At 60.9% G+C, this 57,671-nt stretch carries 42 protein-coding genes, 1 tRNA gene and 1 pseudogene (2 of these 44 cut by a window edge); 26 read left to right on the plus strand and 18 right to left on the minus strand.

Annotated elements, in window-relative coordinates; translation table 11 throughout:
- The 12 genes from CHU71_RS01645 to CHU71_RS01700 form a co-directional block, all read left to right on the plus strand.
- Nucleotides 1-433, plus strand: partial view of an alpha/beta hydrolase family protein gene (locus tag CHU71_RS01645; RefSeq protein WP_187271989.1) — the final stretch only. The gene continues 590 nt to the left of window position 1, outside the view; only the last 433 of its 1,023 coding nucleotides appear in the window; the start codon falls outside the window, past its left edge; the stop codon is at nucleotides 431-433.
- A 242-nt stretch (nucleotides 434-675) separates the two neighbouring features.
- Nucleotides 676-2,643, plus strand: a complete 1,968-nt coding sequence (locus CHU71_RS01650; protein ID WP_147759964.1) for an alpha/beta hydrolase-fold protein — start codon at nucleotides 676-678, stop codon at nucleotides 2,641-2,643.
- A 2-nt stretch (nucleotides 2,644-2,645) separates the two neighbouring features.
- On the plus strand, nucleotides 2,646-3,155 hold the full coding sequence (locus CHU71_RS01655; protein WP_147759965.1) for a DUF732 domain-containing protein: 510 nt from the start codon (nucleotides 2,646-2,648) through the stop codon (nucleotides 3,153-3,155).
- A 15-nt stretch (nucleotides 3,156-3,170) separates the two neighbouring features.
- On the plus strand, nucleotides 3,171-4,100 hold the full coding sequence (locus tag CHU71_RS01660; protein ID WP_147759966.1) for a cutinase family protein: 930 nt from the start codon (nucleotides 3,171-3,173) through the stop codon (nucleotides 4,098-4,100).
- A gap of 86 nt (nucleotides 4,101-4,186) precedes the next feature.
- Entirely contained in the window at nucleotides 4,187-6,037 is a 1,851-nt protein-coding gene (locus tag CHU71_RS01665) for a FadD32-like long-chain-fatty-acid--AMP ligase (RefSeq protein WP_100619092.1), read from the plus strand.
- 212 nt (nucleotides 6,038-6,249) lie between these two features.
- Nucleotides 6,250-11,001: a type I polyketide synthase gene (locus CHU71_RS01670; RefSeq protein ID WP_147759967.1), complete on the plus strand. Its 4,752-nt coding sequence runs from the start codon at nucleotides 6,250-6,252 to the stop codon at nucleotides 10,999-11,001.
- Nucleotides 11,001-12,548, plus strand: coding sequence for an acyl-CoA carboxylase subunit beta (locus CHU71_RS01675; RefSeq protein ID WP_147759968.1), 1,548 nt, complete (start codon nucleotides 11,001-11,003; stop codon nucleotides 12,546-12,548). The genes CHU71_RS01670 and CHU71_RS01675 overlap by 1 nt, the downstream gene beginning before the upstream one ends.
- A gap of 583 nt (nucleotides 12,549-13,131) precedes the next feature.
- Entirely contained in the window at nucleotides 13,132-13,389 is a 258-nt protein-coding gene (locus CHU71_RS13155; protein ID WP_147760110.1) for a 4Fe-4S dicluster domain-containing protein, read from the plus strand.
- 91 nt (nucleotides 13,390-13,480) lie between these two features.
- A complete protein-coding gene (locus CHU71_RS01685; RefSeq protein WP_147759969.1) occupies nucleotides 13,481-14,935 on the plus strand; it encodes a hypothetical protein in 1,455 nt (484 codons plus the stop codon).
- On the plus strand, nucleotides 14,925-16,115 hold the full coding sequence (locus CHU71_RS01690) for an MFS transporter (protein ID WP_046645885.1): 1,191 nt from the start codon (nucleotides 14,925-14,927) through the stop codon (nucleotides 16,113-16,115). Before CHU71_RS01685 ends, CHU71_RS01690 begins: the two co-directional genes overlap by 11 nt.
- A gap of 64 nt (nucleotides 16,116-16,179) precedes the next feature.
- Nucleotides 16,180-18,534, plus strand: coding sequence for an ATP-grasp domain-containing protein (locus CHU71_RS01695; RefSeq protein WP_166684103.1), 2,355 nt, complete (start codon nucleotides 16,180-16,182; stop codon nucleotides 18,532-18,534).
- A gap of 61 nt (nucleotides 18,535-18,595) precedes the next feature.
- Nucleotides 18,596-19,654, plus strand: a complete 1,059-nt coding sequence (locus tag CHU71_RS01700; RefSeq protein ID WP_166684104.1) for an ATP-grasp domain-containing protein — start codon at nucleotides 18,596-18,598, stop codon at nucleotides 19,652-19,654.
- Here the strand turns inward: CHU71_RS01700 and CHU71_RS01705 are convergent.
- Genes CHU71_RS01705 through trmB form a run of 5 tightly spaced genes read right to left on the minus strand, consistent with a single transcriptional unit; the run spans nucleotide 19,651 to nucleotide 24,638 of the window.
- Complete coding sequence (locus CHU71_RS01705; RefSeq protein WP_110332815.1) at nucleotides 19,651-19,998, minus strand: DUF3054 domain-containing protein; 348 nt, start codon at nucleotides 19,996-19,998, stop codon at nucleotides 19,651-19,653. The genes CHU71_RS01700 and CHU71_RS01705 overlap by 4 nt on opposite strands.
- The gene (locus tag CHU71_RS01710; RefSeq protein ID WP_147759971.1) at nucleotides 19,999-21,009 is read right to left on the minus strand and encodes a YbhN family protein; all 1,011 of its coding nucleotides are present in this window, start codon (nucleotides 21,007-21,009) and stop codon (nucleotides 19,999-20,001) included. It abuts the gene before it with no gap.
- The gene (locus CHU71_RS01715) at nucleotides 21,006-23,258 is read right to left on the minus strand and encodes an MMPL family transporter (RefSeq protein ID WP_147759972.1); all 2,253 of its coding nucleotides are present in this window, start codon (nucleotides 23,256-23,258) and stop codon (nucleotides 21,006-21,008) included. Before CHU71_RS01715 ends, CHU71_RS01710 begins: the two co-directional genes overlap by 4 nt.
- Nucleotides 23,259-23,265: 7 nt before the next feature.
- The gene (locus CHU71_RS01720) at nucleotides 23,266-23,862 is read right to left on the minus strand and encodes an NYN domain-containing protein (RefSeq protein WP_005529510.1); all 597 of its coding nucleotides are present in this window, start codon (nucleotides 23,860-23,862) and stop codon (nucleotides 23,266-23,268) included.
- Entirely contained in the window at nucleotides 23,862-24,638 is a 777-nt protein-coding gene (gene trmB, locus CHU71_RS01725; RefSeq protein WP_005529512.1) for a tRNA (guanosine(46)-N7)-methyltransferase TrmB, read from the minus strand. Before trmB ends, CHU71_RS01720 begins: the two co-directional genes overlap by 1 nt.
- Nucleotides 24,639-25,046: 408 nt before the next feature.
- Between trmB and CHU71_RS01730 the strand changes: the two genes are divergently transcribed.
- Complete coding sequence (locus tag CHU71_RS01730; RefSeq protein ID WP_147759973.1) at nucleotides 25,047-26,864, plus strand: phosphoenolpyruvate carboxykinase (GTP); 1,818 nt, start codon at nucleotides 25,047-25,049, stop codon at nucleotides 26,862-26,864.
- Nucleotides 26,865-26,934: 70 nt separating this feature from the next.
- Here the strand turns inward: CHU71_RS01730 and CHU71_RS01735 are convergent, their stop codons facing one another.
- Nucleotides 26,935-27,675, minus strand: a complete 741-nt coding sequence (locus tag CHU71_RS01735) for a bifunctional 2-polyprenyl-6-hydroxyphenol methylase/3-demethylubiquinol 3-O-methyltransferase UbiG (protein WP_147759974.1) — start codon at nucleotides 27,673-27,675, stop codon at nucleotides 26,935-26,937.
- 24 nt (nucleotides 27,676-27,699) lie between these two features.
- On the opposite strand from CHU71_RS01735, the gene CHU71_RS01740 reads away from it, so the two are divergent.
- Complete coding sequence (locus CHU71_RS01740) at nucleotides 27,700-28,797, plus strand: glycosyltransferase family 4 protein (protein WP_005529519.1); 1,098 nt, start codon at nucleotides 27,700-27,702, stop codon at nucleotides 28,795-28,797.
- On the opposite strand, the gene CHU71_RS01745 is transcribed toward CHU71_RS01740, so the two are convergent.
- Both CHU71_RS01745 and CHU71_RS01750 read right to left on the minus strand, forming a co-directional pair.
- Complete coding sequence (locus CHU71_RS01745) at nucleotides 28,724-30,193, minus strand: hypothetical protein (RefSeq protein ID WP_147759975.1); 1,470 nt, start codon at nucleotides 30,191-30,193, stop codon at nucleotides 28,724-28,726. The two genes, CHU71_RS01740 and CHU71_RS01745, sit on opposite strands and share 74 nt — an antisense overlap.
- Complete coding sequence (locus CHU71_RS01750) at nucleotides 30,180-31,274, minus strand: DUF3068 domain-containing protein (protein WP_236593648.1); 1,095 nt, start codon at nucleotides 31,272-31,274, stop codon at nucleotides 30,180-30,182. Before CHU71_RS01750 ends, CHU71_RS01745 begins: the two co-directional genes overlap by 14 nt.
- A gap of 106 nt (nucleotides 31,275-31,380) precedes the next feature.
- On the opposite strand from CHU71_RS01750, the gene CHU71_RS01755 reads away from it, so the two are divergent.
- On the plus strand, nucleotides 31,381-32,511 hold the full coding sequence (locus CHU71_RS01755) for an acyltransferase (protein ID WP_147759977.1): 1,131 nt from the start codon (nucleotides 31,381-31,383) through the stop codon (nucleotides 32,509-32,511).
- Here the strand turns inward: CHU71_RS01755 and CHU71_RS01760 are convergent.
- The 3 genes from CHU71_RS01760 to CHU71_RS01770 are packed head-to-tail and all read right to left on the minus strand — an operon-like array spanning nucleotide 32,406 to nucleotide 36,372.
- Nucleotides 32,406-35,603, minus strand: a complete 3,198-nt coding sequence (locus CHU71_RS01760; protein ID WP_187271990.1) for an alpha-(1->3)-arabinofuranosyltransferase family protein — start codon at nucleotides 35,601-35,603, stop codon at nucleotides 32,406-32,408. The genes CHU71_RS01755 and CHU71_RS01760 overlap by 106 nt on opposite strands.
- Before the next feature lies 1 nt (nucleotide 35,604).
- Nucleotides 35,605-35,802, minus strand: coding sequence for a DUF2613 domain-containing protein (locus CHU71_RS01765; protein ID WP_005529528.1), 198 nt, complete (start codon nucleotides 35,800-35,802; stop codon nucleotides 35,605-35,607).
- A gap of 60 nt (nucleotides 35,803-35,862) precedes the next feature.
- Entirely contained in the window at nucleotides 35,863-36,372 is a 510-nt protein-coding gene (locus CHU71_RS01770; protein WP_034657125.1) for a universal stress protein, read from the minus strand.
- Between the two features lie 59 nt (nucleotides 36,373-36,431).
- Between CHU71_RS01770 and CHU71_RS01775 the strand changes: the two genes are divergently transcribed.
- The 8 genes and pseudogenes from CHU71_RS01775 to CHU71_RS01810 form a co-directional block, all read left to right on the plus strand.
- Nucleotides 36,432-37,592, plus strand: a complete 1,161-nt coding sequence (locus tag CHU71_RS01775; RefSeq protein ID WP_370450471.1) for a glycoside hydrolase family 3 N-terminal domain-containing protein — start codon at nucleotides 36,432-36,434, stop codon at nucleotides 37,590-37,592.
- A gap of 48 nt (nucleotides 37,593-37,640) precedes the next feature.
- Nucleotides 37,641-39,326 (plus strand): VanW family protein, encoded by a 1,686-nt coding sequence (locus CHU71_RS01780; RefSeq protein ID WP_187271991.1) that lies wholly within the window; start codon nucleotides 37,641-37,643, stop codon nucleotides 39,324-39,326.
- A 203-nt stretch (nucleotides 39,327-39,529) separates the two neighbouring features.
- Entirely contained in the window at nucleotides 39,530-40,414 is an 885-nt protein-coding gene (locus CHU71_RS01785; RefSeq protein WP_255456371.1) for an ABC transporter ATP-binding protein, read from the plus strand.
- A gap of 425 nt (nucleotides 40,415-40,839) precedes the next feature.
- Nucleotides 40,840-42,372 (plus strand): SpaH/EbpB family LPXTG-anchored major pilin, encoded by a 1,533-nt coding sequence (locus CHU71_RS01790; protein ID WP_147759978.1) that lies wholly within the window; start codon nucleotides 40,840-40,842, stop codon nucleotides 42,370-42,372.
- Between the two features lie 131 nt (nucleotides 42,373-42,503).
- Nucleotides 42,504-43,415 (plus strand): class C sortase, encoded by a 912-nt coding sequence (locus CHU71_RS01795; RefSeq protein WP_147759979.1) that lies wholly within the window; start codon nucleotides 42,504-42,506, stop codon nucleotides 43,413-43,415.
- A 7-nt stretch (nucleotides 43,416-43,422) separates the two neighbouring features.
- On the plus strand, nucleotides 43,423-44,256 hold the full coding sequence (locus tag CHU71_RS01800; protein WP_147759980.1) for an LPXTG cell wall anchor domain-containing protein: 834 nt from the start codon (nucleotides 43,423-43,425) through the stop codon (nucleotides 44,254-44,256).
- A complete protein-coding gene (locus tag CHU71_RS01805; protein WP_147759981.1) occupies nucleotides 44,253-47,099 on the plus strand; it encodes a SpaA isopeptide-forming pilin-related protein in 2,847 nt (948 codons plus the stop codon). Before CHU71_RS01800 ends, CHU71_RS01805 begins: the two co-directional genes overlap by 4 nt.
- Before the next feature lie 198 nt (nucleotides 47,100-47,297).
- Nucleotides 47,298-47,564, plus strand: a pseudogene (locus CHU71_RS01810) (ATP-binding cassette domain-containing protein); the annotation flags it as partial.
- A gap of 233 nt (nucleotides 47,565-47,797) precedes the next feature.
- Here CHU71_RS01810 and CHU71_RS01820 read toward each other — a convergent pair.
- On the minus strand, nucleotides 47,798-48,229 hold the full coding sequence (locus CHU71_RS01820; protein ID WP_187271992.1) for a MarR family winged helix-turn-helix transcriptional regulator: 432 nt from the start codon (nucleotides 48,227-48,229) through the stop codon (nucleotides 47,798-47,800).
- 77 nt (nucleotides 48,230-48,306) lie between these two features.
- Between CHU71_RS01820 and CHU71_RS01825 the strand changes: the two genes are divergently transcribed.
- Nucleotides 48,307-50,094, plus strand: a complete 1,788-nt coding sequence (locus tag CHU71_RS01825; RefSeq protein ID WP_147759985.1) for an ABC transporter ATP-binding protein — start codon at nucleotides 48,307-48,309, stop codon at nucleotides 50,092-50,094.
- Nucleotides 50,095-50,133: 39 nt separating this feature from the next.
- On the opposite strand, the gene CHU71_RS01830 is transcribed toward CHU71_RS01825, so the two are convergent.
- Nucleotides 50,134-50,207: transfer RNA gene (locus CHU71_RS01830), tRNA-Gly, on the minus strand.
- A gap of 108 nt (nucleotides 50,208-50,315) precedes the next feature.
- Here CHU71_RS01830 and dcd point away from each other — a divergent pair.
- Nucleotides 50,316-50,879: a dCTP deaminase gene (gene dcd / locus CHU71_RS01835; protein WP_147759986.1), complete on the plus strand. Its 564-nt coding sequence runs from the start codon at nucleotides 50,316-50,318 to the stop codon at nucleotides 50,877-50,879.
- A 42-nt stretch (nucleotides 50,880-50,921) separates the two neighbouring features.
- Nucleotides 50,922-52,250 (plus strand): UDP-glucose/GDP-mannose dehydrogenase family protein, encoded by a 1,329-nt coding sequence (locus CHU71_RS01840; protein WP_147759987.1) that lies wholly within the window; start codon nucleotides 50,922-50,924, stop codon nucleotides 52,248-52,250.
- Here CHU71_RS01840 and CHU71_RS01845 read toward each other — a convergent pair.
- From CHU71_RS01845 to CHU71_RS01865, 5 genes are all read right to left on the minus strand, one after another.
- Nucleotides 52,247-53,443: a YibE/F family protein gene (locus CHU71_RS01845; protein ID WP_147760114.1), complete on the minus strand. Its 1,197-nt coding sequence runs from the start codon at nucleotides 53,441-53,443 to the stop codon at nucleotides 52,247-52,249. The two genes, CHU71_RS01840 and CHU71_RS01845, sit on opposite strands and share 4 nt — an antisense overlap.
- 201 nt (nucleotides 53,444-53,644) lie before the next feature.
- Nucleotides 53,645-54,874 (minus strand): pyridoxal phosphate-dependent aminotransferase, encoded by a 1,230-nt coding sequence (locus CHU71_RS01850; RefSeq protein ID WP_147759988.1) that lies wholly within the window; start codon nucleotides 54,872-54,874, stop codon nucleotides 53,645-53,647.
- Nucleotides 54,875-54,918: 44 nt separating this feature from the next.
- A complete protein-coding gene (locus CHU71_RS01855) occupies nucleotides 54,919-55,563 on the minus strand; it encodes a DUF1707 domain-containing protein (RefSeq protein WP_223197351.1) in 645 nt (214 codons plus the stop codon).
- A gap of 48 nt (nucleotides 55,564-55,611) precedes the next feature.
- On the minus strand, nucleotides 55,612-56,922 hold the full coding sequence (locus CHU71_RS01860; RefSeq protein ID WP_147759989.1) for a cation:proton antiporter: 1,311 nt from the start codon (nucleotides 56,920-56,922) through the stop codon (nucleotides 55,612-55,614).
- A 447-nt stretch (nucleotides 56,923-57,369) separates the two neighbouring features.
- On the minus strand, nucleotides 57,370-57,671 hold the 3' end of the coding sequence (locus tag CHU71_RS01865) for a (Fe-S)-binding protein (RefSeq protein WP_147759990.1). Its footprint extends 2,353 nt past the window's final position; 302 of the gene's 2,655 nt are visible here — the last part of the coding sequence; the start codon falls outside the window, past its right edge; the stop codon is at nucleotides 57,370-57,372.

Genomic DNA, 57,671 nt, shown 5'->3' on the forward strand with positions numbered 1-57,671 from the left:
CCAGGTTCTGTCCTTCTCCGGCTACCTGGCTACCACCTTGCCAGGTGCGCAGACGTTCATGCGCCTCGCGCTTCTCGATGCCGGCGGATTCAACATCAACGCAATGTACGGTTCTTTGATTAGCCCGCGCCGTTTCGAAAACGATCCTTTCTACCAGACCGATCGTCTGCGCAATACTGACGTGTACATCTCTGCTGCAACGGGCATTCCGGGTGCCGGTGACGCTGGTTATCTCCCGCAGCACCAGCTTTCTGGCGCGGTCCTGGAGATGTTCTCACGTGCAACCACCCGCATCTGGGAGGCTAAGGCTCGTGCAACTGGTCTGCGCGTGACCACCAACTACCCGATGCAGGGTCTGCACAACTGGGCACAGTTTGGCTACCAGCTGGAGCAGTCCAAGCCACAGGTTCTCAACGTAATGAACGCTTGGTAGACGCCGCTTGGTAGACGCCAAGGAGAGTGTCTAGAGAAGCTCTAAACAAACCGGCCGTAGGAATTCCTACGGCCGGTTTTGTGGTTTTGGGCGTGTTCCTCTTTCAAAAGTCTCAAGTTCAACTTAAACTTGAGTGCACAATAGACAGCACTTCGTGGCCTAGTAGCGTCGTCCGGAGGAGGGGAACCTTCGGAAACCGTATTACTAGGGCGCTCCCTCGACATACCTACAAGGACTCATCCATGCGTAAAAATGCGTCTGCCCCTAACCTGCGCTCTCCAGGTTCCCCGACCAAGGCTCGCAAGGGTCTGGCCATCGCAGCTCTGCCGACCGCTGTAGCAGTTGGCCTCGCTCTCCTGCCGAACGCAACCGCTCAGTCTTCTCTCGGAGACTTGACCCAGAACTTGGGAAGCTCCGGTCTTTCCGACTCCTTCGCACCGAGCAACCCGCCGCAGCGTACCCCGCTCAACACCGAGTACCCGACCATCGAGGGTCTGCCGGAGGGCGTTGCTGTCTCCCGCGTGGAGTACCTCTCCAATCGCCACCTCAAGGTCTACATCAAATCCGCAGCTATGCCGGATAAGGAGCAGATTGTTCAGATCCAGCTCGCCCGCGACTGGTACTCCAACCCGGAGAAGAAGTTCCCGGAGGTCTGGGCACTCGACGGCCTGCGTGCGCGCGACGATGAGTCCGGCTGGACCATCGAGACCAACATCCTGAGCCAGTACGCTGACCGCAATGTCAACGTCATCATGCCCGTCGGTGGCGAGTCCTCCTTCTACTCCGACTGGCAGCAGCCAGACAATGGCCGTAACTACAAGTGGGAATCTTTCCTGACCAAGGAACTCGTGCCAATCCTGGACAAGGCATACCGCTCCAACCAGAAGCGCGCCATCACGGGTATCTCCATGGGCGGTACGGCAGCCGTCAACTTGGCGGAGCGCAACCCGCACCTGTTCCAGTTCGTCGGTTCCTTCTCCGGCTACCTGGACACCACCACCCGGGGCATGCCAGAAGCAATTGCTGCCGCGCAGATGGATGCAGGCGGATTTAACTCCACCAACATGTGGGGCCCGCACTACTCGCAGGACTGGATCGACCACGACCCGAAGCTGGGTATCGAAGCCCTCAAGGACATGAAGGTCTACGTTTCCTCCGGCTCCGGCAAAGACGACTACGGCAACCTCTCCTCCGTGGCCAAGGGCCCGGCTAGCGCTGCAGGCGTCGGCCTCGAGGTCATTTCCCGTATGTCCACCCAGACCTTCGTGGATTACGCCAAGCGTGCAGGGGTGCCGGTCGTGACACGCTTCCGCCCATCCGGCGTCCACAGCTGGGAATACTGGCAGTTCGAGATGAACGAGGCTTGGCCGACCATCGCTGACGCCCTCGGCATCCCGAAGGAAGACCGCGGTGCAGACTGCACCCCGATCGGCGACATCGCAAAGGTGACCGAGTCCGGAATCCTCGGCAAATGCCTTAACAACGAATACGACGTCGCAGGCGGCAAAGCTGAGGACTTCCAGGTTGGCACTGCCTACTGGCACCCAGAAACCGGCGCTCACGCCATCTTTGGCCGCATCGGCGCCCGCTACTCCGAGATCGGCGGCCCGACCTCTTGGCTGGGCTTCCCAACCACCGGCGAAGAGAAGACCCCAGACGGCAAGGGACGCTTCGTTCACTTCCAGCACGGCTCCATCTACTGGACCGCCGAGACCGGCGCCTGGGCAATTCCTGCCGACATGGTGAAGGCATGGGGCGAAAACGGCTACGAAAACGGCGACCTCAAGTACCCGACCGCTGCAGTGGTCAAGGTCGGCGAAGGCTACGCTCAGGAATTCCAGAATGGCGTCCTGACCCGTAACCCGGACGAGTCCAACTCCGTGGTCCACGGTGCAATCGGCGCCAAGTACAAGGAGCTGGGTGGCCCTGCCTCCAAGCTAGGCTTCCCGAAGGGCGGCGAAAAGCCAGTCAAGGGCGGCTTCTTCCAGGAATTCGAGCACGGCAACATCTACTGGTCCGCAAACAGCGGCGCGCACTACATCCTCTACGGAGACATCATGGACGAGTGGGGTAAGCGCGGCTTCGAACAGGGCGAGTTTGGCTGGCCAACCTCCGATTACACCGAAATCGCAGCGGGCGGCCTTTCCCAGGACTTCCAGCACGGTGTAATCCGGCAAATCATGGGCAACGTTCAAGCGGAAAAGAGGTAACCATGCGCATCAAGGTTCCCGCGGCGTGTGCAGCCTTGATGGCTGCCGCGCTTACGCTGGGCGCCTGCGGTTCCGCCACGGTCGAAAGCACGGACGATCCAACGGACACCAAGGTAGCCCCGCTCGAGCGTTCCGCAACCGCAACTTCCGACGGCGCGTCGAGCTCGGCGTCTTCGAACACGGCGTCGTCAAGCGCATCTGCGTCCCGCGAGCCGGCTTCTGACGCCCCGGAAGATAGTGGCGCGCGTGAAATCTCTGCCATCCCCACCCCGGAACAAAGCCAGGGTCCTGAGCAGGAATTCATAGCCGCTGTCCAGAAAGCAGGAGTAGACACGAATGGTGCCGAAGATCAGATCATCGGCGCCGGCCAAGCGGCATGCCGCGAAGGCGATGCCGTGACCATTCCCGCAGTGGCAGGTCAGCTCATCGAGCAGGGCCGTGCCGCACTGTCGCACGAAGAGCTCACCGCTGTCCTGACGGACCAGGCGCGCGGCACCCTGTGCGCTAACTAAGATAGAGAAGTTTTTATGCGTAAAACACTTACGGTTGTTGCCGTACTCGTCGTACTTGCTGTCATCGGCGCCGGCGCGGTTCATTTCTTTAACGCCAATCAGGCACAGGAGAAGAACAACCTGGGTGAGCCGGCACCAGAGTCCGGGGGAGTCGAGGCCCCCGCACAACCCGACTGGTGCCCGCGCGTAGAAGTTATCTCTGCTCCTGGCACGTGGGAATCCAAGGCCGATGATGATCCCATCAACCCGACCGCAAACCCCAATTCTTTCATGCTCTCCATCAGTAACCCGCTGAAGGAGGCTTATGTGCCGGAGGACGTAAAGGTCTGGACGCTGCCGTACACGGCGCAGTTCAAGAACATCAACGCCCAGCAGGAGATGAGCTACGACGAATCCCGTGATGAGGGAACCTCCCGCATGGAGGGCGAGCTCATCACGATGCATGAAACATGCCCGGCTACCAAGTTCATCATTGCGGGCTTCTCACAGGGAGCGGTGATTGCTGGCGACGTCGCTGACCGTATCGGTGGCGATAACGGTCCGATTCCGGCGGATGCTGTCTCCGGCGTTGCTCTGGTGGCTGATGGTCGCCGGCAGGACGGCGTGGGTCAGAACCCCGGCGTGAACGTGGCGGGCGTGGGCGCAGAAATTGCTCTGGAGCCGCTCAATTTTCTGATTCAGGGCATCGTTCCGGGTGCTACCATGCGCGGTCCGCGTGCAAATGGTTTCGGTTCTTTGGCGGACCGCACGTTCCAGATTTGTGCGCCGGATGACTCTATTTGCGATGCGCCACTCGACGGCCCGAACGGACTCGAGCGCGCCCGCGGCCTCATTGAAGCAAACGGCGTGCACGCGATGTATGCCACGAATCCGAACGTGATTCCGGGCACCACGGCGAACCAATGGGTTACCGATTGGGCGCGGGATATTATCGACCACACCTAAAAAATCCGCGTGATGTAACGTATGAGACCCCGGCTCTGATATTTTTAATGTCAAAAGTAAACAATCTAAACCCAAAAGGAGATTAGATGGACCTCAATGCGTTGATTGGCCAGTTCTTTGACGAGAAGGGGCAAATAGCTCTTCCGCCACACCTGACCTTGGCAGGACTCAGTGAGCATGTCTATGGAATGGAAAAGCAGGCTGGGGTTCCGGACCGCCCGGTCCTACGCCAGTGGGTTTACTCCGAAGATCCAAACGGCGTTCCACGCGACTTCACGCGTTCCCAGGTCAACACTCGCATCAAGGTCGTGGCTGCGCGCTTGCAACAAGTCGGCGCGATGGGGGACCGCGTGGCAATTCTCGCCGGCAATTCCCCGGAGTACATCTTCGGCTTCATGGGGGCGATGTATGCGGGTATGACTCCGCTGCCTTTGTATGACCCGAACGAGCCAGGTCATACTGATCATCTGCGAGCCGTATTCGGTGATTCGAATCCATCCATCGTGTTGACGAACAACGTCTCTGCTGCGGCCGTGCGCAAGTACTTTGCCGACCGTCCCTCTGCGGAGCGCCCGCGCGTTATCTCTATTGATTCGCTGCCGGACTCTTTGGCGGCGTCGTGGGTGAATCCGTTGGAGACGGAGGCTGGCCAGGCCGCTGCTGCGAACCTGCAGGGCGCACCTATCGATCAGCCGGCGTTCCTGCAATACACTTCTGGTTCCACGCGAACTCCGGCGGGCGTGTTGCTGACGAATCGCTCCATCATGACCAATGTTCTGCAGATTTTTGCCGCAGTGCAGCTCAAGCACCCATCGCGAATTGTTTCTTGGCTGCCGATGCACCACGACATGGGCATTATCCTGGCTTCCTTTGTCACTATCATGGGACTCAACTTCGAGATTATGACTCCGCGTGACTTCGTGCAGCAGCCGAAGCGCTGGGTACGCCAGATCAGCCGACAGCCGATGGATGAGAACTTCGCCGCCACTTACTCGGTGGTGCCGAACTTCGCGCTCGAGCTCGCGGCTCGCTACGGTGCGCCGGAGGCGGGCGAGGAACTTGATTTCTCCAATGTCGATGGAATCATCATCGGTTCCGAGCCAGTTACCGAAACCGCGGTGGAGAGCTTCTTGGAGGTATTTAGCACTCTCAATCTTAAGCGCGAGGTGTTGCGTCCGTCCTATGGCTTGGCAGAGGCGTCGCTCATGGTGTCTACCCCGCAGGTGGGCGAGCGCCCGTTGATTTCTCACTTCGATCGCGAGCAATTAGCTGCTGGCAAGGCGGTCATTTCAGAAAAGTCTGCGGACACTGTAGCTTTCGCGTCGAATGGTCAGACGGTTCCGGTCCAGTTCCTGACCATCGTGGACCCGGAGACACGGGCAGAGCTTGGCGACGCCCAGATCGGCGAGATCTGGCTGCATGGCGAAAACATGGCTGCGGGCTACTTGGGTCGCGAGGATGAGACCGCCTCCACTTTCCACAACACTTTGGGTGAGCGCCTCGCCGAGGGCTCCCGCGTGGAAGGGGCCCCGGATGACAACAATTGGATGGCCACGGGAGACCTCGCTACCATCGTGGATGGCCAGCTCTACATCACCGGCCGTCTCAAGGACCTCATTGTGGTGGCAGGTCGCAACCACTATCCACAGGATATCGAGGGCACCGTCCAAGAGGCGTCCGAGCACGTGCGCCCTGACTCTGTGGCTGCCTTCTCCGTGGAGGGCGACAACACCGAGCAGCTGGTGCTGCTCATCGAGCGCGCTGACAACGCCGACCCGTCTGGTGACGAAGCTGCAACTGAAGTTGTCCGTACCGCCGTCTCGAAGCACCATGGTCTGACTCCGGATATCATCCGTTGGTTCGGTGCGAACGAAATCAACCGCACCTCCTCGGGCAAGATTGCTCGCCGAGTGGCGAAAAAGCACTTCGAAGTCTAACTTCTTGAAGTCTAACTTTTTCAAGTCCCCCTTGTTCCCGCGTGCGCAAGCTCGGTGGGAGAAGGGGGACTTTGTGTCTCTTGGGCAGCTGCCTAGCGCAGGTGAGTTGTAAACGTGACGGAAGTTAACAAAATGAGACAATGAACCGATATATATTGCATGCGCCGATTTGTGCTGCGCAAAAACTTCCCAATTAAAGAAAGCTAAATTAGATGACTGTTGAAGAACTAAGGGGCTGGCTGCGCAACTGGGTCGCGCAAACGACCGGCTTGTCCACAGACGAGATCACGGATACCAAGCCTTTAGAAAACTTCGGCCTGTCCTCCCGCGATGCAGTTGTACTTTCCGGTGAACTGGAAAACTTGCTGGGTATGAAGCTCGAGCCTACTGTCGCTTACGAGTACCCCACCATTGCATTGCTGGCGGATCGTCTAGTCAACGGTGGTGGGGCAGCTTCGCTTAGCGACGCCTCCAGCTCCGCCACTCCCCGCAGCACCGGCATCATCGGTGGCGACATCGCAGTCATCGGTGAGGCTGGACGCTTTCCGGGCGCCGAGAATATTAAAGAGTTTTGGAACATGCTGGTGGAGGGCCGTTCGGGAACCGGCCCGCTGCCGATGGGCCGCTGGTCAGAGTATGCCTCGGAGCCGGTGGTGGCGGAGAAGATCGCTAACCAAAACACCGACGGCGGCTACATCGAAGACATCGCGGGCTTTGATGCTGAGTTTTTCGGTTTGTCTCCGCTAGAGGCTGCCAACATGGACCCGCAGCAGCGCATCCTCCTCGAGCTGGCATGGGAAGCACTCGAGGACGCAGGCCTGCCTGCCAACCAGCTGCGCGGCACCTCCACTGGCGTCTACATGGGCTCCACCAACAACGACTACGGCATGCTCATCGTCGCTGACCCAGCAGAGGCGCACCCGTACGCCATGACCGGCACCTCTTCCGCGGTGGTGGCCAACCGTATTTCTTATGCCCTGGACCTGCGCGGCCCGTCCATCAACGTCGATACCGCGTGCTCCTCCTCGCTGGTGGCCGTGAGCCAGGCCGTCAACGACCTGCGCACCGGCGCTTCCGACGTCGCCCTCGCCGGCGGCGTCAACATCTTGGCTGCACCGCACGCCTCGACCGGCTTTAGCGAGCTGGGGGTTATCTCACCGACCAGTGCTATCCACGCTTTCTCGGACGACGCTGACGGCATCGTGCGTTCTGATGCAGCGGGCGTCCTCGTGCTCAAGCGCCTTGCCGACGCCGAACGCGACGGCGACAACATTCTCGCCGTCATCAAAGGCACCGCGGTCAACTCTGACGGCCACTCCAACGGCCTGACCGCCCCGAACCCAGACGCGCAGGTCGACGTCCTCGAGCGCGCCTACGCCGACGCAGGCGTTGACCCGCAGCTCGTCGATTACGTCGAAGCCCACGGCACCGGCACCATCCTCGGCGACCCAATCGAGGCCACTGCCCTTGGCCGCGTGCTGGGTTCTGGCCGCACCATGGCTGCCCCGATGCTGCTGGGCTCCGCAAAGTCCAATATCGGCCACTCCGAGTCCGCAGCGGGCGTCGTGGGCATGATCAAGGTCATCGAGGCTATGCGCCACGGCGTCATCCCGCCGAGCATTAACTTCTCCGCGCCGAACCGCTACATCGACTTCGACAACGAGCACCTTGAGGTCGTCGAGGACCCACGCGAGTGGCCTGAATACTCCGGCCAGAAGGTCGCGGGCATCTCCGGCTTCGGCTTCGGTGGCACCAATGCGCACGTGGTCATGACCGATTACCGCGGCCTGCCAGCAGAGACCGCCCCACAGGTAAGCGTGGGCGACGATGCCCCAGTCTCCCTACCGATTTCCGGCCTGCTGCCTTCCCGCCGCGCCGCCGCGGCTGGCCAGCTCGCCGACTTCATCGAGCAGGAACACCCTGACCTCCTCTCCCTTGCGCGTACACTTGCGCGCCGCAACCACGGACGCTCCCGTGCGGTGGTGACGGGGACGAACGAGGAGGACGTCGTCAAGCGCTTGCGCCAAGTAGCCGAGGGCAAGGTCTCCATGGGCATCGCCTCCGCGGACTCGCCGTCCGTGCCGGGCCCTGTGTTCATGTACTCCGGCTTTGGCTCGCAGCACCGCAAGATGATCAAGGACGTGCTGGAGATTTCTCCTGCGTTCAAGGATCGCCTAAAGGAACTCGATCGCATCGTGCAGTTCGAGTCTGGCTGGTCCATCCTGGACATCGTTGCTGACGACGCTCAGACCTACGACACTGAGACCGCCCAGGTCGCGATTACCGCCATCCAGATTGCGCTGACGGACCTACTGGCTTCCTTCGGCGTGCGCCCGGCGGGAGTTATCGGCATGTCGATGGGCGAAATCGGTGCAGCTTACGCTTCGGGTGGTCTGTCGGCTGAAGACGCCATGCTCATCGCCGCACACCGTTCCCGCCTGATGGGCGAGGGCGAATCCTCCCTGACCGAGGAGCAGCAGGGCGCGATGGCCGTAGTGGAGCTGACCGCCGAGGAGATCGAGGCACTCGACGGCAACATCGAGCCCGCCGTCTATACCGGCCCCGGCATGACCACAGTGGGCGGCCCGCGCCCTGAGGTCCTCGCGCTGGTGGAAAAGCTCGACGCAGAGGGCAAGTTCGCTCGTGCACTCAACGTGAAGGGCGCAGGACATACCTCGGCTGTGGAGCCGATCCTGGGTGAGCTCTATGCAGATATCGCTGGCATCGAGCCGCGCCCGCTGCACACGACGCTCTACAGCTCCGTTGATCGCGGCGAGATCTACCGCCCGGGTGCGGTGGTCCATAATGAGGATTACTGGATCCGCATGACTCGCCAGCCGGTGCTGCTGCAGGACGCCACGGAAGCGGCGTTTGCCTCCGGTCACACGCAGATTGTGGAGATCTCCCCGAACCCGATTGCGCTAATGGGCCTGATGTCCACGGCTTTTGCGGTGGGCAAGTCCGATGCGCAGTTGCTGTTTAGCTTGAAGCGCAAGGTCGACCCCACGGAGTCTTTGCTGGATCTGTTGGCCAAGCTGTACGTGGCAGGTGCGCCGGTTGATTACGCTGCGGTCTTTGGTTCGGGCGCGCTTGTCGACGCCCCTCACACCCAGTTCAAGCGCCAGCGCTTCTGGACCAACGCTCGTCCGTCTTCGGGTATTTCTGGCCTGCCGGGCGCACGCGTGAATCTGCCGGAGGGCAAGGTGGCGTTCTCCACGAATGCTGACCAAGCGCCGTCTGCTCTGGCCATCTTGGAGGCCGCTGCGGAGGCAGTGAGCCCGGGTGCGCAGATTGTGGCTTCGGAGGAGCACGGGGACCTGCCGCCGCAGGGCGAGGTGTCCACGGTGGTTACGAAATCGCTGGGTGGACTGTCCATTGCGGTGTACTTCGTGAATGGTCCGTCGGCGCAGCTTATCGCGGAGGGGTTTGCATCGGCGCTGAGCTTGGGCGATTCCGGTATTCCGGGCGTGGCAGAGATTCCGGTGCCGGTTGAGGCTCCGGCTGCGTTCACTGAGGCCAACGACATCGCGGCCGTGCGCTGGGACCCAGCGACGGAGACCGTGGAGCAGCGCCTCTCGCTCATCGTCTCGGAGTCCATGGGCTACGACGTCTCTGACCTGCCGCGCGAGCTGCCGCTCATCGACTTGGGGTTGGATTCCCTGATGGGTATGCGCATCAAGAACCGCGTGGAGAATGACTTCCAGATTCCGCCGATGCAGGTGCAGGCGCTTCGCGACGCCTCCCTCGCCGACGTCATTACCATGGTCGAGGAGGCCGTCGCTGGCGGCTCTACCGAGCTGCCGGAGCCTTCTGTCGACGCAGCGGCTGACGTGCCAGCTGCCGCAGAGTCTGCGGATTCTGCAGGCGACGAGGCTGAAGGCGTGGGCGTCGCCCCTCGTGATGCCTCGGAGCGCATGGTCTTCGGCACCTGGGCCACCTTCACCGGCAAGGCCGCAGCGGGCGTGACGTCGCCGCTGCCGGAGATCGACGAGGCGACGGCCAAAGGCATTGCTGAGCGTCTCACCGAGCGCGCCGGGATTGAGGTCAGCGCCCAGCAGGTCCTCGAGTTCGATACTCTCGAACCACTTGCCGACCTCGTCCGCGAGGGCCTCGAAACCGAGGTCGAGGGCAACATCCGCGTGCTGCGCGAAGCCGACGGCCCCGCCGTGTTCATGTTCCACCCAGCCGGCGGCACCACCGTGGTCTACCAGCCGCTGACCCGCCGCCTGCCGGAAGACGTGGCGGTATACGGCGTCGAGAGGCTCGAGGGCTCCCTGGAGGAACGTGCGGAGGCTTATATCGAGGACGTCGTCAAGCATGCGCGTGGCCGTAAGATCGTGCTCGGCGGCTGGTCCTTCGGTGGCGCCCTGGCGTATGAGGTGGCTTATCAGCTCGCCCAGCGCAAGGCCCGCGGCGAGGAGAGCGTGGACGTGGCGTTCATTGCGCTTCTGGATACCACCCAGCCTTCCGACCCAGCACCAGACACCCTCGAAGAGACCAAAGCCCGCTGGGGTCGCTACGCAGCGTTTGCGAAGAAGACCTACGGCCTGGACTTCGAGCCGCCTTACGAGATGCTCGAGACCATGGGCGAGGATGCCCTGATGACGATGCTCGCCGAGTTCCTCTCCACCACCGACGCCTCCGAGCACGGACTGGCAGCGGGCGTGCTGGAGCACCAGCGTGCTTCCTTCGTGGACAATCAGATTCTGGGCAAGCTCGACATGCGCCGCTGGGCCGAGGTCGACGTCCCGGTCTTGTTGTTCCGCTCCGAGCGCATGCACGATGGCGCCATCGAGCTCGAGCCGCGTTATGCGGAGATTGATCCCGATGGCGGCTGGGGAGTTATCGTTAAAGATCTGGAAATTGTGCAACTGCAGGGTGATCATCTTGCGGTCCCTGATGAGCCGGCCATCGGTATCGTGGGCAAGCACATGAACGATTGGATCGAGGAGAAGATTCGGTAGTGACTACCACCGCTCATAAACTGGACGACCTGCGCCAGCGCCTTGAGCGCGCGCAGGACCCAGGCAGCGAGCGCTCCCGCAAGCGCCGCGACGACGCTGGCCGCTCAACCCCGCGCCAGCGCATCAACGCGCTGCTGGACGAGGGTTCCTTCGTGGAGACTGGCTTGCTGGCCAAGACCCCGGGTGACCCAGACGCGATTTACTCTGATGGCGTTGTGACCGGTTACGGCCGCGTCAATGGCCGCCCCGTGTGCATTTACGCGCATGACAAGACGGTCTATGGCGGTTCGGTGGGCGTTATCTTCGGCAAGAAGGTCACCGAGATCATGGACATGGCCATCAAGATTGGCTGCCCGGTAATCGGTATCCAGGATTCCGGCGGCGCCCGTATTCAAGACGCCGTGACCTCCCTGGCGATGTATTCAGAGATTGCCCGCCGCCAGCTGCCGCTTAGTGGTCGCAGCCCGCAGATTTCCATCATGATGGGTAAGTCTGCAGGTGGCGCGGTGTATGCGCCGGTGACAACTGACTTCGTCATCGCTGTCGACGGCGAGGCAGAGATGTACGTGACTGGCCCGAACGTCATCAAAGAGGTGACGGGCGAGGAAATCACGTCCCACGACCTTGGTTCGGCGCGCCAGCAGGAGCTCAACGGTAACGTGAGCGCGGTGGTTCCGTCGGAGGAGGACGCGTTCGATCTCGTGCGGGACCTGCTGGATCACCTGCCTTTGACCTGCTTTGACCCGGCACCGGAGTTCGATGCGCCTTCCGACGCCGAGGTGGTCGAGGACACCGAGCTCAACGAGTTCATGCCGGACGACACCAACGCGGGTTACGACATGTTGGAGCTTTTGGCGCAGCTTGGCGATGACGACGAGCTCATCGAGATCCAAGAGAACTACGCCCCCAACATGATTACGGCCTTCGGCCGTATCGACGGCAAGGCCGTGGGCTTTGTGGCGAATAATCCGATGCATTTGGCGGGCTGTATTGACGCCGATGCTGCGGATAAGGGCGCCCGCTTTATCCGTATTTGCGATGCTTACAGCATCCCGCTGGTGTTCGTGGTCGATACGCCGGGCTACCTGCCGGGCGTGGAACAGGAAAAGGCTGGTCTGATTCACCGTGGCGCGAAGTTCGCGTTTGCTGTGGTGGAGGCGACTGTGCCGAAGGTGTCGCTGATTGTGCGCAAGGCTTATGGCGGTGCGTACGCGGTGATGGGTTCGAAGAACCTGACCGGTGACATCAACCTGGCGTGGCCCACGGCGCAGATTGCCGTGATGGGCTCGGCGGCGGCTGTGGTGATGATTGCGGGCAAGCAGCTCGACGCCGCGGAGACGCCCGAGCAGCGTGCGATGACCAAGAAGATGTTCATGGACTTCTACGACGAGACCATGACCGCGCCGTATGTGGCTGCCGAGCGTGGCTACTTGGATGCGATGGTGGAGCCGAATCAGTCGCGCTTGGCGCTGCGCCAGGCGCTGCGTCAGCTAGCTGGTAAGACGCAGCATGACCTGCCGAAGAAGCACACCATCTCCCCGATGTAAGTCCCTAGGTTCAACAGCTATGGGCTGTTGGCGCGCGGGGTGTTAAAGCGGCGTCGTTGAGCAAGTGTGTAACGCCGAGCGGTGGGCTGCACGATATCTTTAAGTGAAAACATCCTCGGAAATAAGGAGTAGGAAAAATGCTGTCCAGCATTCTTGACCTCAGCGGCGACGTTATCAACCTCGTTATCATGCTGCTCAACCGCGTCGGCGTGACCATCTCTGGTTCGTCCCTGAGCTCGAAGTAGCGTTCGCGCGCACCCCTCTGCACGGCCTCTTCTGGCCGTGTAGAGGGGTGCTTCGTTTTACGCTCGGTTGGCGGTTTCTGGTGTACACGACGGCACTAGACGTATGCTAGGCGAACTCGGGGCGGATCGGAGTTTGCCGGGCGTTATTCTGTCCGTCGAAGAAGCTCAATCCATGGTTTCGTTCAAGATAAATAAAACAAATCGCGTGTAATGATGGACACTAGCTACGACGAGATGTAAGGTACATCACTGTCAAAGATGTTGTTAGAGAGATGGGGAGAATGCCTCATGGCGTTAGACTTGACAGCTCGTATTCAGCAGCGAAAACCTGATCCGCGCTGGAAACGCCCTCCGCGTTTTATTGCGGGGGCGAATGTATAAATTGTCAAGAATGTGTTAGACGTTGCCCAGTTGCTTTTGCGGCAATCGTGGTTCTTGATCATGGACCTGTGATAATCCCCGAACTCTGCTCAGGTTGTCCGCAGTGTGTGAAAGCTTGCCCGATGGATTGCATATATGAAGATTTGGAGGGTCAGCGCAACGGTACCCCTGAAGAGCTTTGGAAAAAGGTAGAGCAACGTGAAAACGAATTTTAGCCGGCTTCCAAGCCGAAAAGGCGTGCAAGCCGGCGCATCAGAGCCGAACTGTTTGGACGTTGAGTCGAAGTTTCATTCACTCTGGTCTGCTATGGAACGTCAAGTAGGGGAAGGAATCGAGGTTTCTCGCTGGATAGACAAATTGCTTTCGTTTGATGGACGTTTGACCGGAAGTGAGGCGTTGATCAGTCTTTCCCCGCGTGAGAAAGTCTTACGACGATTGCTTCGCGATTCTGATTGGAACCCTTGTGGTGAAAAAGACGATCAGGTCGCGCTACGAATCTCCCTTCTAGTGCATGGAAAGATCAAGCTAGAGGTTTTCCCAACTGAGGAGAAGGTAGATTGCCTCCGTGAGGATGAAATCGGTTATCGAACTGTATTTTGTCCTGACCTGTCCCAAGCGGTTGAACGTGAATTAGAGAGCTGTCAGAGCAGTTCGATTTCCATTAGTCGTCGCGTATCGCTTGTGATCAAGGAATATCATCAACGAGGAGAGCTCGCCCGAAGGGTTCGAAGTGTGAATCAAGCGCTCCGGGAAATTCCTCCGGTTTGTTGCTATTGGAATGGCGAAGCTGTTCAGGATTTCAGGGAGCCTAGGTCTCTGCCGAGCCAGCAAGACTGCTCAGCTCAAGTTTTAGACTTTACTGAAGAGGAGGTCCTAGGCCCGGTTACTGCACGAGTCCTGTATTTTTTCTGGGCCTGTGAGCTCTTGAAAGCTGGCGGTCCGAATTCGCTCGAAACTCTCAACGGTCAAGATCTTGGGAGTGTAACGAAGCGTCGGCTTCCGCAAGGTTTAGAAAATGAGAAGTGTCGACGGATCGAGGGCGTTACCCGTCGCAAGATTGTATCGGAAGTGGACATTACTAACTCTGCCGAGGGAGACACGAACCCCTCGAAGCTCTGCGAGGACCGAGAGTACACGCTCGCAGGTTTTGTCGAGCTGGCCTCTGAAACTATTGAACAGATAAAGTTTCAGACGCGAAGCGACGTTGTCATGACCAGGGGATTTCGGGAGATCGGGGCGCTAAGGAAGGCTCTTGATGAGGGGACGATTGAAGAGCTTTCCCGCTTTGACATGTACTCACATTACTGTTGGGTACTAGGCGGGGATCGGCATACTGAGGACGAGCTACACGCAATTTCGTCTCGAATGCGATACAACTCGTGGCATCTTCAGCCTTGGGGAAACACTTCGCCGGCGGAAATGTGTCCAATGAGGTATCACCCAGCTACTCTGCCAGATATTTCGTCTAACCTGGACTTTCACCATACTGGACACATTCGATACTCCGTAAGGCATGCGATTCAAGCCCCCTATTCTCTGAGCCATGGAGGAGAACAGCTTCTTGGTTTCGGTGATATTAGAGCAATGCGACAATCCGGAGAGCGCTATACCGATGAGGACCTCATGAATTGTGTCACGGCTTCGCGCCGAATGGGGGAATACCTCAGTGCACTGTTGGAACAATCATCTGTGACTGAGTTTTCGGCTGAAAGTTGTCGTTTTCCTGAATCCTTGGGCGATCGGATAGCAAATGGTTGTTGACGCACGTGTGACGCGGCTGGCTCGATATAGTTTTGTGTTTGACTATTTTCTGTCGCATCTCGGCTACTTCGCTGTGATGCCGATTCTGGCGCTCTGGCTTCCCGATAAGGTTTCTCCGTTCATCGCTGGTTGTGCGATGGCTGCCTTTGGCATTTCGGTAAGAGCATCAACCTTGGTGATGGGGAGACTCCTACGGTTGCTCCCCTTCGCTGCGGCCATGCAGATTGGTCTAGTTGCCGCGTCAGTTTCTTTCTTTGTTATCGGATTGCAGCCTAATGTGGCGATACTCGTCGTTGCCTTGCTCTTGGCTGGAGCAGGAATAAACATGAATGGATCGAGTATTCGGCACTACCTTGTTGAATCTGAAGCATCTGAGACGACTAAGTTAGAGATTTTTGGATCGATCAATATTGCGGTGAACGTCTCGGCAGCGGTCGGGCCAGTCATCGGCAATGTCTTGTTCTCATCGGCGTCGAATGTGATCTTTTTTTATACCGCTGCGTGTTACTTGGCCGCTGCAGTTGTACCGGCGTTGACGTTGTCATACAAGCTAAGACCTCGGAAAGCTGACGTCCGGGGTTCCTTTGCTCGTAGGGTAATTCAGCCCCTAGGCAAGGCACCTGTGCGTTGGGTTGTTCTCGGCGTGGTGGTTGGGTACATGCTTTATAGTCAGCTCTTTTCTTCCATAGCGGTAGCAGTCAGTGCGCATTACACGTCGCCGGTCATCCGAGGAGCGGTATTTGCGGTAAATGCCCTTTCGGTGGTACTGCTTCAGCCTCTGGGTACGCGATTGATTAAGAAAGCACGAGATAGCGGACTATCGAATCAGACGTTGGTGCTGGTTTCTCCTTTAGTTTTTGTAATTGCCCTGGTCGCGGTGAAAATTAATCCATTTCTTGGGATCATCATTTTTTCTTTCGCGGAGACTCTTTTTATTCCGCTAGTGGATGCAGCGCTTCTTTCGTTACCAATGACGGGTTCTTTAGAAGCGGTTCAGGCGCGACAGTTAGTGGTTGCCACTGGGGAAGGAATCGGTCTTGGGCTTGGTGTCATCGTTGCTCCTCAATGGATCGCGTTGTCTGCTGCCGTGCTTATTGTCTGCTGCTTTGTTGTGCGCTTAATGAGTGGAGAACATGACGCTAAACAATGCGACAAGGGTCCATCCTCGGCTAAGCATTGAGAGCGCGGCTATTGACACTGAAACTGACAAACCAACAAACAGATCAATGAAAAAGGCGATGAATATGAAATTGAACGAACGCTTTGCAGATGGTTCCGGCAGTTCTCCTCGAACGCTGACGCTAGTGATGTTTGGCTATAATCACGAGGCACTTTGCGCTCTTGCCGAGGCAGACACAGAATTCTGCGTCATCGTGGTGGAGGAGCGTTCACTGTATGAAAAGAAGGGACTCGAAAAGCGATCTGCTGATCCTCGAATTCGATCTGTTCTTTCGCGGTGGGAGTGGTGCGAGTATCAGAACAACTCTGATGCAGCTGTTGAATGCATCCGTGAGCTTTTAAAGGATACGCATATCGATGGCATCGTGCCGGGCTTGGAGTATGCCGTAGGTGCTGCCAATGCTGCAGCTCGCGCCGTCGGCCTGCCGCATGCAGGGGAAGATGCTCCCTTACGAGATAAAATTGCGTTCCGCCGCTGTGTGGGCGGAGTTCAATGGACTGAGGTTAAGAGCGAAAGCGACATCTTCGAGCCTCCCTGTGTGATTAAGCCAGCGAACCGTCAAGCCTCACTTGGTGTCTCAATCATTCGTTCATCAGAAGAAATTTCGTCGGCGTGGACTCATACGTCGACCGCACGCGAACCTCGCCAGGAAGCGGGCCGACCATGGGATACTCGCTACATTTGCGAGAGCTTGATAGAGGGAGATGAGACGTCGGCCGAATGCCTCGTAGTCGATGGTGATGTGGTGTTTCTGAACATTACGAGCAAAGAGACTAGCGGTGCCGTGGAATTAGGACACGAAGTAGGACAGCACAATCCTGGGGTGGAGGAGGCCATGCGGGACTTGGTGTCGAAATTGGGGGTGCAGACCGCTCTACTGCATGCCGAATTCAAGGGCACCACACCCATCGAATGCGCAGGCCGCCCACCAGGCGACCGAATCATGCTTCTCATTGGTCGGGCGTGGGGAGTAAATCTCTATGAGCAGTGGGCACGTGCTATGTGCCAATATGCGGTTTCAGTGCCACAACAACCTAGTTCTTCAGCAGCTATTCGCTTCATTCATGCGCCGCGGGGTTTGGTACGGGGCATTGAAGATCCAACGGGACATGGCGTTATCACAGTTGAACCGAATACCTGGGTCTCCGAACTAGCATGTTCGTGGGACAGAGTAGGTTTCGTGGAAGCTGATACGCATGCGGACGCAGTTCGCCGCGCATCGCAGGTTCGTTTCAAGATGGCCAACGATGTAGTTCTCTATCTCAACCACCGGAGGACTGCAGCGGAATGGACACCAGCGTTCGAAGCATCTGATGGTGCGGTGCTTCTCACTGACAAGGAAGTTCGACCTGCCGGCATCGTAGAGACAGTGCAGCTCGATACCAATGACCAAGATGCTGTCACTGCAACAGTGGATGAATTGTCATCCCGCTACGACATCCGTGGAGTTGTCACTTTCAGCGACCGTGATGTAGAGACGGTGTCCTTGCTTGCCGATAAACTCGGCCTTCCTGCACCATCGCAGGCCGCTGCTCTGAAGGCACGGAACAAATTTGAGATGCGAAAGGCCGTGCAAAGTATCGCACCGCATATGGTTCCTTCCTTTTCGTTTATTGAGCCGGGGGATAATGCACAATCGGTAATGGAGGGTGCAGGAATCACGGTCCCGTGTGTGGTTAAGCCAGTGGATGCTTCTGGATCTCGAGGGTTTTCCCTGTGCCATACGGCGGACGAAGTCTCGGCTGCGGTGTCCCGATGGGGCGGACCGATGGTAGTGGAGGAGTTACTGACCGGAAGTGAACACAGCGCTGAGGGATATGTGTACGAGGGGGACGTTCATCTCATAGGCGTGACAGATAAAACGACTACAGCTAAGTTTCGATTGGAAATTGGGCAGGTTTTTCCATCGGCCGTAGAGGGCATTCAGGATGCGGTGAAGCCGCTTCTACAAGCGACAATCAAAGCCCTCGGAATCAATAATTGTGCGTTCCATATGGAATTCTTCTTTGATGCTAGAACATCAACAGTTAAGTTGGTCGAGATTGCTGCTCGACCAGGTGGAGACTACATTGCCTCCCACTTGGTACCGCAGGTAACCGGTGTATCCTTCGCTCGTGATTTGGTACGCATTGCAACGGGGCAAAGACCTTCATTTGCAGTGCCCCGTGATGGCTATGTGGCGGCAACATTCAAGCTACATACTGATAAAGAGGGAGTACTTAAATCTATGGGTCAGCTTCCTACTGCTCCTATCGTCGTAGAATCCCAACAACACGTGCATGTCGGCGATGTGATTACGCAACCCCCTGCCGACACATTGAGTTCAATCCTTGCGGAAGTTGTAGTAGTCGCGGCGTCCCGGAGAGAGATTGAAGCTTTTGAATCGAGACTTCGGGAAGTGGAGGTCGTCGTTGAATAAGCAACGAATAGGCTTGGTCGGCGCATTCCCTCGGATGCCGCACGGTCATCATCAGCTAGGCATGCTTCGAGATGCCGCTGCTCGCCAAGGCGTAGAGCTCATCGAATTAGACGGGAAGAACCTCGACGAGGCGCTCGCTCGGAAGGAATCAACTGGATACAGTGACTGTGAAGGCTACGTATGCTTCCGCGAAGACTACACATATCAGACCGCTCTTCTCGACGATTCTGGTAACGCTCCAGAGTACGTAGCTAGATTGAAGCGGAAGGATGAGGCTCGTCAATGCTTGCGCGATGCTGGTTTCGAACAACCGGCGACGGCAGAGGAACCGCGAGATATACCAGGTCCTTGGGTCGTGAAGCCCCGCAGCGGATCAGGTAGTGCTGGAGTGAGTGTTCACACTGATCTCGAGAGTGCGAGGGAGGCGCTCCGAACACTGTCGGACGGCTTCGTCGAAACATTCGTCCAAGGCACTGAGTTTTCAGCGGAGGGATACTTCTACGCCTCCGAACCTGTCGTAGTCGGTATCACTGATAAGAGGCTTGAGGGCGTGGTTGAAATCGGCCACCGTTACCCTAGCGTCCTTCTCTCCGATCATGAAGAAGAGATAGCCGCATCTGTCATTTCTGCCCTAAACACATGGGGACTGAACGCGGGGCTCTTTCATGTCGAGGGCTGGTGGGTGGACGGCCAGGGGGTGGTTCTAGGTGAAGGGCATGTGCGCCCAGGCGGCGACTTCATTCACCTACTTGTCAGTTCTGTACATGGTGCAAACATTTTTGATCCTCTCATTGCAGATGCTTTGCGCCAGCACGGTAGAAAAAACGCTCTTAACGATGGATTTGTCTTTCCTCAACGGCGCGATGGTCACAGTAGCGCTGTTCGCTATATCCAAGTCCCTCCCGGAACTATCACAGCCGTAAGTGGGGTCGAAGAAGCGCTATCGGAGCCAGGAATTCTTGCTGGCTATTGCACAGCGGAACCTGGTGTAAGGGTGGAGACTGCGAGTTCTTCAACAGAGCGACTTGGTTGCCTCGTAGCGCATGCCTGCGGTGGAGAAGATCCGGAAGATATTCTGGATCGCGCAATGGGTAAGTTGCGGATTACCGTGAGCAATTAGGCACGCGAGCGGGACGCAAAGGCCGCGATGGCGCGCCAGCCAAAGAAGAACAGCGCCGACATCACGGTGGCCACGATGAGGAAGGACCAGTGCGGCAGGCGGCCGTTGACCAGCATCCACAGGGCCATGCCGCCGATGACGGCGCTCAGCCACACGACCGCGCCCTCCTTCCACAGGCCGCTTAGCTTCGTGGCCATGATGATGACCCAGCCCACGAGCGCGCCCACGGTCCACGGCCAGAAGGCATCAACCCAGGAGCTAAAGCTCAGGCCACCATGCGCCAGGCGGGCGAGGATGGCGAAGAGGGCGAGGGCGAGGATGTCGATAAGCGGGGCAACGCGCATTTAGGATTCCTTCCGGTTCAACGCCGCGTAAGAAAAGCCATCGCGGGCGTAGTGGGCGAAGTAGATGACCCATCCAATGATAGTGATGAGTGCAAAGGAAATAAGCCGGTAGATGATGGCCGCGGAGGTGGCGTGCACCACGGTCAGGCCTGTCGCCACCAGAGGGGTGATGAGCGCGGCCTCCACCGTGCCCAGACCACCCGGGGTGACCTGCGCGGAGCCAGCCAGCTTCGCGGCGAGGAAGGCCAGCGCAACGCCGGCCAGGGTGGTGTCATCAGCACCCGCGCGCAGCCACGGAATCTCCCCGGTCACCGCCCACACGGATGCCCACAGCGCGGCCATATCGGCCAGGCGGTGCACCAGAGACGCACCAGCAACCACAGCAAAGGGGCCGCGCGAAAGGTGGACCTCGCCGAGGTTGCGGACCTCCTGAATCGCGCGGTCCCGCTTCGGGCCGGGCCGTAGCTTGCGCAGCCAGCCCTCAAGGGTCACCGGGTGCGAGGTCAGCCAGAAGATGCCGCCGAGTGCCGCGAGCATGAGGACAACCGTGGTGATCAGCGATCCCAAGGCCATATCGGCATTGAGGAAAAACACCCCGCCGAGCCCAATGAGCGCGAGGAACATCGAGCTAACAATCGAGGACAAGAACAGGAAGTAGCTGCACAGCGCCACCGACGCGCCCCAGCGGCGCTGCACCTGAAAAGTGAGCAAAGCCGAAAAGGCGGGGCCGGCGGGCAGGGTAGTGGACCACGCGTTGGAGGCCAGAGTAATGGCGTAGGTTTCACGCAATGGGACCTTGACGCCGCCGGCGCCGATGAGTCGCTTCATCACTTCCGCCATGCCCGCGATGGACAGCAGCGCGAAGAACACCACCAGCACCACGGGGAAAGGTTTGGCGTGGCGCAGGCGGCGCAATCCCTCGGAGATGAAGTCCAGCTGGTCGCGGAAGAACCACGCCAGCGCGGCCAGAATCAGCAGGGAGATTATCCAGGTCAGCCAGTTCTTCTTCATCGACCATCCGTGGAATTGAGGCGCTTGACCAGCTCGGAGAAGGGGATGAGCTCCTCGTCAGTATCGGCACTGCGGTCCCCGCGTACGGCGGCTTCGTTCGCCGTGCTTGGCGACGTCCCCTCTACCGGGGCGGTGGGCGTCGGCGCGGTAGCTGGGGCGCTGTCGCCGCCCAGGCGATGGGTCAGGCGGGTGAGGAAGCGCGGTGCCCACCAGTTGTCCTCGCGCAGCAAGTGCATGACGGCGGGGACGAGGAGCATGCGGACGATGGTGGCGTCGATAAGCAGTGCAAAAATCATGCCGAAGGCGATGTACTTCATCATCACGATGTCGGAGAATCCGAAGGCCCCCGCCACCACAATCATGATGAGTGCCGCGGCCGTAATGATGCCGCCGGTGTGTGCGGTGCCTGCTGCGATGGCCTCGTCGGTGGAGGCACCGCGGCGGCGGGCTTCCACCATGCGCGAGACCAAGAAGACTTCGTAGTCTGTGGACAAGCCAAAGACGATGGCGATGATGAGCACCAGAATCGGGCTCATCAGCGGGCCGGCGGTGAAGTTGAGGAGGCCGGAGCCGAGGCCATCGACGAACATGATCGTCAAGATGCCCAGCGTGGCACCCAGGGAAAGCAGCGTCATGATGATGGCCTTCAGCGGCAGGATGAAGCTGCCGAAAACGAGCGCCATGAGGATGAAGGTGGCCAGCACCACGTAAAGAGCCATCCACGGCAGGGTGCCAAAGAGCGCGTCGAGGGATTCGACCTCCATGGCCGGGGTGCCGCCGACGTAGAGCTCCACGCCTTCGGGTGCCTCAATGTTCTCGAGCTCGTGGACGATGCGCGCGTAGTCCTCGCGGACCTGGATTCCGGCGCCGAGGACGGTGGTGCCGTCGACGGTTGCGGTCTTCGGGCCCATCGGCTCGGTAAGGCCCTGGATGGAGCGGGCTTGCATGACGACGTCCACAAGCTGCTCATTCGTCGCATTCGTCACCACGAGCTTGACTGGCTCCGTGCGGAAGGAGGGGAACTCCTCGTTGAACTTGTCCTGCGCCATGCGGGTCTCGTGCGTGGGCGGCAGGTAGGTCTCGTTGATGCCGCCGAACTTCACGCCGAGGACCGGCAGTGTGAGCGCGATGAGCAGGGCGCAGATGCCTACGGTCATCAGCTTCGCGTGGCGCATGGCCCAGCGTGGCAGCTTGTACCAGAAGGTGTCCTCGATGCGGCGCGCGCGGCGAGAGGTCTTGCGCACGGAGAACTTGTCGATGTTCTTGCCCAGCAGGCCAAACAGTGAAGGCAGCACGGTCACCGAAAGCAGCGCCGCGAGGCCGACCGCAGAGATGGAGCCGTAGGCCACGGACTTTAGGAACGCCTGCGGGAAGAGGAACACCCCAGACAGAGCCACGGCGACCATACCCGCGGAGAAGACCACGGTCTGGCCCGCGGTGGCGGTGGTGGTAGCCACGGCCTCGCGGACATCGCGGCCTTTGTCGAGCTCCTCACGGAAACGGGAGACCATGAACAGGCCGTAGTCGATGGCCAAGCCCAAGCCGAGGAGCGTGACGACGGCCTGTGCAAAGACGTTGACCTGCTGGAAGCCGGCGAGGACGGACAGGATGCCCAGGGAACCGAGGATGGACAGGCCGCCGACGACAAGCGGCATAAACGCCGCCACGACAGAGCCGAAGACAAAGAGCAGCAGCAAGCCCACGAGGGGCAGGGCGGCCTTTTCGGCGCGGGAGATGTCGTTGGCCATGCCTTCGTCGAGGGCGTCCGCCACAGCGGTGGCGCCGCCTACTTCGAGGGGGACGTCGGTGGCAGTGAGGTCGTCCTCGATGGCGCGGAAGTCTTTGAGGGTCTGCTCGCCGTCGCCCTTGAGGCTGATGGCGGCAAACGCCGTGGTGTGGTCGCGGTTGACCAGGTTGGGGTTCTTGGTATCGAAGTAGCTGGTGATGCTCTCGATTTCCTGCGGGTGGTTGGCCTTGAGCTCGGCGAGGTGCGCCTTGGCGGCGTCGAAGTTCTTGTCGGGATCAGCAAAGAGCAAGACGACGTCGCCCGAATTGTCACGGCCGAACGTTTCTTGCTCGATTTTCGCCGCGCTTGTCGACGCCGCACCCGGGTCCTCCCAGCCCTCCTGGCTCATGCGCTCGCCTAGGCGGGTGCCGAAGCCGAAGAAGAGCAGCAGGATAAGTCCCACGATGACGAGTGGGACGACCTTGCGGTGGGCGTAGGAAAAACGGCCCCAAGCATAGAACATGGTTCTCCTAACGCTGTTTGAGCAGGGCGGTGAGTGGGCGGAATGGCTGCAGCCAGGCGCCGCCTTCGGGCAGATTGTCCAGGTTGATGCGCGGCAGCGGCTCGCGGAAGACGCCCTCGATGTCCTCGAGGTCGACGAACTCGATGTCTTCGTGGGTCACGGCCCAGGAGGCGTGCTCGTGGAAGCCGAGGACGCACACCGGCTTGCCTTCGGCGGCGAGTTCCTCGAGGAGGGACTGGAAGTTCTGGCCGTCGGCGGAGGCGACGATCACGCTGTCGAGGTTGTCGCGGTTTTCCTGGATGTAGGCGATCATGTCGGGATCGACGTCGTCGTCCTCGTGCAGCTTGGGCTTGGCAAAGACCGCGAAGCCTACGTTGCGGATGGCCTCGACCCAGGGGCGGATGACATCAGCGCCACCAGGGGTGACGTTGGTGAAGACCGCGGCCTCTGGGCGGGCGTCGTTTTGCAGGGCGATTTCTACGAGCCAGCGGCCGATGGCGTCGAAACGCGGGCGGTGCGCCGCGGTGGGGCGGCCGCCCAGAATGGCGCCGAGCCCCATGTCCATGTTGGGGGCGTCCCAAACAAGCAGATAAGAGCCGGCCATTATTTCTTCTCCCACAGGTACTCGGTGATGACGTGGTCTTTTTCGAGGCCTTTGCCCTCGAACTTGGTGATGAGCTGGCGGTCGGTCAGCTGCGGGCATTCGGGCCAGGGCCAGCCCTTGAACTCGAGGCTGGGCTCGACGTCGACAAGCTCTGTGATCCACTCGGCGTAACCGGCGTGATCGGTGGCTACGTGCAGGACGCCGCCCTTCTTCAGGCGGGAGGCGAAGAGGTTGAGCGTGCCGGACTGGATGATGCGCCGCTTGTGGTGGCGGGCCTTGGGCCAGGGATCCGGGAAGAAGACGCGAATGCCGTCGAGGGACTCTGGTGCGAACATGCGGACCATGACCTCGATGCCGTCGCCGCGGATCATGCGGATGTTGTCGATGTCGTTGCGCACAACGGAACCCAGTAGCTTGGCCAGGCCAGGTTTGTAGAGCTCAACGGCGATGATGTTGGTGTCCTGTTCTTTCGGCGCCATCGCGGCGGTGGAGGTGCCGGTGCCGGAGCCAATCTCAACAATGGTTTTGGCGCCGCTGCGGCCGAACCATTCGTCGAGGTCGATGCGCTCGTCGGCGAGCATCTTGCCCAGGCGCGGCCAGTGCTCTTCGAAGAGGGCGTTCTGGTTGTCGGTGAGGGTGCCGCGGCGGAAGGTGACGTTGCCGAGGCGTGGGTAATCAAGATCGTTGCCGAATTCAGCGTTGAAGTCGGTCTGCAGCGGGCGGCCGTGTGGCATCTCACCAGCTGGGGAGTTTTGTGGATTATCTGCAGTATTCATTGCCCATATATTGTTCCCTGTGTCTGGGTAACTAACAAAGTGCCGCGCCGCTAGGCCAGGGGGGCATTCGTACGCATATTACGCACCGGATATAACCGGGTTGAGCTGCGAGGGGGTAAGTTCTTCCGTACAAAATAACGCGGTACTCGCGACATTTCAGCCCCATATTGGGGTGGGTAAAAGTCACATATGCTTAATGTCACACCGGCGTACGCTTGGTTAAGTTGTGGTGAACGGTGTGGATATAACCACATTGGCTTTGAATGCCAAAGTTTAGCGGTAATTCACACCGACGTGGGGTTAATCTTGAGGTGAATGACCCATGGGGGACGTGTGCTCTGCCTGTGTGCAGCGCATAGCCCTTGGCGATATACAACCTCACGAACCGGACCACTAGGAGATTCTTAGATGACCGCCACCATTAAAGGCCTCGTTGGCGAGCTACCAACGAGCAACGAAAAGCTCATTTCTTGGATTAGCGAAAGTGTCGAACTATTCCAGCCGGAGCGAGTGGTCTTCGTCGACGGCTCCCAGGAAGAGGCAGAACGTCTCACAGCGGAGCTTGTGGAAAAGGGCACCCTCATCAAGCTGAACGAAGAAAAGCGTCCGAACTCTTACCTCGCTCGCTCTAACCCGTCTGACGTCGCACGTGTTGAGTCCCGCACCTTCATCTGCACGGAGACCGAGGAAGGCGCTGGCCCCACCAACAACTGGGCACCGCCGGCAGCCATGAAGGCAGAGATGACCGAGGCATTCCGCGGCTCCATGAAGGGCCGCACCATGTACGTGGTTCCTTTCTGCATGGGGCCTATCAACGATCCTGACCCGAAGCTGGGTGTCCAGCTCACTGACTCCGCGTACGTGGTCCTGTCCATGCGCATCATGACCCGTATGGGCGCACAGGCGTTGGAGAAGATTGGTGCTGAGGGCGATTTCGTCCACGCACTGCACTCCGTGGGCGCTCCGCTGGAGCCGGGCCAGGAGGATGTGACTTGGCCGTGCAACGACACCAAGTACATCACCCAGTTCCCAGAGACCAAGGAAATCTGGTCCTACGGCTCTGGCTACGGCGGAAACGCCATCCTGGCCAAGAAGTGCTACGCGCTGCGCATCGCTTCTGTTATGGGTAAAGAAGAGGGCTGGATGGCTGAGCACATGCTCATCCTGAAGCTGACCAACCCGGAGGGCAAGAACTACCACGTCGCTGCTGCATTCCCGTCTGCTTGTGGCAAGACCAACCTCGCCATGATCACCCCGACCATCCCGGGCTGGTCCGCGGAGGTTGTGGGTGACGACATCGCGTGGCTGCACCTGCGCGAGGACGGCCTTTACGCCGTGAATCCGGAGAACGGCTTCTTCGGCGTGGCGCCAGGCACCAACTACGATTCCAACCCGATCGCCATGAAGACCATGGAGCCGGGCAACACCCTGTTCACCAACGTCGCGCTGACCGACGACGGCGATGTCTGGTGGGAGGAGATGGGCGACGCTCCTGCGCACCTCATCGACTGGCACGGCAACGACTGGACCCCTGAATCCACCACAAAGGCTGCACACCCGAACTCCCGCTACTGTGTCCCGATTTCTCAGTGCCCAACTGCGGCACCGGAGTTCGACGACTGGAAGGGTGTCAAGATCGATGCCATCCTGTTCGGCGGCCGCCGCGCGGACACCGTTCCGCTGGTCACCCAGGCATTCAGCTGGAACCAAGGCACCATGATCGGCTCCCTGCTCTCCTCCGGCCAGACTGCCGCAGCAGAGGGCAAGGTCGGCGCACTGCGCCATGACCCAATGGCGATGCTGCCGTTCATCGGCTACAACGCTGGTGACTACCTGCAGCACTGGATCGACATGGGCGTCAAGGGCGGTGACCGCATGCCGTCCATCTTCCTGGTTAACTGGTTCCGCCGCGGCGAAGACGGCCGCTTCCTGTGGCCGGGCTTCGGCGAGAACTCCCGCGTCCTGAAGTGGATCGTGGACCGCATCGAAGGCAAGGTCGACGCCGTCGAGACTGTCGTGGGCAACACCGCTCGCGCTGAGGACATCGACATCGAGGGCCTGGACTTCGACATCGAGGATGTCCGCGAGGCGCTGGCCGTCAACGCCGCTGACTGGGCTGGCGATATGGAAGACAACGCCGAGTGGCTCAACTTCCTGGGCGGCCGCGTTCCGTCCGAGGTCTGGGATGAGTTCCGCGCACTGAAGTCGCGCGTCGAGAACGCCTAAGCCAAAACTTAGGGCCTTCCCGCCCACCATCATGGTGAAGCGGGGAGGCCCTTTTGCATGCGAGAGAACTCTAGGCGCGCAGCACGATCACGAGGTTCGAGGTTAAGAATTCGCGCAGCACAGGCACGCGCGTTACCCACCACGCCCAGCTGGGGTGGTAGCGCGGAAAGGTGAGCAAAGCGTCATGCGCGGTGGCCCAGTCGAGGCCCTGGCGCGCGGAGACGTCGAAAAGCGAGGTGCCAAAGACGTTCTTTGGCGGGTGCCCGTGGCGGCTGGTGTAGCGATCGCGGGCGAAGGCGCCGCCCACGTAGTGCTCCCACAGGCCCGTCTCGTGGCCGCCGAAAGGCCCCAGCCACACCGTGTAGCTCAAGATCACCAGCCCACCGGGCCGGGTCACGCGCAGCATCTCTGCTCCCATATCCCATGGATGCGGGATATGTTCGGCCACGTTGGAGGAGTAAGTGACGTCGAAGGTGGAGTCGGCAAAGGGCAGCTGCGTGCCGTCGCCGCGCACCGCGTTGGCCAGCTGGATTCCCGCGGCCGACATCTCGCCCGCATCGGGCTCAACGCCAAAGTAGCGCGCCCCGCGCCCAGCGAAGGCCTCCGCGAAGTAGCCTGGCCCGCCGCCCACATCGAGCACGCGCGCGCCGGAAAGGGGGAGGCCGAGGTCGGTGCAGAGGGCGTCCACAAGCAGGGCGGTGTCGGAGGCTAGGCCGCCGTAGAAGACGTCAGGCCGGGTCTGTTCGAAGCGGAAGGAACGCAGCAGCTGCCACGAACGCGCAAGCGTGGCCATGGCGCGGGTTTGTTTCATAACCCACTAGGCTAGTAGCTCGACATGAAAATTCTTTTACTGTGCTGGCGCGATTCCACCCACCCGCAGGGCGGTGGCTCGGAGCGCTACCTCGAGCGAGTGGGTGAGTACCTGGCGGCGCAGGGCCACGAGGTGGTCTTTCGCACCGCCCGGCACATGAACGCCGCCAAGCGGGAGCGCCGGGCGGGCGTGCTCTACTCCCGCGGGGGAGCGAAGTTCAGCGTGTATCCGCGCGCGTGGCTGGCTATCCTCGCCGGCCGGCTGGGGTTGGGGGATCTGAAGGGCGTGGACGTCATCGTCGATACCCAAAACGGCATTCCTTTCTTCGCGCGCTTGGTCTCGCCAGCGCCGACGGTCCTGCTCACGCACCATTGCCACCGTGAGCAGTGGCCGGTTGCAGGCCCCCTGCTGGCGCGCTTGGGCTGGTTCCTTGAGTCGAAGGTGGCGCCGCGGGTCTACCGTAATAGCCCCTACGTGACGGTCTCGCGGGCCTCGAAGCACGACCTCGAGGACCTAGGCATCAGGGGCGCGCGCATCATCGAAAACGGTGTGGATCCGCTGCCCGCGCACGTGCCGACGCTGGAGCGTGAGACCGCGATTCACCTGGTCACGCTCTCGCGGCTGGTGCCGCACAAGCAGATTGAGCATGCCATGGACACCGTGGCGCGCATGCCGGGCGCGGTCCTCGACGTCATCGGTTCCGGCTGGTGGGAGGCGCAATTGCGCGAGTATGCCGCGTGCATCGGGGTGGCCGAGCGGGTGCGCTTCCGCGGCCAGGTCACGGAGGATTACAAGCACGCTTTGCTCGCGCTTGCCGACGTCCATCTCATGCCCTCGCGCAAAGAAGGCTGGGGTTTGGCAGTGATGGAGGCCGCGCAGCACGGCGTTCCCACGGTGGGTTACACGTTTGGCTTGCGCGATAGCGTGGTCGCCGGGGAGACCGGCGTGCTCGTCGATACCGAGGACGAGTTCGCCCACGCCGTGCAGAAGCTGGTGGAAGACCCAGATGAGCGGCGTCGTTTGGGCGAGAATGCCCGGCAACTGGCGGCTAGGTACTCGTGGGAGAAGACTGGTCAGGCTTTCGAGAAGCTGCTTGGCGAGCTAGTGGAAAAGCAGCGCTAGCAAGCAGGAGCCAGAGCGTGGTCAGAGCCCACGGCACCGCGGGGGCAGGCGCGGCGGTCTCGGCGACGATGCGACTATCGACCACCACGGCTCCCACCCCGAGTTCCTCTAGGGCGTCCATATCGCGGCGCTGCCAGGCATCGTGGGCGGCGACGTAAGCCGGCTGGGCTTGGTCCACTACCACGCCATCGACGATGAGCTCGCCCGACTCGAGCTTGTTTAACGCCTTGGAATACGGGTCCACGGCCACGCCGCCGCCGCGCAGGCTCACCAGCGAGGGACGGTCGGGGAAGAAGGCGACGCGGCCGTCGAGGGCGTCGACAAGCTGCTGGTCCACCACGGGTTGTTCGGAGCGCGGGGCGAGCACGGCGAGGTCGCGCGGGGCGCCGGGGGCTTGCAGGAGGCAGGCGAGGAGCCCTACCGCGGCAGGCAGATTCGGCAGCGCCCCCAGCCCCGCGACGTAGAGGGGGATGGCGAGGAGGGTGAGCTTGGAGGCGTCGCGAAGCAGGCCCGCGCCAGGAACGTGCGCGATAAACCACCCCAGCGCGCCGGGGAAGAGCCACGCCCCGCAGGCCAGGCCGAGGCCGAGGGCGGCGAGGAGGTAAAGGGGGCGCCGACAAGCATGCTCTAGGTGCCGGGACCCCATGAACGCCAAGGCCGCGACGGCTAGGCCCGCGAGCGCGAAGCGGGAGGCAGGCACGGCGTCGGCGCTCCAGATTCCGCCCAAGCCCAGCAATGCGCCCCCGGTGCCCACGAAGCCTTCCGCGCGGGGAGCAAAGGCGGCGACCTGCGCGGCTGCGGAACCAGGTGCGGAGTTGTTAGACAGCGCCGGCACCAGCCACGGCAACCAGAGCAACACGCCCCCTGCGGCAATCCAGAAGCGGCCGGTGACCAGCGCAATCACCACCCCGAAGACCCCGCCCGTGGGAGTCAGCGAGGAGGCCCAGAGCGCGAGCCAGGAGACGGCGCGGCGTCGGTTAAGGCAGGCCCACGCCAGCACCGGCGCGAGCCACGCGGCTACCGCCAGCGACCACTGCCCCTGCAGAAGGCGCTCAAGAACGAAAGGATTGGCCACCGCACACGCCATCGCGGCAGCAGCCGCCAGCGGAGTGTGCGCCCACTTTGCCGCCCCCCACGTACTCGCCAAGGCGCTGGCCAGTACCAGAACACGCGCGAACCAATCGCCGCCCAGCAACGCCAAGACCCCATCTTGCGGTGCGTTGCGGGCAGGCAAGGTACCCAGCCCAAAGTTCGTGGCCGTCAGGCCCGGGTGGTGGAGTAACGCCATGTCACGCCACAGCAGCTCGCCCGGCACCAGGAAAGGCCAGCACACTGCGCCGACGAGCAGGAGACCCCACGCGACAAGGACGCGGCGGCTCCAGCTATGCGCGGTCACGGTGGCGGCGCATGTACAACGAGGCAGCATAGGCAAGCAAAACCACGCCGATAACCTTGCCGACCCACCCTACGATGCTCAGGATCTTCACGCTTTCAATCGTGGTACGTACCGAATCGAGGCGCTCCTGCTTGGTGGCCTCGGACCACGACATGTCGGCCTGGAAGAGCGCGCGGTCTGCGGTGTCATTTTCTTCCACCATCTGGCGGGCTTGGTCGGCGTCGGTGGCGAGGAAGATCTTGATGTCCTCGTGCACGTCCAGGATGGTGCCGGTGGTGGGTTCAACCCATACGTCGCGCTTGACGGTGTAGAAGGGCTCGAGGATGACATGCTCGGTGGGGCTCAGCCCGAAGCGCTCGAGGGACTCCGGCTTAAACATTGCCTTCGCGGGGCCCGAGCGGCGCAGCTGCTCTAGGTTGTCCTGCTGTGCAATGCTCAGCGAGTTCACCACTGAAACCGGGTCGATTTCCTGGTGGAAGGAGTACGTGGGGATGGTCTCCCGCTTCTCCGTGCCCGTGAAGTCGATGGGCGCGGCCGTCTGCGTCATCGGGTCGAAGTACGGGTAGCTGCGCTGTTCTGCCTTGGCAGGGAAGAAGTAGCTGATGCCGTCGCGCTCGAAGTCCATGGAAGAAGCACCCGTGCCCAGCGTCGTGATGTTGAACTGCTGGGAGCTATTTAACCCTGGGATGGGATAGGCAGATTCGCGGTTGAGCAGGGAACTCTCGTTGAACTCCGCGATGGTCTTACCGTCGGCCTCGACCTTGAGCGAAGAATTTGCGGAGGCCACGGCGTCGTCGTTAGTAGCGGAGGTGGTGGTGACGCGCTCGAGCGTGGTCACCCGGTCCTCGATATAACAATAAAGCGGAGCCTGCTCCGATTCGCAGGCCGGGTCGCCGTGGGGATCGGCAGGCTTCTCGTGGTGCAGCGCGCGCAGGATGTTCAGCGCGGGCCCGGTGGCGGGCTCGGTGGTGACCGTGAAATTAAGGTTGAGCGGCAGCGGACGGGCCTGATTCTTATACAGCGGCGGGAGGACGGATCCAAGTAGAAGGAAGACAGTCGCGGCGACGATCACCCTCGTCATCCGCGAGCTCCAATTAATCAGCCGCTTCATTACAGTAAAGTTCCAATCAGTTCGCTTGTGGCGTCATGGCCCTATGAATCTTAGCCGGAGGAAGGAGAAAACCGTTTTGGCTTCCTCAAAGACTGTACCCTGCCACCTTCCCGAGCTGGATGGATTGCGCGGATGCGCGGCCTTGGGGATCGTGGTCACCCACGTTTCCTTCCAAACCGGCACTGGATGGGGGATTGCGGAGCGCTTCGATTACTTCGTGGCGGTCTTTTTCGCTTTGAGCGCTTTTTTGCTGTGGCGCCGCCGCCATCTGCACACTACCCGGGATTATGCCTGGTCACGCGTGGCGCGCCTGGCGCCCGCCTACCTGGTGTGCGTGGTGCTGGTGCTCGCTTTGCTTCCCGACGCCCACTCCGTCACCCTCACCCAAGTGCTCAGCAACCTCACGAGCACGCAGATCTACGTGGTCGATGGCCTCGCGCCGGGTCTGACCCAGCTGTGGTCGCTGTGCGTGGAGTTCGCGTTCTACCTCGTGCTGCCGGCCCTGGCCTGGCTCATGAGGGGATGGAACCGGAAGCAGCGGGTGGCGGCCTTTTTGGCTGCAGCAGTGCTGAGTTGGGGCTGGGGTTTTGTGCCCTTCGTGGCGGACTTCGACAAAGGTGACGTCAATTCGCAGATTTGGCCGCCGGCGTATGCGTCCTGGTTCGTGGTGGGGTTGCTCGCTGCAGAGGCGGAGGGCCTGCGCCTTCCGCGCTGGGTGGAGCGTGCCCTGCGCATTCGGTGGGTGTGGTGGCTGCCGGCGGCAGGTTGCCTGTGGCTGGCCAGCCGCGAGTGGTTTGGCCCGCGGGGGCTGGAGCATCCGGAGCCGGGCGAGTTCGCGCGGCGCATCATTGTCGGTGCGGTGTTCGGTGCGTGCGTGATGGTGCCGGTAGCGCTGGCCCCGCGCACGGAGAAAAGCATGTTGGCAAGCGAGGTTTTCCAAGCGCTGGGTCGCTGGTCCTATTCTCTGTTTCTGTGGCACGTTGCGGTGCTCGCGGTGGTCTTCCCGCTGCTGGGTGTGCCGATGTTTAGCGGCTCGGTGGTCCACTTTGGCGTGGTCCTCGTGGCCACGGTGGTGCTGAGTCTGTTGGTGTCGGCGGTGAGCTATGCGGTGGTGGAGGATCCGGGGCGTCGGTTGTTGCGCGGCCACAGCACGCAGGCCAAGGCTGCGGCGCACAGGCAGGTCACCAAGACGGAGTCGCCGGCATAGGTGCCGCTTGCCCAGGGGGCGCGGGCGAGCATGGCGCCCGCGGCCAAGGTGAGGGAGGCCGCCAAAGGAGCCGCGCTTAACGACGTCCACCTCAGCACCGCCCATGCCGCCACCCCCGCCAGTACGGCGGGTAGCCCCAGCAGGGCGAGGGTGCCCAGCCCGCATAGCGCCGCCACGGTGTGCGAGGATGCGGTGTCGGCGGGCAGCCAGGGCTCGCGGGGAGGGCGGCGAAGTGCGAGCAGGCAACCGGCTACCGTGAGCAGTGCCAGCGCTCCGCCGAGACCCAGGGCCACCTGGTAGGTACGCTCGGCGACGAAGCTTTGGCGGAAGCTGCCGCTCGCGCCCGCCGGAATGACGTAGGCCTGGCCGCCGGCGTTGATCTCCCGGGGCTGCAGGTCCACGCTGCCGGTGGGGGAATCGAGGTGACCGCGCAGGCCCTCGTTGAAGGCGTTGCCGGTGATGAGGAGGCGCTCGGTGGAGGCGGCGGTGATGTCCCGGCCGGTGGCCGGGGTGGTGCTGGGCGGATTCCAGCCCTTTTCGCGCAGGCTTATCCACGTGCCCGTGGTGCGGACGCGGTGCTTGCCGGGGCGCAGGGTGAGGGTGTCGCCGGGGTTATAGCGCGCGCCGTCGACCAGCACGGTCTTTGTGGAATCGAGCGTGACCTGCATGGAACGCGGTGCGGTGAAGTCGCGGATGAGGATGCGGGAGTCCTGGAGCAGCTGCTGGAAGAAGAACTGCCGCACGTCCGGTGAGGTGTCTGGGACGGTGACCACGCGCTCTATGGGCGAGCCCATGACCTGTGCATTGGCGATTCCCACCCGCTCTTTGAGTTCGATGCGGATAGAGTGCGTCGCACCGCCGGGCACACGCACCTGGCGGGAGCGATAAGGCTTGAGCTTGACCTTGACCTTGGCGCTGCCCGAGCGCACGGTGACCTCGGTGTGGCCAGTGGCCATGAGATCGATGACGGGGGCGTCCCAGGCGGGCGTTTGGGGGTCCTTGTTGAGCTCGAGCCAGCCGGTGTCGCCAGGCGCTGGCCACCAGGCGGTGGAGTTCTCCCCGTCTACTGCGGAGGTGATGGAGCGCGCCGGATTGGCGCCGCCGAAGGAGTCGGCGTCGGCGGCAGACGAGGAGGCGCGGACCGTGCCGCCGTGGGACTCCACGGTGGTCAGCGGGCCTGTGGAGGGGTAGTCGCGCAGGCGGTTGTTCACGGTCGAGGGATCCTCAGCGCCCAGCGGGGCGGAGATGGGTCCGTCGAGGGTGCCGTAGTTGCGGTCGCTCAGGGTAGGGGTATCGGTGACGATGTCGGCCTTGCCCTCCACCAGCTCATACGCAGGCCGGTTGGCCGAATGCGCATCGAGGAAGGCCAAGGACTCGCCGCCGCCTGCGACGCGTACGGGCTCAGTGGTGCTGAGCGCTCCCGCGGAGTCTTGGTGCGGCAGGATGATGACCTCAACCTCGTCATTGGGGCCGAAAGCGTGGACCTGGCCGCCGTAAGAGGAGGCGTTGCGCCAAGCGGCTAGCTGCGAGTCGTCGCGGCCACTGGCCCCCTCGGTGGAGGCGAGGTCGTGGCGCAACAGGATCGCCCCGATACCTTGGCGTTGGAGTGCAGCGGTGCCGGTACGGGGATCATCGTGAAGCGCGGCGACGATGCCATCGAGACCGCGGATGGCCTCGGGCGGAACCAGAGGGATGGCGTCGCGGACGGCCCAGGGGACGTCGAGAAGCGCCTGCGCCGGCTCATCGCGGGTCCAGCCCCAGTCTTGGCGCGCGAAGGAGGACTCGGGGAAGAGCAGCGTGCGGGTATCGCGGGCGGTGGCGTTGAGAAAGTCCGCGGCCTCGTGCCAGTAGTCGGGGACCGCGGAATAGGCGCCCTTGGGTAGGAGGCGGCCGGTCCACGCGGGCGAGAAGGAGGCACAGGCGAGCGCCGCCACCAGCACCGCCATCGCTTGGCGACGCCCCGGCCGCAACCACTCAGTCCTCCCTCGTGGCAGGGGTAGGGCGGCGGTGGCCGCGGCGAATCCGAGCAGGAGCGGGATGCGAACTAGGGGGTCGAACTTGTGGAGGTTGCGCAGCGCAGCGAGCGGGCCGTCGAGAGCATGCAGGTACCACGCGGCGTGGGTGCCTAAGATGGCGATGCCCACGCACAGCATCACCGGCCATACGTGGGGCAGGCGGCTAAGCCCGTACAGGCCCACGGCCGCCACCGCGATGGTAACCAGAACGAAGACAGGCTCGATGGCCAGGGCATATCCGGCGCTGCGCTCCGTGTCGACGAAGGGCGCCCAGCTGGTGGTGCCGCGCAGAATCTCCGGCAGGTTGAGCCAGCGGGTGGTGACAAAAGAGGACTCGATGAACTCGGTAAACGGAGGGGCGTAGCGGCCGAGTACTAGCAGCGGCACGATCCACCAGACCGATACCGCGGCGCAGCCGGCGAGCCAGGCCAGCCCGGGGCGCCAAGCGCGGCGATAGAACAGGACCACGGCGGCGGGCACGCAGGCCGCGAGCGTAGCCGTGGCATTGACCGCACCCATCAGCGCCACGGGAATGATGGCGGCCGCGGCGTCGCGCCAGTTCAGCTCGCGGCGCAGGAAAGGCAGCACGACCCAAGGCGCGAGCATGACCGGCCAAGTCTCCGAGGAGATGGCCCCCAGCGTGGTTAGCGCGCGCGGGGAGAGCGAGTAGAGCAGCGCGGCCAAGAAAGGCCACCAGCCGGGCGCTTGCCGCAGCGACGGCAGAGCGGCGAAAAGGAGCCGATGGAAGCCCCAAAAACCCACTCCGAGGACGAGCCACCACCACAGGCGCTGGGCTATCCAGTCGGGGAGGAAGTCAGTGAGGAGAAAAAACAGGCCCTGTGGAAACAAGTAACCGTAGGCCTGGTTCTGCAGCTGGCCCAAGGTGAAGACCTCGGTGTAAGCGTGCAGGGCGCCGCGCAGAAACCCCAGTGGGTTCGCGGCGAGGTCATGTTTGGTGTCTGCGGCGGTCAGCCCAAAAGGCTGGCTAAAGACAATAATCGCTAGCACTAGCAGGCCGACAAGGCGCCAGCGCAGCTGCGGGCGGAGGGCTATGCCGCGGGAGAAAAAGCCACGCACATTAGTTGCGGGAGCCGTACTCCGGGCCACCCATGACGGCGTCGGAAGTAGACACAGCGTTGCCTGCCGGGACCACGTCAGCGTTGGAGAACTGCGCGATGCCAATCACCGTAATGACGCCGAGGGCGATGCCCACGACGGTGCTGCCCACGGCTGGGCCGAGGGTGCGCTTGTTGAGGGAGTCCGTCTCGAGTGCCATGGTCCTAGATACTAGCAGCTACACGGCGCAATTCCTGTACGAATCGCGCCGGGGATGCGGCTAGCTGTGGGCCTCGGGTTCCTCGTCGTCCTCGTCGTCGTCAAGCTCGGGCGGAACAATGAACACCGGAAGGCCCGCATTACGCACGATGTGCTCGGCAGTGGAGTTGGTCCACCAGCCGCGGAAGCCGCTGAGCGCGCGGGTGCCGGTGACGATGACGTCGACGTCGAGTTCTTGCGCGGCGTCGACAATGGCGGAAGCAATCGTGGTCACCGACTCCACCAGGTGAGCGCGGCCGCTCAGCCCCAGGCTCTCGGCGACCTCGATGCCCTGCTTGCAGATGCGCAGCGCCTCCTCGTAAGCGGGATCGTCCTCGACGTTATCCGGCGCTACGGTGGACTGGTGCAAACCCGTGCGGCTCACGGCACGCGCGGCCTGGCGGGCAACCGGCTCCCACGCCGTGAGGATTTCCACGCGGCGCGGGCGCAGCAGGCGGGCCGCGTGCTCCATGGCGCGGGCAGCGCGAGTGGAGCCGTCGTAAGCAATCAACATGGTCTCTGCGTTACTCATAGGGGCCATAGTAACCCCCTTCACGGCCGCTGCGTGGCCAATCGTGCACACTGGAGGGCATGCATCTTTCCCATTGCTTCCGTCCCGCGGCTGAATCTGCAGCCGCTTTTTCGCGTCCGCAGGTACGAGTGCGCGCAGCTGCTGTACTCGCCGCGGTGGGGATCGGAAGTACCTTGGTGGCTTGCGCGGATGAGGAGGTCGCGCCGCCGGAAAACGCGGCGTCGTCAAGCGTCAGTGCTACCCCACAGACCAGCGCCGCGCCCGCCGCAACGGACCGCCGGCAGCTGGCGGCCTCCCTGCTCATGCCGCCGGCCGTCAACTACGACGACGCACGCCAGAAGCTCGAAGCCGGCGCGGGCGGCATCTTCATCCCCAGCTGGGCGGACCCAAATCTGCTCACCGAAGAGGGCCGCAACATCGTGGCCCTGCGAGAGGAACTGGACCGCGACTTCAAGGTCTCCATTGATTTTGAAGGCGGCCGCGTGCAGCGCTTCTCCGAAGTCCTCGGGGCATTCCCGGCCCCGCAGCAGATGGCCGCAGACGGCAGCCCGGAGGATGTGGAGAGGATCGGCGCGGAGATCGGCGGCGTGCTCAAGGCACACGGCATCAACGTGGATTTCGCCCCGGTCCTCGACGTCGACGGCGGCGGGCTCGAAGTGGTGGGGGACCGCTCCTTCTCCACCGATCCGGCACAAGCCGGTGAGTATGGCGCAGCCTTTGCCCGCGGCCTTGAGTCGGCCGGCGTCGAAGCCGTGTTCAAACACTTCCCGGGCCACGGGCGCGCCTCGGGGGATACCCACCTGGCTGAGGCCGTGACCCCGCCCCTAGAGGAGCTCTACACTCACGAGTTCGTGCCCTTCGAGAAAGCCGTCCCCGCGGCCCCTGGGGCCGGCCTGATGATGGGCCACCTCGCTGTGCCGGGCCTGGGCGATGGCCAAACGGCGGCTTCTATCAATCCGGCCGCTTATAAGCTCGCGCGCGAGCATCTGCATTTCGAAGGCCCCATTTACACCGATGACCTGGGCGGAATGGCATCCATCGCGGATACGATGGACGTGCCGCAGGCGGTGGTCGCTGCGATTGGGGCGGGTGCTGACATGCCCTTGTGGTCCACTGACGGGGGCTTCGACGCGGCTATCGACGCCGTCGTGGCAGCCCTCGATGACGGCACCTTGAACGAGGAGCAACTGCAGGCTTCCGCCCGGCGTCTGGCGGAGTAAACGGGACCTTACTCGGAATGTTGCAGCTCGAACGATAGTCTTTAAGGCGTGAAAAAGGCAGTAGGACAGCAAACTGGCAAAGGCTGGCGCATCACCCTCGGCGTGATCGTCGGCCTTCTCCTGATCGCGGGCATCGCCTACACGTGGGACGTTATTGCTAATCAGGGCAAGGTTCCGCGTGCGACGTCCGTGGGCGGTGTGGACATCTCCAGCATGGAGCGCACCGCTGCGGTAGAGAAATTGGAGCGCGAGCTTGGCGACGTCGAGACCAAGCCCGTCAACGTCACCTCCGGGGAGAAGTCTTCCCAGTTAGTCCCTGCCGAGTCAGGCCTGACGCTGAACTACCAGAAGGCCGTGGACGGCATTCCGGATGCTTCCTATAATCCGGTGACTCGTCTGTTTAGCTTCGTAAAGGCCACACAGGAAATCCCGGTCGCCGTTGATATTGACGACACTGCGCTGGATGGTGCGCTGGAGCGCGTGAAGAACGAGCTCTCCTTCGCACCGAAGGATGGCATGCTGGAGCTCAACAACGGCCAGCTTAAGGTGACCAAGCCAGTGCTGGGCCAGACGGTGGAGCCGGATGATTTGAAAAATAGCATCACCGAAAACTGGCTCGACCCAGCGGGCGTTGAGGTAGAGCCTGTCGAGGTGGAGCCCGCTATCAACGACGACGCGATTGAGGCGATGCGCACTGGCGACGTCGCCAAGGCCCTCGACAACCCGCTCACCATCAACGGCGAGAACAACGTCGCGGGCACGCTGCGCAAGGACGAAATCGCGCAGTTCGTCTCCATTGAGGCGAAGGACGGCAAGCTGGAGCTGAAGGTGGATACGCCGAAGGCGCAGCAGCTTTTCGAAGAGCGCATGGACGGTGCCTCGGTGCCGGGTGAGAACGCCAAGATTGCCTTCAACGGCGGCCGCATGGTGGTCACTCCTTCTGTCGACGGTTCCGTCATCGACTGGGAGAAGACCATGAAGGACTTCGACAAGCGCGTCAAGGGCGACGAGCGCACCTGGGACGCGGACTACAAGCCGGATCCGGCGGAATACACCACCGAGATGGCGGAAAAGGCCACCTTCAACGACACCGTGTCGGAGTTCTCCACCGGCGGCTTTTCTGGCGCATCGGGCGAGAACATCCGCCGCGTGGCGGCGCAGGTCGACGGCGCTGTGGTCAACCCAGGCGAGACCTTCTCCCTCAACGGCTACACCGGCCCGCGCGGCACGGCGCAGGGCTACGTGGAGTCCGGCATCATCATCAACGGCCACTCCGGCACCGCAGTGGGCGGCGGCATCTCGCAGTTCGCCACCACGCTCTACAATGCCGCTTACTTCGCCGGCTTCGAGGATGTGGCCCACACGCCGCACTCTTACTACATCTCCCGCTACCCGGCCGGCCGCGAGGCTACCGTGTACGAGGGCGCCATCGACCTGCAGTTCAAGAACACCACGAACACCCCGGTCCGCATTGAGACCAGCTTCGGTGGCGGCAAGATCACCGTCCGCTTCAAGGGCGTGAAGACCTACAACGTGGAGTCTGTCAACAACGGTCGCTGGGCCACTACCCAGCCAACCCGTATGTCGGTGGGTGAGGATTGCTCGCCGTCGTCAGGCGCGCCGGGCTTTACTACCTCGGATACCCGCATCATTAAGGACCTCTCCGGCCGCGAGATTTCGCGCGAAACCACCACCACGGTCTACGACCCGCAACCAATCGTTTCCTGCGGTTAGGCAATGGCTCGGCCGATGCACACCGCGGTGAAGGACCCGGCGGACGTCGATCAGCTGGCTCAGCACCCGGTTGCCTTTCGCCGCGTGGCCAGCCTGTTCGCCGCGCACCGCGGCACGCTGTTGCTGTGGCTCGTCGGCGGCATGCTGGCCATCACCGTGGTGTCGCAAGCCATCGGCGTTATCCAGTCCTTTTATCCGCGCGGGTGGGGCACATCATCATGCACGAGGTGCGCACCCAGGTCTTTGCCAACCTGCGGCGCCAATCGTTGCAGTTCTTCACCAACAACCGCGGTGGGGAAATCCAGTCCCGCCTGACCAACGACATCGCGGCCATGCGCGGCACGGTGACCACCACGGCGACCTCCGTGGCCAGCAACCTCACCATGACGGTGGCCACTCTGGTGGCGATGGTGGCGCTCACGCAAATCATTTTTGGCGTCATGCCAGCGCTGATCTATCTCGTCGCCGGCTTGAGCCCGGGGATTACCATTGGCACGCTCATCGCGTTTAGTACCCTGCAGACTCAAATCTTCCGCCCCATTACCGGCCTGCTTAACGTGGGCGCGCAGTGGGTGGCATCCATGGCGCTGTTTAGCCGTATCTTCGAGTACCCAGACCTGGAGCCCGAGCTCACAGAAGCCACCGAGCCCGCCCAGCTTGCCGACGCCTCCCTCACCATCCCCGCCCACACCACCACCGCGCTAGTGGGGCATACCGGTTCCGGCAAGTCCACCGTAGCCACACTTTTGGCACGCCTTGCCGATCCGACCGAAGGCGCCGTGCTCTTAGGCGGAGTTGACCTGCGCGATATTCCGCCGGAGCAGCGCGCGGAGGCCATTAGCGTGGTTTCGCAGGAGACCTATCTGATCCACGGCACGGTGCGGGAGAACCTCCTCTTTGCGCAGCCGGGTGCGAGCGACGAACAGATGCGCGCGGCGCTTAACGCCGCGCGCGTGGACGGGGTCATCGCCGCGCTGCCGGAAGGCCTGGATACCGTGGTGGGCTCGCGTGATTACCGCTTTTCCGGCGGTGAGCGGCAACGCCTCTCGCTGGCCCGCACACTGCTGCGCCGCCCGCGAAACCTCTAATAGGCTCTCCTGCTTTGGTACTTCGATGCCTGCATGGTGCTCAAACGTGCTGATTCCTCGTGATTCTGGCGACTGTAGATCAGCGGTTTTGAATTTACTGTGGGGTGGTCTTGGTGGTCAGGGCTTCGCTGTTCATGAGTCCTTGGGATATGTGGCGAGACGCCATCCGCAACTGCGTTGATTCTCAGGTTGGGTGAAGCCTACCGATGTCCTAGTAAGGGCGGGCGTATCGCAGATAGCTCGGTGTTACCCCTGCTCTGGAGGCTGTTCATGATGCGGACTTACCTAAATTGTGTAAGGAGGTTGGGAACGTTATATTTATTCTCAGGAGAATCTAATCTGTTTCCCTAAGATCTATGTTTAACACCTGCATGTGAGGGGCCCTCTGCCTATCGGGTGTTAGCTTCAAGAAAGGCTTTTCGCTCATGAAGAATTCTGCACTCGTTCGTTCCACTGGTGCTGCGGCCATCCTCGGGCTGGCACTGTCGGTGGGGGGCATTGGTGTAGCTCAAGCTCCGTTTGCTGTCGCACAAGAGTCCACCCAAAAGCCCACCATTGATCCCGATGCTGATGTCACCTTGACCATCGATAAGCGCCTCAATCCGACCTCCATTGGTGGTCCGGGCACTGGTGAGGCCGACCCAAACGTCTCCGGTAATCCCCTGCAGGGCGCTACCTTCACCGGTACTTTGCTTAACGTCGACAACGTCAAACCAGAAGATCTTGGCAAGCTTACGGCTTCGAACTACAAGCAGCTGGGTGCCACTGAGACCGAGAAGACTGTCACCGGCACCACGGGCAACGATGGCCGGCTAGTCCTGGGCAAGAGCGATGGCCTGAAGCAAGGCATTTGGCTGTTTACTGAGACTATCAACGGCGAGGTCACCGACACTGAAACCGGAAAGACCTACAAGGCCTCGGAGATCGCCCCCTCCACCCCGTTCATCGTATCCCTGCCGTACACCAACGCGGCAGGTGACGGCTGGAACTACAACGTCACCATTCAGCCCAAGAACACCACTTCCGGCATCACCAAGGAAGTTAAGGACGCCGATAAGAATGTTGGCGATGACATTCAGTACCTGGTGAAGGGCAGCATCCCGGTGATTCCGAAGGGTGAGAAGCTCAAATCCTTCCGTGTCACCGACAAGCTGGACACCAAGAACCTCGAGAACATCCGCGCCAAGGTTGCGTTGTCCGATGGTAGCGCCATCGCTGAGGGCGCTGACTACACCCTCAACATCAATGAGGCTGCTGGCACCGTCGAGGTTGCATTCACTGAGGAAGGCCTGGATAAGCTAGCGAAGGCCGCAGCGGGAAGCACCGTCAATCTGACCATCGATGCCAAGGTGAAAGCACTCACCGGCACCGATGGTATTGCCGTGAACGAGGCTAAGCAGTTTGTCCACTACCCGGGCCAGGACAAGGAGACCGAGACCACGTCGAATAAGGTCAAGTCCTACTGGGGTCTGGTCAATGTGATCAAGACTGAAAAGGGCAAAGAGACCAAGCTGAAGGGTGCTGAATTCGAGCTCTACCGCTGCGAAGGTACTGAAACCAAGAAGGAACAGCTCAAGGATCAGAACAAGATCAAGATCGGCGATACGTCCACCTGGACCACCGGCGATGATGGTTCCGTCATCATCGACGGCATCCATGTCACCGACGTCGAGAACCACTCTACGAAGATTGACAAGTCCTACTGCTTGCTGGAGACCAAGGCTCCACGGGGCTACGTCGCTACCGCCGAGGTTTACCCCTTCAAGCTTGTATCCAACGAACAGAAGCTGAACACGACCACCCCTGTTCAGTACGACGCAAAGATTGAGAACAAGCGTTCCGAGATGCCGAAGCTGCCGCTTACCGGTGGTATGGGTATCGGAATCTTGGCTGCGCTCGGCGCCTTGATTGCTGGCTTGGCAGCTTGGACCGCCCGCCGCGCCAACACTGAGGCTTAGGACCTCAGCCTGACTGAGCGTATAGATCTCAGTTTATTCACCCGCGCCCTCTTCAGGAGGGGGCGCGGGGCCCACACTATTTTTCAATAACCACCGGATAGGGCGCGCTGCGTCCAGCAAGGTAGGAATTTATGGTTCTGCGTGATACCGCATCCGCAGCGGGGCCAAAAGACGCATCGAAGTCGCTTCTGAGGAAGCTGCTTCCTACGGTCGTCCTGGCGCTGTGCGCCATCGTTGCGCTGCTCTACCCAGTGGTAGTTACACAACTGAATAATTGGGAACAAATGCGCGTCGCTGACTCCTATACCAAGGAATTGGATGTGGCTGATCAGGAGGAAATCACCCAGAAACTTGTCTCTGCGCAGGCGTACAACGAGTTTCGCACGACGGGTCCTATTTTGGACCCTTGGTTAGCTAGAATTTCCGAAGATAACGCTGACTACCAGGCCTATCTTGCTGAGCTAGACACCCACGAGGTGATGGCGCGCCTCGTTGTGCCCAGCGCGGACATCGACTTGCCTGTTTACCACGGGACGAGCGAAGAGGTTCTGCAAAAGGGAGTCGGGCATCTCTATGGCTCCGACCTACCAGTCGGAGGAGACAGCACTCATGCGGTGCTCACAGCCCACACTGGCCTGACCAACGCCACGCTCTTTGACCACCTTACCGACGTGGAGAAGGGAGATCCGATATATATCGGAGTCTCTGGGCAGAAGATGAAGTACGAGGTTACGGACATTCGGGTTGTGCTCCCGCACGAGACGAGCAGCTTGCGTTCTACGCCCGGCAAGGATCAGATCACGTTGATCACTTGTACTCCTTACGGGATTAACTCGCATCGCCTTCTGGTGACGGCTGAACGAGTTCCCCTCGATGAAGAGGCCGCAGCAGCCTTCGCCCCCAGCAAGCTTCACTGGTTCTGGTGGATGTGGGCGTTGATGGCCGCGGCATTGCTCATCGCCGTACTGCTGGTCCTGTGGATTGCGAAGATCACGCGTAAATACAAAGAGGCCCACCACCCGTCATCCTTGGTTAAGGAATAGATTGCACATGTTCAGCACACAAAAATTCTCCCGCGCAGCGGCCGCCCTGTGCCTCGGAGGAATCCTATCGGTTTCTACGCCGGTGGTGGCAGATGCCAAGGTTATCTCGGGTTATGCGGGTGCCTCCGTCCACGTAGATCCGACGACGATCGGGGACGAACCCAACAGTCTGACTATCACGCTGCCGAAGGGCAACCCCTTCGATGAGCTTCGCCCGGGGGAGCTTCCTCCAGGTTCTCTGAGCGGTTATACCTTCACCCTTAAGCGGGTCGCAGACATCGATATCCGGACCCGCGACGGCTACGACAGTGCTCTCCGCCTGACCGTGGACAAGGCACGGGACCGTGGTTTCACCGACCCGACGCTCTCCCGTGTCAGCGACGAACAGGGCAAGGTTCGCTTCGACGGCCTCCCCGCCGGGGTCTACTTGATAGAGGTTAAGCCGCCTGCGCGCGCGGGCGAAAAACACGAAAATATTCGCCCGATGCTCATCATCCTCCCTGCGACTAATGAGGATGGCAGCTGGCTTCACGAGCTCAGTGTGAAAGCCAAGACTGAGGACGGTGGCGGCGACGTCCCGCCACCCACCGATATTCCCAATCCGCGGCCAACTCCCACTCCGACGCCAACCCGGGATCGACCAATCACCTCAACCTCGAGCACACCCGGCACCACCACGAGTCCGGTGCCCAACCCTTCCACCGACAAGCCAGGGCACCCGTCATCTGGCCGGTTGGCGCAGACCGGTGCCTCGGTCCTAGGAATCGTTGCGGTGGGGGCACTGCTATTGCTCCTCGGAGGCTACGTAATGCGCAGGAATAACAAAGGTGATCAACGATGAAGAGAATGGAAACGATGAAGAAGTTGCGCAGCGTGGCCCGTAAGAGCGCAGCGGCAGCCTTTACGCTTATGCTAGTTCTTGGCGCCGTCCCGTTGGTCGTAGAGAACAGCGGTTCTGTGCTGTCAACTCCAACAGCCGAGGCTCAAACTACGGTTCAAGCCCCGGTGACGATCAGCAGCGTGAAGACCGAATACAGCAACGTTTTCTCGGTTCATTTGGTGGCAACCGAGACGATGTTGATGAAGCGGCTGACTATAAATACCACGGAGAAGTTCGCTAGCAACACTGACGCCGGGGATCGAAAGCTGACAATCAACGGGAAGTCTTATCCAGTATCGTCGATCTCGTCCACGGTAAACACTTTGACCGTCAGCTTGCCAGACGGAGTCGAAGTAGAGCCTGGTACTCCCATCGTGGTCCAATGGAGGGCAGGTCAGCGCTATGCCCCGAAGCTATCGAGCATGACGGCCACTATGGAGGGAACTGAGCTAGTTTCCCCGGAGCCGCCAGCGGAAGGCAACCCAACGGAGGCGAAGAACTATCGCCCGCTCGGAAATAAGAGGGATTACGATGCCTGTCGGGCCAACAATGGTCTTCTTTTCTCGAAAACTTGGTGGGATAATACGCAAAACACCCGAAAATTTGGGGGCAAGGACGTCGGTATTGTCGAGGTTAAAGTAGAGGGAGTCGCTGATCTCACCAACGCGATTAACACCGCTGATCCTCGCCTGCAGTTGCGGTTCGGCTCCGCTCAGGCGGGGTGGACTGCGTTAAAGAAGGACGTTGACTACACGCTTACAGTGAGCGGCAATAGTGTCTATTTCAAGCTCAACGAAGACCACCAGCGCGCTGATTCGAGTGTCGTATCTTACGACGTGGAGGCACGCATCCCCTTGAACACCACTTCGAACGGATGCCAGATGACCTTGTGGCACCAAGGGCCTGAGTGGTTCGACCGCGATGCGAAACGAATTGATGTCGATGCGCCAGAGACACCGCGCGAAGAACTGGGCTGGCTGCCCGCTTCTTCCGAGAACCCGCCCCTGCCTCAACGCTGCGGTGGCAAGTTCGCGCTTGTATTCGATACCTCCTCCTCGATTGCTAGGGAACAAGGCCGTGGTATCTTTGCTAGCCGAGACGCTGGTCTAGGGGTCATCAACGCGCTGCAGGGGACCGGCAGCCAGATGGCGATTTATAACTTCGCTTCGGCACCCAAATCTATCCCCGGTATGTCGACGGACAAACTGAGCCTGAACAACGAAGGCGACGTTCAGAAGCTTCGCGACGCCGTCAATGCCATCGCCGAGCCTTTCGACCGTGACGGCCGTGGCGGCACTAACTACGAGGCTGGACTCAGCCAGGTTCCTTCCGGCGAGTTTGACGTGGTTTATTTCATCTCCGATGGTCTGCCCACTACAAGTAAGCGGGATTATCCCCTCGGTTTCGATTTCGGTACCCTGATCAACCAGAGTGACTTGTCGGCTGCGGTGAACGAAGCTAATCGACTGAAGGAATCGGGCACCAGGATTGAGACTGTCATGGTTGGTTTCGAACCGGTCAACGAGCATATCCTCAAGGACGATTACTTCGGACTCGGGACCGTCAAGAAGAAGAAGACACCGAATACGCCGGAAGCGCCGACAGGAATCGATAAGGAGTGGCCGAAGCTGGACGGTTACGGTTACCCGAGCTACTACGGTGAGACGGACTTTGTCCGTGATATCGTCACGGACGGCGAGGTACTGATGTGGGATACCCCGGATGAAAGCACCGCGACACAATATGTCATCACGAACCAACCCGAGATTTGGCGCGCGGCCGTGCGTAACACTAAGTCTATCGGTGAGGACATTTCCAGCAAGGACGCTGTCACTACCGTTAGCGACTTTGATCAGCTGGTGAATAAACTTAGCGATCTTGTGCTCAAGGATTGCTTTGGCTCAATCAACGTGACCAAGCTAATATACGGCGACGGTGATACCCCGACCCCGGGTAAAGACTGGAGGTTCGATACCTCCGTGGACAACGGGGAGAAGGACATCATTGACGGCGACGATGGTAGCGGGCGCGAATCCAGTGTCACGGACGTGACCGGTGAGGACGGAAGTTACGGTCGTTCGTTCGACCAGTCGGACGGCAAGGGCCAGAAGGTTACCGTGGTTGAGCACCAGCAGGACGGCTATAAGCTGCGTCCAGTGGGCGAGAAGAATGCCGTATGCACAAAGAAAGAGTTCGACGCTGCGAAGGGAACGTGGATTTCCTCTGATGCCGAAGTCCGAAACAATAATGACGATCCCAGTAAGCCTGGCTTTGGTGTGGACGTTCCTTTCCGCGCTATCGTGAACTGTACAATCGCAAACGAGACTGTAGCGGTGAGATTTGATCTTTCCGTAGAAAAGGTTGGGTTCGACAACAAGGAACAAGCGCTCGAAGGTGCGGAATTCAGTCTCAATAAGGTGAATGCGGACGGAACAGAGGAGCTAGTAAAGGTCCTCAAAGGCACCGATCTACGCGTCGAGGATCTTCAGGTGGGAGCGAAATACAAGCTCGTGGAGACGAAGTCTCCTCAGGGCTATCAGTTGCTGACACGTCCTGTGGTCTTCTATGTCAAGGCGGGCGCTGATGGTAAGCCCAAGATCGAACTTGAAGGAGGCGCAGCGCAGTACCCAGAAGTCTCCATCCGCATCGATGAGAAGGAAGACAACCACTCCATCATGCAGGTGGCTGATATTCGAAAGGGTGACCTTCCGGTTACTGGTGGCCAAGGACTCGGGTGGTTAGTGCTGTTTGGCAGTTTCTTAGCTGTAGCAGCCGCGTTTACTGCTCGAAGAGTGCGCATCTAGCCTGTAGAGGTTTATTTGCGAAGTTTGGTGAGGGTGGTGGGCCGCCCAAAAGGCGAGGCCACCACTTTGCTGTGAAGACCTCAAGTATGCGAGGACACTTCCGGCTTTCGTTGCGATGGTGAATCATCAGCGTCGGGGATCTATCAGCGAGCTAATGACGTAGCGGAAGGTGATTCTCTCGTAGCGATGTTCATCCCCGCATACGTGGACAAGGTCATCGCCGCGCTGCCGGAAGGCCTGGATACCATGGTGGGCTCGCGTGATTACCGCTTTTCCGGCGGTGAGCGGCAACGCCTCTCGCTCGCCCGCACGCTGCTGCGCCGCCCGCGGGTGCTCATCCTGGATGAGGCCACCTCGGTCCTCGACAACGAAACCGCGCGCGCCATCCAGGACGCAGTGCTCGGCTCGGATGCTACCCGCCTGGTCATTGCGCACCGACTATCCACCATTCGTGACGCCGACGAAGGGAATTAGCCACCATTCGGCGGGCGTCGATGTGAGGCCATTTTGGTCTATGTCTGTGACGGTATGGCTAAGCTTTCGAAGAACTTCGACGCCGAATTCCCTAATCACAAGTTCGACTACATCCTCTGAACACACACGGAGGGGATGCGGGCGAAATCTTGGAGGATTTCCCGTATGACTAATGTGCGCTGAGGCCCCGGGAAGCCCCCAGCGTTTGCTCTTGGCGGAAATCACTATTGCTGTCGTGGCGTTTCTTGCGCCGCGAACACTTCGCGCAGCAGTCGCGTGAGGGTGCTGCGCTCGGCGTCGGAAAGCGGTGCGAAAATCTCCTGAGCGATCTCCGCGCGGGCGGCCTTGGTGGCGGCGATGTACTCGTGGCCGGCGTGGCTGAGGCTGACCAGCTTGGCGCGGCGGTCGGCGGGGTCGGGCTCCACGTGCACTAGGTCCTCGGCCTGGAGGGCGTCAATGACCTCCGTTGCGGCGCGTGGGGTAACTTGCAGAATCTCCGCCAGCTTGCCGGGGCGCAGGCTCTCGCGTGCGATGATGCGCAGCGCGCGGTTTTGATGCGGGGCCAGGGGGAGCTGGCGGCTGCGGCGGCGGATCAAGTGGCTCAGGCGGGTGATGAGCTCGCCCAAATCCTCGTCTTTTGATGCCTGCGTATTCACACCGGGAATACTAGCACCCTTTCTGTGGTTTACTTCATTGTGAAGTAACTACATTAATACGGAAAGGGGGTGTCGCTATGCATCCACCGATGTTCACCGCCACCAAGAACCCCGACGACGTCGACCAGCTCAGCGCACACCCCGTGCGCTTTTCTCGCGTCGCCCAGCTGTTCCGGCCCCACCGGGCCACGCTGGCGCTCGTTATCGCACTCATCATCGCCACCTCTGGGCTGACTGTTGTACAGCCTTTCCTTGTCCGCGAAACCGTGGATGTGGCCATCCCGCAACAAAACGTTCACCTGCTCGTCTGGCTCGTGCTCGCCATGATTGGCTTGACCATCCTCTCGCAGTTTATCGGCGTAACCCAATCGTGGTTGTCCTCCAAGGTCGGTCAAAACATCATGCATGAGCTGCGCGTTAAGGTCTTTGGGAATCTCCAGTGTCAATCCCTTCAGTTCTTTACCCGCAACCGCGGCGGCGAAGTGCAATCGCGTCTTACCAACGACATCGCCGGCATGCGAGGCGTGGTGACCACGACGGCGACCTCCGTGGCCACCAACCTCACCATGACCATCGCCACGATCATCGCGATGGTGGCGCTCTCGCCCACGCTGTCCCTACTCTCCCTCGTGGTGCTCCCGCCAGCCGTGTGGCTGACCCGCCAAACCGCGCTCATGCGCCGCCGCATCATGGAGAAGAACCAGCAGGCACAGGCGGAGATGCAACAGACCATCACCGAGAATTTGTCCGTATCTGGTATGCGCCTGGCCAAAACGTTGGGCGCGCAGGAGCGCGTTCACTCGAGCTTCGCCCAGGTTTCCTCCTCGCTCATTCGTCTGGAGCTGGAGTCGCAGCTGGCCGGTCGCTGGCGCATGGCCACGATGCAGATTATCTTCGGCATCATCCCAGCCCTGGTTTACCTTGTGGCGGGCCTGCCTTTTACCGGTGAACACATCACCATCGGCACGCTGATTGCTTTCTCCACGCTGCAAACGCAGATTTTCCGCCCGATTACCGGCTTGCTCAACGTGGGCGCGCAGTGGGTGGCCTCGATGGCGCTGTTTAGCCGCATCTTCGAGTATTTGGACCTGGAGCCGGAGTTAGTGGAGCCCACCAAGCCGCGCACGCCCGCTGATACCTCGATCTCGCTTGAGCATGTGCACTACCGCTACCCGGATGCGCACGCAGATGCGCTTGTCGACGTCTCCCTCCACATCCCCGCCGGCACCACCCTCGCTTTGGTGGGGCATACGGGCTCGGGCAAGTCCACGGTGGCCTCTCTGGTAGCCCGCCTCGCGGACCCGACGAGCGGAACAGTGCGCATTGGCGACGTCGACCTGCGCGAGCTATCCGCTACCGAGCGCGCGAATCTCATCGGCGTGGTCTCACAGGAGACCTACCTGTTGCATGCGACCATCCGGGAGAACCTGCACTTCGCCAAGCCCGAGGCCACCGACGAGGAACTGTGGCACGTGTTGGAGCTGGCGAATGTGGCCGAGGTGGTGCGCGCGCTTCCCGACGCCCTCGATACCGTCGTCGGTTCCCGTGGTTACCGCTTCTCCGGTGGTGAGCAGCAGCGGCTTACCTTGGCGCGCACTTTGCTGCGTAACCCGCGCATCCTGATCTTGGACGAGGCCACTTCGGCGTTGGATAACGAGACCGAGCGCGCTATCCAAGATGCGGTGCTCTCATCGAAAACCACTCGCCTGGTGATTGCCCACCGACTGTCTACCATTCGTGATGCCGACCAGATTGTGGTCCTCGACGAAGGCCGCGTGGCCGAGAGTGGAACGCATACGCAACTGCTGGCTCGCGAGGGTGCCTATGCCGCGCTCGTGCATGCGGCAGAGCAGGAGGAAAACTAAGAAACCCGCCGGTTAAGGCATGAAACCTGCGGCGGGAAATGGAGCCGACGACGGGAATCGAACCCGCGCCAGCAGCTTGGGAAGCTGCAGTTCTACCATTAAACTACGTCGGCGCAATGCAATAGATGCATTGCCGAAAAGCATAGCACTGCGCATAGTTTCTAAAGCAAATGCCTTGGCAGATGTATCGGTAGAAGTGCAAGACGCGTAAACTCTAGGCTGTGCTTCTTTCAGATCGTGATATTCGTGCAGCCATTGACTCCGAGAACCTAGCCATCGAGCCATACGACGCCGAGATGGTCCAGCCCTCGTCTATCGACGTGCGCCTAGACAAGTTCTTCCGCGTCTTTAACAACTCGCGCTACACGCACATCGACCCAAAGGAAGAAATGCCGGACCTCACCAGCCTGGTGGAGGTCGAAGAAGGCGATGCTTTCGTGCTGCACCCGGGCGAGTTCGTGTTGGGTGCGACCTTTGAGAAGTTCACCCTTCCGGCAGACCTGGCAGGCCGTTTGGAAGGCAAGTCCTCGCTCGGCCGATTGGGCTTGCTGACGCACTCGACTGCGGGCTTTATTGACCCAGGCTTTTCCGGCCACATCACGCTGGAGCTGTCCAATACCGCGAACCTGCCGATTACGCTGTGGCCGGGCATGAAGGTGGGCCAGCTGGCTATCTTCAAGATGTCCTCGCCAGCTGAGAGCCCCTATGGCACCGGTGCGCTGGGCTCGAAGTACCAGGGCCAGCGCGGCCCGACCCCGTCGAAGTCTTACCTGAATTTCCGATAGTCTTCACGCACCGTTTACGTAACAGGCCTACCATTTCCGTTTATGCGTATGACGGTTATTGGCACCGGTTACCTCGGTGCAACGCATGCCGCCTGCATGGCTGAGCTCGGTCATGAGGTATTGGGCGTGGACGTGGATGAATCTAAGATCGAATCCCTCAAGAACGGCGAGGTTCCCTTTTATGAACCAGGCCTGCCGGAGGTCCTAGAGCGCAATATTGCGGCCGGGCGCCTCGATTTCACCACCGATTACGCGCAGGCAGCGCGGTTTGCGAACGTCCACTTCCTCGGCGTTGGAACGCCACAGCGGCATGGCTCTTATGCCGCAGATATGACGTATGTAAAGGCCGTCATTCGAGACCTCGTGCCGCTTCTGGAAGGCGAGCACGTCATCCTTGGTAAGTCCACCGTTCCGGTGGGTACCGCGGCGGAGCTGCAGGAGATGGCGAATGAGTTGGCCCAGGAGGGCAGCCACGTGGAAATTGCGTGGAACCCAGAATTCCTGCGCGAGGGCTACGCGGTCAAGGACACTATTACCCCGGACCGCATCGTGTTGGGTGTGCGGGGCGTGCAGTCCCGCGGCGAGGCTGTAGCCCGTGAAGTCTATGCCAAGCCGTTGGCGCAGGATACGCCGTTTATTGTGACTGACCTGCAGACCGCCGAGCTGGTGAAGGTCTCTGCCAATGCCTTTCTGGCCACTAAGATTTCCTTCATCAACGCGGTCTCTGAGATTTGTGAGATCGCAGGCGCTGACGTGGTCAAGCTTGCCGACGCCATCGGATACGACGATCGCATCGGCCGCAAGTTCCTAGGCGCGGGCCTGGGCTTCGGCGGCGGTTGCCTGCCGAAGGACATTCGCGCGTTTATGGCTCGCGCAGGCGAGCTCGGCGCGGACCAGGCCCTGACCTTCCTTCGCGAGGTCGATGCCATCAATATGCGCCGCCGTGATCGCATGGTCGATATGGCTAAGAATGCATTCCAGGGCTCGCTCCTAGGCCACCGCGTGACGGTGCTGGGCTGTGCTTTCAAACCCAACTCTGACGACGTCCGCGATTCGCCGGCGCTGTCCGTGGCGGGTTCCTTGTCGCTTGCGGGCGCTGCCGTCACCGTCTATGACCCAGAGGGCATGGACAACGCCCGCAAGGTCTTCCCGACGCTGAACTACGCGGCTAACTGCGAGGAAGCACTACGTGAGAGCGAGCTGGTTATCCTCGCAACCGAATGGCAGGAATTCCGCGATCTCGACCCTGCGGCCGTGGCCGGGCTGGTGTCGAGCAAACACATCATTGATGGCCGTAACGTCCTCGACGTCGCCGCCTGGCGTGCGGCCGACTGGACCATCGAGGCCCTCGGCCGCGCCCTCGAAGGCTAGGCCGGTTCTGCCTCGTGGGTGACCGCCACTGGGCGACGCCGCGGGATGGTCAATGCAGCGATGAACGTGGTCATGGGCACCGCGAGAGTCAAGGCCATGGCACCGAGCGCCGAGCGCAGTAACTCCGTGGACACCAAGTCGCTGGAGAGGATCTGCGTGGCCGGGCGCTCGGCTGCAGTAATCAGCATGAGAAGCGGCAGCGAAGCGCCGGTGTAGGTCAGCACGATGGTGTACACCATCGATGCGATGTGGTCGCGGCCCACCTTCATAGCGGACAAGAAGAGATGGCCCGGCCGCGCCGTGGGGTCCAAGTTGTGTAGCTCCATCACCGTGGAAGCCTGGGCCACCGCGATGTCGTTGAGGCTGCCCAGCGCACCGATGATGAAGCCACACAGCAGCACACCAACGATGGACACGCCTGGCATGTAGAGCAGCAGCTTGAGGTTATCCTCGGAGCTAAGGCCCTGCAGCTGCGTCGAATCGATTGAAGCGTGTGCCAGGAAAGAGGCGAGCAATAGCGCCAGCAGCGCGCCGCCCAGGGCGCTCGCTGCCTTCCAATTCAGGCCATGCACGAGCGGGACCACCACGAAGATGATGGCCGCCGAGGTCACCATGGCCACGAGCAGCGGGCTGTGGCCCTCAATCAGCGACGGGATGAGGTAGTAGAAGATTGCGGCCAAGCTCAGGCCTAAGCCGATGAGGGAGCGCACTCCGTGCCAGGCCGCGAACGCGATGATGACAATCGCGGCGACGATGGCCCACAGGACCAAGTTCCCGGTGCGCTGGTAGTCCGCAAAAGAATAGTTAACGGAGGCGTCCCCGTCGTTGTCCGCGGTGGACTCAGAAAGCACAATTTTGTCGCCCACCTTCAGCTGTGGGTCGCCGGCCACGCCGAAGTGCACGAGCTGAGTCTGCTTGCCTGCGTTGCGGCCCGAAGTGATGTCGATGAGCGCACGGGTGCAGTCGCCGCCCGGATCCGCCGGAATCAGCGGTGGCTTGTCGAATGCCTTGCCCGTCTGGTCTGACTGGCACAGCGCGTGGTCTACCGTGGTCACGGTTCCGTGGACCTCCGGGTGATTGAGCGCGTAAGTTTGCGAGAACTCCGCACTGGTGTGCTCGCTAGTGGGCGTCGTCGGACGCAGCAAAACCAACCCCACCAGCGTCACGAGGAGCGCTAATCCAAGAAACCCCATGAGTCCGATGCGCCACGGATTGTGCAGCGATGGCAGCGTGACGGGGCGACGTTGGAAAAGCGAAGAGCGGCTTCCCTGCGAAGCCGCTCTTTGATCGGAATGTTTACCCATGCCGCTTATTGTGAATGATGACCATTACAAATAGCAACTGGGCAAGTCTCGGTGTGCTGGACATTTGCGCAGCACAGTCGGGCCTACAAGCTACTGACGGTAGCTCGCCAGGAAGTTACCCAGGCGCTCAATAGCGTTCTCTAGCTGGGATGCCCAGGGCAGAGTAACCACGCGGAAGTGGTCCGGGTTTGGCCAGTTAAAACCAGTGCCCTGGACCATCAGAATCTTCTCCGCGCGCAGGATATCCAGCATCAGCTTGGAGTCGTCATGAATCTCATGGACATTCGGGTCCAGACGCGGGAAGCAGTACAAAGCACCCATCGGCTTGGTGACGGAAACGCCCGGGATCTCGTTGAGCTTCTCGTAGGCCACGTTGCGCTGCTTGAGCAGACGTCCGCCCTCACCAGTCAGACCATAGATGGACTGGCGTCCACCGAGCGCCACCTGGATGGCGTGCTGGGCTGGGACGTTTGGGCACAGACGCGTACCCGCCAGCAGATCCAGGCCCTCGATGAAGCCGCGTGCATGGCTCTTCGGACCGGTGAGAACCATCCAACCAGCGCGGTAACCAGCCACGCGATAAGCCTTGGAAAGACCGTTGAAGGTAATCGTCAGCAGATCCGGAGCGAGGGAAGCGATCGAGATGTGCTTCGCGCCGTCGTAAAGAATGCGGTCGTAAATCTCATCGGCGAGGATGAGCAGATTGTACTCGCGTGCGACGTCGACGATATTCTGCAGCACCTCGCGGGAGTAGACGGCGCCCGTGGGGTTATTCGGGTTGATGACCACGATGGCCTTGGTCTTCTCAGTGACCTTGGCGCGGATGTCCTCGATGGATGGGTTCCAGTCATCCTCCTCGTCGCAGAGGTAGTGCACCGGGGTGCCGCCAGCCAGGGAGGTTGCGGCAGTCCACAAAGGGTAATCGGGAGCTGGGATCAGTACCTCGTCGCCGTCGTCAAGCAATGCCTGAGTGACCATGGTGATGAGCTCGGAGACGCCGTTGCCCAGGTAGACGTCGTTGACGTCGAAGTGCGGGAAGTCCTCCAGCTCGTAGCGAGTGACGATCGCGCGACGCGCCGGAATGATGCCCTTCGACGTGGAGTATCCCTGGGAAGTCGGCAGCGCTGCGATCATGTCGCGCATGATGACGTCCGGGGCATCGAAGCCGAACACGGCAGGGTTGCCGGTGTTCAGCTTGAGGATGCTGTGGCCGTCAAGCTCCATGCGCTCCGCCTCCGCAGAGACCTCACCACGGATGTCATACGCGACGCCCTTGAGCTTGGTGGATTGGTCGAAAATGCGTGAGTTCGGTGTAGTCATGGAAAGTATTCTGCCACTTACAGGCGATTAAGTTCTCAACTAGACTACTTTTTGTTCCACTGATCGAGCTTGCGCTTGGCAAGGTTCATGGCCTCGCTGGTCAGCTCGCCTGCTTGGCGACGCCGCTCCGCCCACTGCGCCTGCTCCAAAGCTTTCTGTTGTGCGCGTTCCTGGGCTGTCTGCGCGAGGATCTCGCGACGCTGCTGCCGCTCGATTTTGCGCGGGGAAGGCTGGTGCCAAGACTCGGGGCCGACCTTGGCCACGTAGAGCATAATCCACAGGATCGGAACCAGGAAGAGCGCGCCGACGCCTCCGAGTATGGCCACAGCGCCTGCGGCATCGCTTGCCACGAAGCAGGCGATTGAGGCGAAAGTGAGGGCAATGGTGCCCGTCATGGCGGTGGCCAGACGCGGCTTTTTGCCGGCTTTGTATGCACGCTCGACCTCGCCGCGGGAGTAGATCTTTATCTCCGTGGCAGAAACCGCCGGGATGTCCGTGAACAAGGGGACCAGCTCGCGGCGGGTGGTGGCGCGCATGACGTCGTCGGAGCGCTCCTCGAATTCCTCCATGGTCAGGCGACCCTCGCCCACGGCGCGGGCGAGATCGTTGATGGCGTCGGTTTTCTCTGCGTCGGATAGGCGCATCGAATTCGCGGGATCAAAAGGGGAGGCTCCGAAGCTATGCGTCATGGTTTTACTATAGGAAAACCAGCGGACACATGCGTGTGCTGCTAGCGATCATTTCTTCTCGGCGCCTTTTTGTTCAGCGCCCTCTCGGCCCTCTTGCTTGGACTCGGCGGCCTTCGCCTTGGACTGCGCGTTTTCTTCCTTGCCCTTAACGAGGCTGGACAGGAGCGGGAAGATGGCGACGGTTAGCGCGCCACCGGCGATGAAGATGGAGGAGGTCTCTTCGTCCACGATGCCGGAGCCGACTGCGATGGTCATAACAGCGACGATGATCGGTAGACCCGTTGCTGCGTAGAGGGCCACCTGGAGACGCTCGCGGGTGGTCTCGATGTCGGACCCTGTGTGGTGGATGTTCTCGCGCAGGAACACGGGCAGGCCACGGGTGACGAGAATGAGGGCGGGGATGCCAAGCACCTTGAGCGGGTTGTTGACGATGACCTGCCAGTCGATGGACATGCCTGAGACCACGAAGAAGACCGGAATCAGCATGGAATAGCAGACAACGTCGAGGCGGTTCTCGAGCCCCTTGTGGAACTCGTCGGGGATGATGCGGTTGAGGATGATGCCTGCCGCGAATGCGCCGAGGACGATGTCGAGCTCGAAGACCGAGGTGACGGCCATCAGGATGGCCAGGATGAGGATGATAAGGCGCAGGATGGTCTGGTTCGTGGAGCCAGCGCCGGAAAGGAATGCGGTCTTGAGCCACGGCACTGCGACGATGAGCGCGCGCGGCATGACAGCGACGCCGACGGCGATGACGATGAACGCCAGCAGGATGAGCATGGTGCCTAGCGTGGAGCGGGTTCCCAGCAGGAGAGCCATGGCGGTGATGGGAGCGACCTCGCCGATGGCGCCGTGAATCATGACCGAGTCGCCGACTTTGGTGCCGATGAGTTTGTCCTGCTTGAGCATCGGCGTAATCGTGCCGAGCGCGGTGGAGGTTAGTGCGATGGCCATGACGATGGCACCAGGGATGTCATTGAGCAGGAAATAAGCACCCACGAGACATGACACCATGCAGATGAGCCAGGTGGAAAAACCGGTAGCGGCTTGTTTAGATTTCAGCGTCGCAAGATCGATTTCGAAACCCGCGAGGAGGAATAAAGCGCCGACGCCCAGCTCTTTGAGCATGCCGATGCCGGGGTCCTCGTGGGCGAGGTCGAGCATCGAGGGGCCGATGATCATGCCGAAGATGATGAGCAGGGCCACGGCGGGCATTTTGTTCTTGAGCACGTAGGAGACCAACGGGGCCAGGAGGGCGGCGGCCATGATCCATGCAAAGGAGACGAGGGAAGGAGTGTAATCGGCTTCCCCCGAAGCGAGCACCACGGTGTTGGCGGCGCTTAACGCGTCGAAAATCATGAGAACAGCGTACGCGGCGAGAACCCCGACTGCCTATTCATCCAGCAAGTTTGGCTTACTCGTCGCTTAGTTGTGGCTCACTTGTGGCTGACTTGTGATTCAGAAGGTCTTGCCTGGGCTCCGTTGTTTCCTGCACTCGTCGTGTTGCTGGGCCCGCTGTATATCTGGCCACGCTGTATCTCTGGGCGCGTGTTTCATGCCGTCGTGGCGTTGCTGTTTCGCGTTTCTCCGTCTCCTCGCAAAAGCCCAGACCTGGAACCCCACACCTGGATATTCAGACCTCCAGGTCGCGGATAGTTTCATGGCTAAACTTTTTAATCGCGACCTCAAGGTCTGGTTTTCCAGGGGTGCACTTTTAAAAACGCCCTCAGAGTCCACACACTTCCGGCACCCCAAAATACAAAATCTGGAGCAATTCAAAGAAGTCGTTGCTCCAGATTCACGAAATTAGTCAGCGGCCGGCGGTGCAGGCGGTGCAGGCGGTGCAGGCGGAGTTGGTGGCTGCGGCGTATCCGCACTCAACTGTGGTGCTGCTGGCGGAGTTGGTGCCTTTGGCAGTGAAGTTGTGCCAGGAGCAGCCGGTGCACTTGGCGGCGCCGGTGTTGGAGCCTTCGGTGCTGCTGGTGCAGGTGGCGGTGTGGCGCCCGACGCGGCTGGCGGTGCGGGCGGAGTTGGTGCTGGCGCTGCTGGTGTTGCCGGCGGCACTGGTGCAGCTGGCGCGGCGGGAACTGCAGGTGCAGGTGGCGGTG

Source organism: Corynebacterium sp. LK14, assembly GCF_008042215.1.
GTDB classification, from domain to species: Bacteria; Actinomycetota; Actinomycetes; order Mycobacteriales; family Mycobacteriaceae; genus Corynebacterium; species Corynebacterium striatum.

Excerpts from the sequence above, each read along its gene's own strand:
- CHU71_RS01730 (WP_147759973.1), top strand. The coding sequence starts at position 25,047 with ATGACCGCCACCATTAAAGGCCTCGTTGGCGAGCTACCAACGAGCAAC.
- CHU71_RS01770 (WP_034657125.1), bottom strand. The coding sequence starts at position 36,372 with ATGAGTAACGCAGAGACCATGTTGATTGCTTACGACGGCTCCACTCGC.
- CHU71_RS01665 (WP_100619092.1), top strand. The coding sequence starts at position 4,187 with ATGGACCTCAATGCGTTGATTGGCCAGTTCTTTGACGAGAAGGGGCAA.
- CHU71_RS01840 (WP_147759987.1), top strand. The coding sequence starts at position 50,922 with ATGCGTATGACGGTTATTGGCACCGGTTACCTCGGTGCAACGCATGCC.
- CHU71_RS01765 (WP_005529528.1), bottom strand. The coding sequence starts at position 35,802 with ATGGCACTCGAGACGGACTCCCTCAACAAGCGCACCCTCGGCCCAGCC.
- CHU71_RS01695 (WP_166684103.1), top strand. The coding sequence starts at position 16,180 with ATGAAATTGAACGAACGCTTTGCAGATGGTTCCGGCAGTTCTCCTCGA.
- CHU71_RS01705 (WP_110332815.1), bottom strand. The coding sequence starts at position 19,998 with ATGCGCGTTGCCCCGCTTATCGACATCCTCGCCCTCGCCCTCTTCGCC.
- CHU71_RS01845 (WP_147760114.1), bottom strand. The coding sequence starts at position 53,443 with ATGGGGTTTCTTGGATTAGCGCTCCTCGTGACGCTGGTGGGGTTGGTT.
- CHU71_RS01715 (WP_147759972.1), bottom strand. The coding sequence starts at position 23,258 with ATGTTCTATGCTTGGGGCCGTTTTTCCTACGCCCACCGCAAGGTCGTC.
- CHU71_RS01750 (WP_236593648.1), bottom strand. The coding sequence starts at position 31,274 with ATGACGAGGGTGATCGTCGCCGCGACTGTCTTCCTTCTACTTGGATCC.
- CHU71_RS01790 (WP_147759978.1), top strand. The coding sequence starts at position 40,840 with ATGAAGAATTCTGCACTCGTTCGTTCCACTGGTGCTGCGGCCATCCTC.
- CHU71_RS01740 (WP_005529519.1), top strand. The coding sequence starts at position 27,700 with ATGAAAATTCTTTTACTGTGCTGGCGCGATTCCACCCACCCGCAGGGC.
- CHU71_RS01800 (WP_147759980.1), top strand. The coding sequence starts at position 43,423 with ATGTTCAGCACACAAAAATTCTCCCGCGCAGCGGCCGCCCTGTGCCTC.
- CHU71_RS01825 (WP_147759985.1), top strand. The coding sequence starts at position 48,307 with ATGCATCCACCGATGTTCACCGCCACCAAGAACCCCGACGACGTCGAC.
- CHU71_RS01685 (WP_147759969.1), top strand. The coding sequence starts at position 13,481 with ATGGAACGTCAAGTAGGGGAAGGAATCGAGGTTTCTCGCTGGATAGAC.
- CHU71_RS01655 (WP_147759965.1), top strand. The coding sequence starts at position 2,646 with ATGCGCATCAAGGTTCCCGCGGCGTGTGCAGCCTTGATGGCTGCCGCG.
- CHU71_RS01660 (WP_147759966.1), top strand. The coding sequence starts at position 3,171 with ATGCGTAAAACACTTACGGTTGTTGCCGTACTCGTCGTACTTGCTGTC.
- CHU71_RS01775 (WP_370450471.1), top strand. The coding sequence starts at position 36,432 with ATGCATCTTTCCCATTGCTTCCGTCCCGCGGCTGAATCTGCAGCCGCT.
- CHU71_RS01850 (WP_147759988.1), bottom strand. The coding sequence starts at position 54,874 with ATGACTACACCGAACTCACGCATTTTCGACCAATCCACCAAGCTCAAG.
- CHU71_RS01805 (WP_147759981.1), top strand. The coding sequence starts at position 44,253 with ATGAAGAGAATGGAAACGATGAAGAAGTTGCGCAGCGTGGCCCGTAAG.
- CHU71_RS01735 (WP_147759974.1), bottom strand. The coding sequence starts at position 27,675 with ATGAAACAAACCCGCGCCATGGCCACGCTTGCGCGTTCGTGGCAGCTG.
- CHU71_RS01855 (WP_223197351.1), bottom strand. The coding sequence starts at position 55,563 with ATGACGCATAGCTTCGGAGCCTCCCCTTTTGATCCCGCGAATTCGATG.
- CHU71_RS01795 (WP_147759979.1), top strand. The coding sequence starts at position 42,504 with ATGGTTCTGCGTGATACCGCATCCGCAGCGGGGCCAAAAGACGCATCG.
- CHU71_RS01690 (WP_046645885.1), top strand. The coding sequence starts at position 14,925 with ATGGTTGTTGACGCACGTGTGACGCGGCTGGCTCGATATAGTTTTGTG.
- CHU71_RS01860 (WP_147759989.1), bottom strand. The coding sequence starts at position 56,922 with ATGATTTTCGACGCGTTAAGCGCCGCCAACACCGTGGTGCTCGCTTCG.
- CHU71_RS01650 (WP_147759964.1), top strand. The coding sequence starts at position 676 with ATGCGTAAAAATGCGTCTGCCCCTAACCTGCGCTCTCCAGGTTCCCCG.
- CHU71_RS01700 (WP_166684104.1), top strand. The coding sequence starts at position 18,596 with ATGCTTCGAGATGCCGCTGCTCGCCAAGGCGTAGAGCTCATCGAATTA.
- CHU71_RS01670 (WP_147759967.1), top strand. The coding sequence starts at position 6,250 with ATGACTGTTGAAGAACTAAGGGGCTGGCTGCGCAACTGGGTCGCGCAA.
- CHU71_RS01710 (WP_147759971.1), bottom strand. The coding sequence starts at position 21,009 with ATGAAGAAGAACTGGCTGACCTGGATAATCTCCCTGCTGATTCTGGCC.
- trmB (WP_005529512.1), bottom strand. The coding sequence starts at position 24,638 with ATGAATACTGCAGATAATCCACAAAACTCCCCAGCTGGTGAGATGCCA.
- CHU71_RS01720 (WP_005529510.1), bottom strand. The coding sequence starts at position 23,862 with ATGGCCGGCTCTTATCTGCTTGTTTGGGACGCCCCCAACATGGACATG.